Raw genomic sequence first — 56,785 nt, 5'->3', positions numbered from 1 at the left:
AATCCTGGTGATTTCCACCCCGCAGGATCTGCCGCAGTACCGCAATCTGCTGGGTGACGGCAGTCAGTTCGGTGTCCATTTCAGCTACGCCGAACAGCCTACGCCGGATGGCCTGGCCCAGGCGTTTCTGATTGGTGAAGAATTCATCGGCGACGACCCGGTGTGCCTGATCCTCGGTGACAACATCTTCCATGGTCAGCATTTCGGTGCCCAGTTGCAAAGAGCCGCGCAGCAAACCAGCGGCGCGACGGTATTCGGCTACTGGGTCAAGGACCCGGAGCGCTTTGGCGTGATCGACTTCGATACAGAAGGCCGCGCCATCTCGATCGAAGAAAAACCGCTCAAGCCAAAGTCCAGCTATGCGGTCACCGGGCTGTATTTCTACGATAACGACGTTATCCGCATTGCCAAGGCCGTCAAACCGTCACCGCGCGGCGAGCTGGAAATCACCGATGTGAACAACGCCTATCTGCAACGCGGCGATCTTCAGGTCGAGCGTTTTACCCGCGGTTTCGCCTGGCTCGATACCGGCACTCACGACAGCCTGCTCGAAGCGTCGCAATATGTGCAAACCATCGAGCACCGCCAGGGACTGAAAGTGGCCTGTCTCGAAGAAATTGCCTACATGAATGGCTGGATCGATCGCGAGCACTTGCTTGAGCGAGCGAAGTATTTCGGCAAGACCGGTTATGGCCAGTATCTCTACACGATTGCCGGAGAAGCGTAATGAAAGTCACCCCCACCCAGTTACCAGGTGTGCTGATTATCGAGCCGAAGGTGTTTGGTGACGAACGTGGGTTTTTCTATGAAAGCTTCAATGTCCGTGAGTTTGAAAACGCCACCGGCCTCAAGAAAGCGTTCGTTCAAGACAACCACTCGCGTTCGCGAAAAGGCGTGCTGCGTGGCATGCACTATCAGGTGCAACACACCCAGGGCAAGCTGGTTCGGGTGACTGCTGGGGAAGTGCTCGATGTGGCCCTTGATGTCCGCCGCAGTTCGCCAAACTTCGGACGCTGGGCCAGTGTGCGTTTGTCCGCACAGAACAATCGTCAGTTGTGGATACCGGAAGGCTTCGCCCATGGCTTCCTGGTACTCAGCGAGTACGCCGAGTTTCTCTACAAAACCACCGACTATTACGACCCGGCGTCAGATCGCTGCATTCGCTGGGACGATCCGACACTGGCCATTGACTGGGAACTGGAAGAAGCGCCTCAACTGTCAGAAAAGGACCAACACGGTAAAAGCTGGCAGGAATCTGAACTGCTTCCATGAAAATCCCTTTGCGAATTCTCATCATTGGCCAGCACGGCCAGGTCGCCCGCGAACTGCAGCGCCGCTTGAGCGCGGCTGATGAACTCATGGTGCTGGGGCGCGATCAACTCGATCTGGCTCAACCGGAGCAGATTCGTCAGCAGGTCCGGCGCGTTCGTCCCGACCTGATCATCAACGCCGCCGCCCACACGGCGGTCGATCGGGCAGAAAGCGAACCTGAGCTGGCGTTCGCCATCAACGCGACGGGCCCGGGAATTCTGGCCGAAGAAGCACTGGCGCTGGGCATCCCGCTGATTCACTACTCCACCGATTACGTGTTCGACGGCAGCAAGGGCGAGCCTTACAACGAAGCCGACGCGCCCAAGCCGCTGGGGGTCTACGGCCAGAGCAAACTGGCCGGCGAACAAGCCATCACGGCAGTGGGAGGCAAGCATCTGATTCTGCGGACCAGCTGGGTCTACTCGGCCCACGGCCACAATTTCCTGCTGACGATGCAGCGTCTGCTGCAAGAAAAACCCGAGTTGCGCATCGTTGCCGATCAGATCGGCGCGCCCACCTGGGCCGGCACGATCGCCAACAGCACCCTCGCGCTGATCGAGCGCTGGCAGGCCGGTGAGCGGGGCGCCTGGGGCACTTATCACCTGACCGCTCAAGGTGAAACCTCATGGTTCGGTTTCGCCCAGGCCATCGGAGAAGCGCTGCGCAAACAGGGCAAGCCTTGCGCACACCTGTTGCCCATCCCTTCCAGCGAATACCCGACGCCTGCCGTCCGCCCGTTGAATTCGCGCCTCGATTGCAGTCGGCTGCTCCGCGAATGGGGCGTCAGTCAGCCAGACTGGCAAACCGCGCTGCGCGAGTGTCTTGCCGGGCAAGCCTAGGCATAATGCGCCTGTACCCTCAGGCGCCTGATGCTCATGACTCCGACCCTCCCCCGCAGACCCCGTTGGCGTAGCCTCGCCCTGCTGGCGCTGTGCCTGGCGCCGTTGCTGTGGCCGCTGGAGCATCTGGCCGAGCGTTATTACCGCAGCGAACTGGCCGGGCAAAACCGGCAGACCCTCGACCTGTACGTCGCCAACCTGCTGGGCACCCTGCACCGTTATGAAGTGCTGCCGCAGATCCTCGGCGACCTGCCGGCCCTGCGCGCCACGCTCGGGGCCCCCGACGACGGTGTGACCCAAGGCAATGCCAACCGCCTGCTGAAGAACATCAGCGCGCAGACCGGTGCCGAAGTCATGTACCTGATGGACACCACCGGCAAGACCCTCGCGGCGTCCAACTGGGACAAACACGACAGCTTCGTCGGCCGGAATTTTTCGTTTCGCCCGTACTTCAGCGAAGCCATGGCCGGGCGTCTCGGGCGGTTTTTCGGGCTGGGCACCACCTCGGCCAAACGCGGTTACTTCTTTGCGGCGGCCGTGCGCGACGGTGAAAAAATCCTCGGCGTGCTGGTGGTCAAGGTCGACCTGGACCACACCGAAAGCCTTTGGGGTAAAACCCCGGAACAACTGCTGGTCACCGACCACAACGGCGTAGTCATCCTCACCTCGCGGGCAGAATGGCGATTCCGCGCGACCCGGCCACTGGGCGAGGGCGAGCGCGAGGCAATCACTGCGATTCAACCCTATCCGACCCGCGACCCGAAACCGTTGAATCTCAATCCTGACGCCTGGCTGACCCAGACCCGGCAAATCGACGAAACCGGCTGGAGCGTCAGCATTCTTGCGCCGCGCACTTTGATCGATCGCCCGGTGCGCACGGTGGTCGCCATCGGCGGCGCGACGCTGTTGGTGTTAATGCTGCTGCTCGGCCTGATGATGCAACGGCGCCGTCACTACCTTGAACGGATCGCCTTCGAAGCCAAGGCCCGGCGCGAACTGGAAGGCCGGGTCGCTGAACGAACCAGCGACCTCGAAGGCCTGAACCGCCGACTGAAACAGGAAGTGCTGGAGCGCGAACACGCCCAGCAGGAACTGGTACGCGCCCAGGATGACCTGGTGCAAGCCGGCAAGCTGTCGGCGCTCGGGACCATGTCGGCAAGCATCAGCCATGAACTGAATCAACCGCTGGCCGCCATCCGCAGCTACGCGGAAAACGCTGAAGTGCTGCTCGATCATCAGCGCACCGACGATGCGCGCGGCAACCTCAAACTGATCAGCGAACTGACCGGGCGCATGGCTTCGATCATCGCGCACCTGCGCGCCTTTGCCCGGCGTGATCGTCACGCGCCGGAAAGCGTCGCGTTGCAACCGGCGCTCGACGACGCGCTGGCGCTGCTGGCCAAGCGTCGGCGGAGCATGGAAGTCGAGCTGATCCGCGATTTGCCCGCCGCCACGCTGTGGGTCGAGGCTGGGGAAACCCGTCTGCGCCAGGTGCTCGGCAATCTGTTGGCCAACGCACTGGACGCGCTGACGGAAAAAGGCCCGCCGCGTAAACTCTGGTTGAGTGCCCAATCCACCGCCGACGGCGTCAATCTGTACATTCGCGACAACGGCCCCGGCTTTTGCATGGAAGCTCTTGGCCGCGCCAGCGAGCCCTTCTACACCACCAAGACCCGCACCCAGGGGCTCGGTCTGGGGCTGGCGATTTGCGAAACCCTGATGCGCGCCTTCGGCGGTGAACTGTCGTTCGCCAACCACAAGGAAGGCGGCGCCCTGATTACCCTGAAACTGCGCGCAGGCGCACCGGGCGTGAGCCTGCAACCGTCCGAGGACCGAAGTGCATGACCATCGACAACCGCATCCAGGTCGTGCTGATCGACGATGATCCCCATCTGCGCCAGGCCCTGAGCCAGACGCTGGATCTGGCCGGCCTGAAAATCCTGCCGCTCGCCGAAGCCAAGGGCCTGGCCGGGCAACTGGAACGCGACTGGCCGGGCGTGGTGGTCAGCGATATCCGCATGCCCGGCATGGACGGTCTCGAACTGCTGACCGAACTGCACGCCCAGGACCCGGAACTGCCGGTGCTGCTGATCACCGGTCACGGCGACGTGCCGCTGGCGGTGCAAGCCATGCGCGCTGGCGCTTACGACTTTCTGGAAAAACCCTTCGCCAGCGACGCCTTGCTCGACAGCGTGCGTCGCGCGTTGGCCCTGCGCCGACTGGTGCTGGACAACCGCAGCTTGCGTCTGGCCCTCAGCGACCGCAATGAACTGAGCACAAGACTGGTCGGGCAATCGGCGCCAATGCTGCGTCTGCGCGAGCAGATCGGCGCACTGGCGGCGACCAAGGCCGATGTGCTGATCCTCGGCGAAACCGGCGCCGGCAAAGAAGTCGTGGCGCGGGCGCTGCACGATTTGTCGAACCGGCGTAACGGCCCGTTCGTGGCGATCAACGCTGGGGCTCTGGCCGAATCCGTGGTGGAAAGCGAGTTGTTCGGTCACGAGCCGGGCGCGTTTACCGGTGCGCAGAAGCGCCGTATCGGCAAGTTCGAATTCGCCAGCGGCGGCACGGTTTTCCTCGATGAAATCGAAAGCATGAGCCTGGACGTGCAGGTGAAATTGCTGCGCTTGCTGCAAGAACGTGTAGTCGAGCGTCTGGGCGGTAATCAGTTGATCCCGCTGGACATCCGCATCATCGCCGCGACCAAGGAAGACCTGCGCCAGGCCGCCGATCAGGGCCGCTTCCGCGCCGACTTGTATTACCGCCTGAACGTCGCCCCGCTGCGCATTCCGCCGCTGCGCGAGCGCGGTGAAGATGCGTTGATGCTGTTCCAGCACTTTGCCGATGAAGCCAGTGCTCGTCATGGCTTGCCGCCCCACGAACTGCAACCGGGGCAACGGGCGCTGCTGCTGCGTCACACCTGGCCGGGCAACGTGCGGGAGTTGCAAAACGCCGCCGAGCGTTTTGCCCTGGGCCTCGAACTGGCGCTGGACAACAACGCGCCGGATGGCACGGCGGGCACAACGGTTGAAGCGGTCAGCGGCGGCTTGAGCGAGCAGGTGGAAAACTTCGAGAAAACGCTGATTGCCGCCGAACTGGCGCGCTCTCACAGCTCGGTGCGCAGTCTCGCCGAAGCCCTCGGCATTCCGCGCAAAACCTTGCACGACAAACTGCGCAAGCACGGCCTCAACTTCGCCGACAGCGGCGCCAGTAGCCACACCGACGAACTCGATTGAATCCGTCATCACTTCAAACAAGGGGCCCTGCATGAGCCGCGACAGTCGTCACCTGGAATCAGTCCTCCACCGCGACATTCCCCTGACGCAAGCCATGGGCATCAAAGTGCTCGACTGGCACGACCAGCAACTGCGCCTGCACTTGCCGCTGGAAGCCAACGTCAATCACAAGAGCACCATGTTCGGCGGCAGTCTGTACTGCGGCGCAGTACTGGCGGGTTGGGGCTGGCTGCATTTGCGTTTGCGCGAAGAAGGCATTGAAGACGGGCACATCGTGATTCACGAAGGGCAAATCAGCTATCCGCTGCCGGTGACCATGGACGCGACCGCGATTTGCCAGGCGCCGAGTGCGGCGGTGTGGAAGAAGTTTCTGGCGATGTATCAGCGCTATGGAAGAGCGCGGTTGACGCTGCATTCGCGGATTGTGAATGCAGGAAGTGAAGAGGATGCGGTGACCTTTACCGGGCAGTACGTCCTGCACCGGTAAGCCTCTGTAGGAGCCAGCTTGCTGTCGATCCAGACAACGCGGTGTATCAGAGACACCGCATCGCTGGCCAGCCAACGCTAAAGTTTTTCGTATGTAACAACCACATCCGAGATGCCATCTAAAGCACGTTGGTTATTCACTTTATACTCCCCGCTCCTACAGAAAACCGAATCAGAGCCACCCAGTTCAATCGTCACTCTGTAGCCGTAAGCTTCTTGTCGCATCGAACAATGAGTTTGATTGCTAAATGCCTGTCCGGTGGCCCGCGGCTGATGAGTGACTGACGTAACACCTAATAATTCTTGTTGGCCTGCTACTTCGATTAAAGGCCAAACGTTGATATCAAAATTTTCCGTCGAGGTGATCACCAAATCCTCATCACCATGATTGATTTGCCCGTTGACCTTCAACAATATCATACCTTCTGGAGGGGACTTGATCGTTACTGTCCCGGCAGAAACACTCCCCATACAAAATGAAAGTCCGACGAACAAAGCAACATATTTAATATTCATTCTAAAAGTTTCCCACTGCATCAATTACAAGACTGCCACATATAACTCAACAGAAAGAAATACATGCTGACAACCAAACGAAAAGTATCGTTTTTTCTTGCGCCAACCAATGCAAGTTGACAATTGAATACTAGCACCCCGCCAAAAATCTAAAACTTTTAAAACATTGCAACATATGAAAAAGCAGTAGCACTACAGCCCTGTTTACAGCCAACTGATTACTTTGAGCTCAACAATAATAACTGTTCCCGCCAAGACGCGTTGGCTGGCAACGCAATGAAATAGTTATTCCGTAAAGATTCCCGCGCGGGGTAGGTAAACGGTACGCCACTCAACTCCAGCACCTCACCACCCGCACCTTCCAAAACACCTTGGGCCGCCGCCGTATCCCACTGCGAAGTCGGCGCCAGACGCGGATAACAATCCGCCGCCCCTTCCGCCAACAAACAAAACTTCAGCGAACTGCCGATGTTGGCCAGTTGCAGCTCACCCAGGCTGTCGCTCAACCCGGCGAGCAAGCGCTCTTGCTCAGGGCTCGAATGCCGACGGCTGGCGACGACCGTGAAGGCCTCGCCCGGGGCGGGCACGGTGCGAACCTGAATCGGCAGCGGCTCGGCGTCCTTATCACCACGCCATGCGCCCAGACCGGCACCACCGACGTAGAAACGCCCATTGGTCGGCATCGACACCACGCCAAACACCACGCGCCCCTGCTCGATCAACGCAATGTTGACGGTAAATTCTTCGCTGCCCGAGATGAACTCCTTGGTGCCGTCCAACGGATCGACCAGCCACCAGCGCTGCCAGCCGGCACGCACGCTCTGCGGAATGTTGGCGTCTTCTTCAGACAACACCGGGATGCTCGGGTCCAGCGCGGTCAGCCCGGCCAGAATCAGATGATGAGCGGCCAGGTCGGCAGCGGTGACCGGTGAATCGTCGGCCTTGGCGGTCACGGTCGTACCGGTGCGCCAGAACGGCAGGATCGCGTCGCCAGCCTTCAATGCCAGTTCAATCACCGGCGCCATCAATGGATGAGGGAAAATCATGGCAGGAACACTCCGCGCTGGGTCAGCAAATCTCGGGTCAGGTACAGCGCCGCCAAGGCACGGCCCTCGGTGAATTTCGGGTTCTGGGCCAGGGCCGACAGCTCTCGCAGGTTGATCTTGTCCACGCGCATCGGTTCAGGCTCGTCGCCTTCAAGCCGCTCTTCGTACAGATCGGTGGCCAGCACCACCTGAATTTTCTGGCTCATGTAACCCGGCGACAAGGACAGCTCGGTGAGGTGTTCCAGTTGTCGCGCGCCATACCCGGCTTCTTCCTTGAGCTCACGCTCGGCCGCCGCCAGCACGTCTTCACCCGGCTCGATCAAGCCTTTGGGCAGCGACATCTCGTATTCATCGGTGCCGCCGCAATATTCCTCGACCAGCACCGCGTGATCTGCGTCGAGCATCGCCACAATCATCACCGCGCCATACCCGGCGCCTTTGCCGACCAGCCGCTCATAGGTGCGCTCCACGCCATTGGAAAAGCGCAATTTCAGCTCTTCGACGCAGAACAAGCGGCTGGTGGCGACGATCTCGCGGGCGAGGATGGTGGGTTTCTGGCGCATGAAAAGCTCCTTGGCGTGAACGCGTTACTATACCCGGCCTATCCTGATTGTTGACCTCGGATATCTCTTTTACCGCTGGAGAAGTTTTTTATGTCCCTGCTGCCCTGGCGAGACATCGACACCGTTCTGCTCGATATGGACGGCACGCTGCTGGACCTGCACTTCGACAACCATTTCTGGCTGGAACACTTGCCCCAGCGTTACGCCGAATTGCACGGGGTGAGCCGGGCCATGGCCGAGATGGAATTGCAGCCGCTGTTTGAACGCCATGCCGGTCAGTTGCAGTGGTATTGCCTGGATTTCTGGAGCGCCGAACTGAAGCTGCCGGTGCGCGAGCTGAAACTGGAAACCGCACACCTGATCGCGTTGCGCCCGGACGCGGATACGTTCCTTGCGGCGATCAAACAGGCCGGCAAGCGGGTGGTGATGATCACCAATGCACACCGGGATTCGCTTTCACTGAAACTGGAACGAATTGAACTGGCGCCGTATTTCGAGCGGTTGATCAGCTCGCATGATTACGGTTTTCCCAAAGAGAATCCGCAGTTCTGGCAGGCATTGCAGGCGGATATCGGGTTTGATCCGGCGCGCAGCCTGTTTATCGACGATACGTTGTCGATCCTGCGCAGTGCGCGGGATTTTGGGGTCGCGCATTTGTTGGCGGTGAAGGAGCCGGACAGCCGCAAGGGGCCGAAGGACACGGCGGAGTTTGCGGCAGTGGTTGATTATCGGGAGTTGATTGCGGGGCTTTAGACCGAGTCGCGCCTTTCGCGGGCAAGCCTCGCTCCTACAGGTTAGGCGTCGTTCGTGAACGAGGCGATAACCTGTAGGAGCGAGGCTTGCCCGCGAAGGCCATAACGCGGTCTTAAACCTTACTCAGGAATCCGCAACGACTGCCCCGGATAAATCTTGTTCACATCCTTGAGCATCGGCTTGTTGGCCTCAAAGATTTTTTGATACTTGTTGGCATCGCCATACGCGCGCAATGAAATCGCGCTGAGGGTGTCGCCCTTCACGACCGTGACAAATTTCGCGGCGACGACCACAGGCCCGGTCACCGCAATCTGATCATCCACACTGCCGACACCGGCGATATTGCCCACCGCCAGCAGGATTTTTTCTTTCTCTTCCTGGGTCGCCACCTCACCGGTCACCGTGACTTTGTCGCCCTCTACCGTCGCCTGCACATTCGGATTGCCCAGGCCGACCTTGCTGATGTGTTCCTTCAACTGCTCGCTGGCATTGGCGTTACCCGGCGTCAGCAAATCGATAAGCTTTTCGCCTGCTTCCTTCACAAAGCTAAAAATACTCATGGTGCACTCTCCTTGGTTTTTGGTTCCAGACGCAAAAGCCTAGACCAAGGTTGCAACACCCGGTTCCTACCCGACCAATGACGCCGCTTGCCCCCAGGCGCTAGAATCCCGACCTTCCCGCGCCCTGGAGCGAAGATGGACATCAAGCAGCTGAAATTCCTCATCGCCCTCGACGAAACCCGGCATTTCGGTCAGGCCGCTGCACGTTGTCACGTCACTCAGCCGACCCTGTCCATGCGCTTGCGCAGCCTTGAAGAAGAACTCGAGTTACCGTTGGTCAACCGTGGCCAGCGCTTCGAAGGCTTCACCGCGCCGGGCGAACGGGTGCTGGCGTGGGCGCGCACGGTGCTCGCGGCCTACGACGGCTTGCAGGCCGAAGCCGCCGCCTGTCGCGGCAACCTGGTCGGTACGTTGCGTCTGGGCGTGGTGCCGTTGTCGAGTTTCGACCCGCTGCCGCTGCTGCAACGCTTGCACGGCGAACACCCGAACCTGCGCTTCGAACTCTCGGCGCTGAGCTCCGAGCAGATCCTCGAACAACTGGCGAACAATCGCCTGGATCTTGGCGTGTCGTACCTGGAGCGTCTGGACGCCGAACGTTTCGATTCCCTGGCGTTCAGCGAAACTCGCATGGGCCTGCTCTACGACCAGCGCTTCTTCACGTTCGGCGAGGCGCCGCTGAGCTGGGAGTCGCTGATCGAACTGCCGCTGGGCATGCTCACCAGCGGCATGCATTTCCGCCAGTCCATCGACCACAATTTCCACAGCCGCGGCCTTACTCCGCAGCCGTTGTTGCAAACCGATGCCGTGCATCAACTGTTACAAGCTGTTCATGGCGGGTTGTGTTGCGCCGTGATGCCGCTCGAAGGCGGCCTGGAAAACCTGACAGACCATCTGCGCCTGCAACCGATCGAAAACGCCCAGACCCTCGGCCGGCTGGGGCTGATCATGCGGCGCAGCGCACCGCGCTCGGCGTTGGCGGAGGCCTGTTTCGCGATCTATCAACAATCAATGACAAGCTCTTGATCGACGCCATCTATCGGCAGATCAGTAATAGCGATTAGACGCGACAACTTGTCGCGCATAGGCTTAAAGCTGACTAAACCGTCGGTGATGCCCCCATGAACGCCAAGCGTCCTGTTTGCGCGGCGCCAGCCCTCGAAGCGCCCGCGCCCGCCGCCAGCCAAACGTACAGTTACAGCGATTTTCAATACACCGAATCGGCCAGCACCGCGCTCGCCGAGGAAGTTGCGTTGGCGATTGCCTATAACGGTATCAGTCAGGCAGTGATGCTGGTGACGCCGACGGACCTGGAAGACTTCATCGTCGGTTTCAGCCTCGGCAGCGGCATCATCGAAGACGCCTCCGACATTTATGACCTGCAACTGAGCGGTTCGGGGTCGGCGCAGTACGCGCAAGTGACCATCGCCAACCGCGCCTTCTGGAACCTCAAGCAGCAACGTCGGCAACTGGCCGGCACCAGCGGCTGCGGGCTCTGCGGCGTGGAAGCGGTCGAGCAGGCCTTGCCGGACCTCAAAGTGTTGCCCGGTGCGCCATTGCCGCCCGCCGAATGGCTCGACGGTTTGCGCCAGCGTATCGGCGCGTTCCAGCCGCTCGGCCAGCATTGCGGCGCGGTGCATGCGGCGGTGTTCATGAACGCTCATGGCGAATTGCTGCTGGGCCGCGAGGACATTGGCCGGCACAACGCGCTTGACAAGCTGATTGGCGGGCTGATCCGACAAAAGATCCCGACCACTGGCGGCCTGGCGATTGTCACCAGTCGTTGCAGCCTCGAATTGATCCAGAAAGTACTGCGCGCAGGCATCCAGACCCTGGTCAGCCTGTCGTCGCCCACGGGCCTTGCCGTGCAATGGGCCCGTCGTCACAACCTGAACCTTATCCATCTGCCACAGAAGAATGCGCCGCGGGTCTACAGCCCGGCTTTGGAGAATCAAGCGTGAGTCAACACCGTCAAGCCGACCAGAAACCCGTCCCCCGCTATAAGCCCTACAAGGGCCCAGCCGGTGGCTGGGGCGCACTGATCAGCGTCGCCCAGGCCTGGTTGACCAGCGACAACGCGCTGAAAAACCTGCGCATCATGCTCAAGACCAACCAAAATGGCGGCTTCGACTGCCCGGGTTGTGCCTGGGGCGATTCGCCGGAAAAGGGCATGGTGATGTTCTGCGAGAACGGCGCCAAAGCGGTGAACTGGGAAGCGACCAAACGGGCCGTCAACCCGGCATTCTTCGCCAAACACAGCGTCACCTCGCTGCTGGAACAAAGCGATTACTGGCTCGAATATCAGGGGCGCCTGACCGAGCCGATGCGCTACAACGCCGAAACCGATCGCTACCAACCGATCAGCTGGGATGACGCCTTCACCCTGATCGCCAAACATCTGCGCGGTTTGTCGAGCCCGGACCAAGCCGAGTTCTACACCTCGGGACGTGCCAGCAATGAAGCGGCTTTCCTCTATCAATTGTTCGTGCGCGCCTATGGCACCAATAATTTCCCCGACTGTTCGAACATGTGCCACGAGGCCAGCGGTGTCGCGTTGGCGCAGAGCGTTGGCGTCGGTAAAGGCACCGTGACCTTCGACGACTTCGAACACGCCGACGCGATTTTCGTCTGGGGCCAGAACCCCGGCACCAACCACCCACGGATGCTCGAGCCGCTGCGTGAGGCCGTGAAACGCGGCGCGCAAGTGGTGTGCATCAACCCGCTCAAAGAACGCGGCCTGGAACGTTTCCAGCACCCGCAACACCCGATCGAAATGCTCACCAACGGCGACAAACCGACCAACACCGCCTATTTCCGTCCGGCCTTGGGCGGCGACATGGCGGTACTGCGCGGCATGGCGAAATTCCTGCTGCAATGGGAGCGCGACGCGCAGAAAGCCGGTGAGCCTGCCGTGTTCGACCACGACTTCCTCAATGAACACAGTGTCAACGTGCTGGAGTACCTGGGTACCGTCGACGATACGCCGTGGGAGCAGATCGTCGAGCAGTCCGGCCTGACGCTGGTGGAAATCGAGCAAGCGGCGCGCATGTATGCCAAAGGCAAGAACGTGATCATGTGCTGGGCGATGGGTATCACCCAACATCGCCATTCGGTCGCGACCATCCAGGAAATCGCCAACCTGATGCTGCTGCGCGGCAATATTGGCCGCCCCGGCGCCGGCCTGTGCCCGGTGCGTGGCCACAGTAACGTGCAGGGCGACCGCACGATGGGCATCAACGAGCGTCCGCCGGTGGCGTTCCTCGATTCCCTGGAACGTCGCTTCCAGTTCAAAGTGCCGCGCGAAAACGGTCATAACGTGGTCGAGGCGATTCATGCCATGGCCGAAGGTCGTGCAAAAGTCTTCATCGCTCTGGGCGGTAACTTCGCCCAGGCCACTCCGGACAGCACGCGTACCTTCCAGGCTCTGAGCAACTGCGACCTGACCGTACAGATCAGCACCAAGCTCAACCGCAGCCATTTGGCTCACGGCAAGGAAGCACTGATCCTGCCGTGCCTGGGCCGCACCGACATCGATATCCAGACCGAAGGCCCGCAAGCGGTGACCGTGGAAGATTCGTTCAGCATGGTCCACGCCTCCAACGGCCAGTTGCAGGCGCTGTCGAACCAGATGCGCTCCGAGCCTGCGATCATCGCCGGTATCGCCGCCGCGACTCTGGGCAGCAAGCCGGTGGACTGGAACTGGCTGGTGGCCGATTACTCGCGCATCCGTGACCTGATTGCCGATACGATTCCGGGCTTCAAGGACTTCAACGAGAAGATCAAGAATCCGGGCGGCTTCTACCTCGGCAACAGTGCCGGTTCCCGTCGCTGGAACACCGCGTCGGGCCGGGCGAATTTCCGTGCGAACGTCCTGCCCAAGGACCTGGTGCACGAGCGCACGCGCTCCACAGGCGTGTTGCCGGACCTGATCATGCAGTCGATGCGTTCCCACGATCAGTACAACACCACCATTTATGGCCTCGACGACCGTTATCGCGGCGTGAAAGGTCAACGTGATGTGTTGTTTGTGAACGAGGCGGATATTATTCGCCTGGGGTTCAAACCGGGACAGAAGGCCGACATCGTTTCGATCTGGGACGATGGTCGTGAGCGTCGGGTGAAAGGCTTCACACTGCTGGCGTTTGATATTCCTGCGGGGCAGGCTGCAGCGTATTACCCGGAAGTGAATCCGCTGGTGCCGCTGGAGAGCACTGGGGATGGCAGCCATACGCCGACGTCGAAGTTTGTGGCGATCCGGTTGGAAGCGGCGAGTGAGATCGGGTTGATTTTGGCGAAGTCTGCTTAACTCGGCAGCAGGTCTGGCCTCTTCGCGGGCAAGTCGGATCGCCGCACCGCTCGCTCCTACAGATCAGTAGTGATCTCACGGTCACGGCAAAACCTGTAGGAGCGAGGCTTGCCCGCGAAGGCATCCGACACGACTACACCTGTATCCGCACCACCCGATTACTTTCCAATCGCCCACAAAAAAGGCCGTTTTTTCACAAAAACGGCCATTCCGAAGTAACTAAAGACCGGCGAAAAACACTTAAGTTCCAGCTAAAAAACAGTAACTTATAGAAATGTGCTGAAGTCGTGTTACTCGTCGGATTTCGATTGTCAGCCTTACGACACAGCCTCAGGATCGCGCCGTCATCCCCTTGAGGTTCCTCAAATGAAGTTCTCCTCGATTCTCTTGTTGTCCCTTGGCCTGGTCAGTGGCTTCGCTTCTGCCGGAGGCACCACCGAAGCAGGTGTGGGCGGCGCATTGGGCGGGGTTTTGGGCTCGGTCGTCGGTCAATCGCTAGGCGGCAACACAGGTTCAACCATTGGCGCAGCCCTGGGCGGCGCGGGTGGTAGCGCAGTTGGCGCAGACAAACGCAGCCGTGGCGAAGCGGCCATTGGCGGTGCGTTGGGCGCAGCAGGCGGTAACGTGGTCGGCCGCAGCATGGGCGGCACCACCGGCAGCCTGATCGGCTCCGCAGCAGGCGGCGGCGCCGGTGGCGCGCTGGGCAACTACATGGGCAACAAAAGCGATGATGATGACGATGATCGTCGTTCCTATCGCGGTCATGGTGATCGTCGCTATTATCGGGATGACCATCCGGGTCGCGGCCATGCTTATGGCCACCGCAAGCACAAACATCGCTATCACGACTGAGGCTTGAATCGCCTCGTTTACCGGTAGATCAAAAAAATCGCAGCCCAAGGGCTGCGATTTTTTTTGCCCCTCAAACCACCAATCGCTCCAGCGCACCGCGCAACCCGGCAGGAATCGCCACGGGCTGATTCGACACCCGATCCACAAACACATGCACGAAACGCCCCGCGGCGCAGGCTTCGTCTTCACCGGCCTTGAACACCGCCAATTCGTATTGCACCGAACTGTTGCCCAACTTGCCCACGCGCAAACCGATCTCGATCCGGTCGGGGAAAGCGATTGAAGCAAAATAATCGCAAGCCGAACTCACCACAAAACCCACGACTTCGCCGTCATGAATATCCAGGCCGCCGACTTCGATCAGGTAGGTGTTCACCGCCGTGTCGAAGAAGCTGTAGTAGGTGACGTTGTTGACGTGACCGTAGGCATCGTTGTCGTGCCAGCGCGTGGTGATGGGCTGGAAGTGCGGGTAGTCGGTGCGTTGGGGCATCAGCGTCGGTTCCTGAAGTTGGATGGCCAGTAGACCGTGTCGCTATCATCGCTGGCAAGCCAGCGCCTACAGGATAGCGAGGACCTTTTAGGAGCTGGCTTGCCAGCGATGGCGCCACCACGGTCAATACATCACTCACCGATCAGCAAACCCCTTGCCCACCGCCGCCAACTCCCCAATCAACCGCGCCGGCTGCCAGTGATCACCCTGTTTGGTTTCCAGCTGCAGTAGCCGCTGATGAATATCCGCCAACCCCTGCTGATCCGCCCAGGCCATCGGCCCGCCCTTGTCCACCGGAAAACCATAACCGTTGAGGTACACCAGATCGATGTCATGCGCCGACGCCGCAATCCCTTCCTGAAGAATCTTCGCGCCCTCGTTGACCAGTGCCAGCAAGCAGCGCTCCAGAATCTCCTCAGGCCCGATCTCGCGACGCTGGAAACCCAATCCTTCGCTGACCTCCAGCACCAGCGCATCCACCTGCACATCGTGCTCAGCCTGGCGACTGCCCGCTTCGTAGTGGTAATAGCCGTTGCCACTCTTCTGCCCGAAACGGCCCAGTTCGCACAGACGGTTATCCACTTGAACCTGCGGCGCATCCTGCCCCTTGCCCGCCAGCTCCCGAGCCCGCCATTCGAGGTCGATACCAACCACGTCGTACATGCGGAACGGCCCCATGGCGAAACCGAACCCCTGCAACGCCGCATCCACCTGATAGGGGTAAGCGCCTTCAAGCAGCATCTTGCGTGCTTCCAGCACGTAGGTTTTGAGCATGCGGTTGCCAATGAAGCCCTCGCAGTTGCCCGACACCACGCTGACCTTGCCCATGCGCTTGCCCAGGTCCAGCGCGGCCTCCAGCACCGCCGGTGAAGTCTGTGCGCCACGAACGATTTCCAGCAGTTTCATGATGTGCGCCGGGCTGAAGAAGTGCAGGCCCAGGACTTGTTTCGGGCGGCGGGTGGCGGCGGCAATGGCATCGATATCCAGCGCCGACGTGTTGCTGGCCAATATGGCTTCGGGCTTGAGCAGGCCATCCAGCTCGCGGAATATTCTCTGCTTGAGTTCGAGGTTTTCGTAAACCGCTTCGATCACCAGATCGACCTCGCGGATCGCTGCGTAATCGGCAGCCGTCGTGACCCGTGCAATGCGCGCATCCGCTTCAGCCTGATCAATCCGTCCCTGCCGCACGTTGTGCGCGTAGGTCTCAGCCACGGTGGCCAGTGCCTGCTCAAGCATCTGCGGATTGTTATCGACCCACTGCACCGGCACCCCGGCATTGGCCAGGCACATGACAATGCCACGGCCCATGGTGCCCGCACCGATGACGGCAGCGCGCTGAATGTTGAACGGTGTCTGGCTCATAGTTGTTCTCTTATTGGCGATCCAAAGACAGACCCCACCATAGTCAGCCACCCGGCTTTTTTGAAATTTATTCCTGTGATGGGGGACATTCAGCGGATGGATGCGCATCCGCCAGACACTGACATCCCTGTAGGAGCGAGCGGTGCGACGATTCGACTTGCCCGCGAAGGCGACCTCAAGGTCACCGCAATGGCTGATGGCCTAATCGCCAGCAAGCCGGCTCCTACGGGGGCACGGGTCAGCCTGAGAGATGTTGCTCAACCCAAGTCCGTACTTCGCCATACGGATACTCTTCCAGCGCCGCAAACCCCGGAATCGACCGAGCCTTGAGCTTGGTGAACAGCGGCACACTGATCCCGCACAGGAACCGTGTCACTCGCTCAGCGGGAGGAACGCTGCCGGTGTGCTGCTCGTGCCTGTGGATAAAACCACCACACAGCGCTTCGAAGTTTTTATCCACAAGCGCCGGCAACTCCGGCGGTGCGGGCAGCCGCGCCACGTGCCCGTGACACACCGAACAATGCCCGCACTGCTGCGGCGAGTTTTCGTCACCGAAGTATTCGGCCAGGCGATTACCCAGGCAGTGGTCAGTGGCGAACAGATCGAGCATGGCGTGAATCCGCGCAATCTCGGTGCGTTCATGCCGGGTGAAACAATCATGCAGTTCGGCACTCAGCGCCTGAATGTCGAATGCCGTTTGCAGCAGGCTGTAGACCTCGGTCATCTGCTTGCTTTCCAGCTCGACCCAACCCTTTTCCTGGAAGTAATCCAGCGCCTTGACCACCCGATTGCGCTCGGCCTGATGCTGCTCGTACAACGCATCGAAGTTCACCGTCGCCCAGGTCCGCGCACGGCTGGAGGTCTGGATGATGGCCGCAACGAAATCCTTGCGCTCGCCCTCGAAGCGGGCCAGCAAGTCTTCCGGCTCCAGCAAATACTTGAAGCGATACTCGGCGTAATAGGCGTAACGCGGGGCGATGATCCCGCGCAGCTCCAATTGCACCAGCAAGGTCTTGAGCGGCAACTGGCGAATGTTGCTCTGATCGGCCAACGGCCCTAGCAGAAACTCCCAATGCCCCTCGGGCACGGCGGCTTGCAATTCGTCGAGCACATGACGGATGCCTTCCAGCTCCGGCGTGTCGCCGTAGACGAAATTTTCCAGCACGTTGAGGCTGTCGCGGTTGGCCAGTACCAGGCAGTCCGATGGCTGCCCGTCACGCCCGGCGCGACCGATTTCCTGGCTGTAGTTTTCGATGGATTTGGGCAGGTCGAAATGCACCACGTTGCGGATGTCGCTCTTGTCGATGCCCATGCCGAAGGCGATGGTGGCGACGATGCAATTGGACTGGCCGCCCATGAATCGCTTCTGAATGGCTTCGCGTTGTTCGTGGGGCAAGCCGGCGTGATAGGCCTCGGCCTGAATACCGTTGCGATTCAAGTGTTCGGCGATGTGCTCAGCGGTTTTCTGCAGCGTGACGTAGACGATGCTTGGCTGGTCTGGACGCTCGCTCATCCATTCGACCAAGCGTCGGCGTTTGTCCTGACCACGCACCGGTTCCACCAACAAGTTGAGGTTCGGCCGGTAGAAACCGGTGGTCACCACGTCTTCCGGCGCAATGGCGAATTTCGCCTCCATGTCGGCGATCACTTTCGGGGTCGCGGTGGCGGTCAGCAACAGCGCTTGAGGAATGTTGAACTGACGCTGATAGTCCGGAAGTTTGAGGTAGTCGGGGCGGAAGTTATGGCCCCACTCCGAGATGCAATGCGCCTCGTCCACCACCAGCAGCGAGATGGGCACTTGCTGCAAGAAATTGCGGAAGCGCTCGTTCTTCAGGCGCTCCACGGAAATCATCAGAATCTTCAATTCGCCGGACTTGGCGCGGGCCATCACGTCACCGGCGTCATCGCGGCTTTGAGCCGAATCGATACTGCCTGCCGAAATGCCATGGCGCTGCAGAAACGCCAATTGATCCTGCATCAACGCGAGCAGCGGCGAGACCACCAGCGTCAGGTGCGGCAGCAACACCGCCGACATCTGGTAACACAGGGACTTGCCTGAACCCGTGGGGAAAATCGCCGCCGCCGAGCGCCCGGCCATCACCGCGCTGACCACCTCCTCCTGGCCGGGTCGAAACTGTGGATAACCGAAAACCTGTTCCAGGGTGTTGTGCATAAGCTGTCACTCCGTTGACCGCTGCGAAGCCCAAAGCCTAGCCGGTGATCGCAGCGAGTCGAGAAAAGGTCGGGGGCAAAAACGATACGGGATGATACAGCGGATGGCGCGGAGGGGATTGCGGGGGTTGAGGAATATGGCGACCGGTAGATCGCCATCGCTGGCAAGCCAGCTCCTACAGTTGATCGTCAGTGAAAACGGATTTTGCGTATGACCCAAAACCCTTGTGGGAGCGAGACCGGCTTGCCGGCGATGACGCCAGCCCAATCACCACAATAATCATGAAATGTCTCAGGGAACCAACACCGCCACCCGCAGCTGTTCATTCAACATCTGCTCATGAAACACCTGGCTCTTGCTCGCCCACACCGCATGGGCCGGGCTGATTTCGCCGGTGAACGCCGCCGCCAACTGACGCAAATCAGCGACGCTTCGTACACGCGGGCAGAACGGTTCGCCGTCGCAGTTCTGACTGGCGTTGCGGTAGGTGGACAGCAACCTATCCCACAACCCGTCACGCACTTGTCGCACAGACTTGAGCTTCACTGCCTGCACGCCCAGACGCTGTTTCAGCCCCTGCTCGTCCAGCGATTCGCTGGCCAGCAACGCCTTGCCGAACATCAACACCTCCGCACGGGACGCGGTGTCCATGTTCGCCTGCGTGGTGAGGGCGTCCGGCCAACCGGTGCGGGCCATGTTGGCCAACATCATCGAACTGCCAGCGTCGGCCGCGCCCGTCAAACGACAAACACCCGCCCACAACAACAAAACCGAGGCCATACGTAGCCACTGCATACCTAATTCCCTTTAAGTGCCTAACCAGGCATTTTCGAAATGCCCTACAGATTCTGGCGCGCACCATACAGAGGTTTACTGCGTCGCGCCTGATAAACACGTAGGAAATTTCACCAGTAGGGGTTTCGATCAAAAAAACCTCGGGAAACGCGTAGGGCTAATGCCCGAAGACCAGTAAATCCCCTACACATTCTGTCGATTGCGGCTGTATTGCCGCAGCCCGCCGTCCCCTTCATAGTTTTCGGCGCGGCTGAAACAGTGTGTCGGCCTGCCCGACTTCCCAAAGGACTGCCCCCGATGCAAGACCGCTACCGCCCCCTCAAAAGCAGCTACAGCGACACCCCGGTCCTGGTCATCGACACCGAGGCCGACCCACACGAAATCCTCGACGCCGCCCGCCAACGCATCCACGCCGCCAGCGACCTGCTCGAAACCCTGTATTGCCTGTGCTTCAAACAGGCAGACGCAAGCGACATTCCCAACATCGTCAACGCCCTCTACCTGCTGACCCAGGACGGCAACGAACTCCTCGACATCGCCCGCCAACGCCTCCCAAAACTCACTGCTACCTGACAATAACCACACCTCCTGTAGGAGCTGGCTTGCCAGCGATGAACGATAACGCGGTGTACCTGACTAAAAACTTCAGCTGGAGATAAGTCCGTAGGCAACGCCCTATCAAAGCTTCATCCCGGTCCTACAACACAAGACACCTTGTCGCCTATCGTCAACCGGCAGCTCATATCTATAGTCGGACCGTCGCTGCCAATTCAGCGACTCAGGTTTGGTCACCTGAATTTGAGAGAAAACTTATGCATGCCCTTGTATGCTGCCGACTTCTTTTGTGTCGGCACGCTTTATGGCGGCTGTGTTTGGGACGCTTCTGCGTACCCGGGTTTTCTCTCCCTGGTTGACCAACCTGAACACAGTCCGCCACCCATCGTTTGGTCACGATAGTGGCGGGTCTTCAGCTACATAAAAGAGAAAATTCAAATGAATACCTGGAACCCGCTCACCGATCGCTACCGCCCACTCCAAACCAACCTCACCGATTCCCCACCCCTGATCATCGACACAGAAGCCAACCCGCAAGACATCCTCGAAGCCGCCCTCCAGCGCATCCGAGCCTCCAGCGAACTGCTCCGAACCCTGCACTGCCAAAGCTTCGAGCAAGGCGATCTAGAAGATATCCCCCACATCACCCACGCGCTCTACCTCCTGACCCAGGATGGCTGCGACCTACTCAAAGTCGCCCAACAACGCATGATGGGCTGGAGAGCGCCTGCCTGACGCTAAGCGCTAATAGGTAAGCCGCCCCCTTGTGGGAGCCGGCTTGCCTGCGCCTCGCAGGATTCGATACGTCACCAGAGGACCTCGTCACTCCACTTCCTGCGCGAGAGAAAGTGCTCGCCAAATACCGGGAAGACAATCCGTCACAATCTGCTCCTGCCCTTCCCACCAAACCTGACGACCAATAAGATCCGCCCAAGCCCAACCGGACGCCCCCCCCGAATGAACCTCGCCTCCAACTTCCCCGACGACCAAACCATGCACCTGCTCATGCAGCTGCTGCACGAGGAACTCGGCCTGCCCGAACGCAAAACCATCAGCCTCACCACCTCGATCAACTTCGACCTGGGCTGCGACGGTGCCGATGCTCAAAACCTGATGGAAGCACTGGAAGAACAGTTCGCCATCGACCTCATCGATTACGACGCCTATCGCTACTTCCAACCCGAAGGCTACGATGTCTTCCTCAAACGCAGGGCCAAGGGGCGTGGCGACAAAGTCCCGCTTACCATCGGCATGCTCTACCAGGCCATTAAGGCCCGACGCTGGGACACTCAGACGCTGGAAGGCTTCTAACGTCCGCAGCACACACCTATAAGGACATAGCGTGGACGTACTGATGGGTTTACTCGCCGCCTTACTGTGGGGCGGCACGGATTTTCTGGTGGGTTTGAATGCCCGCGCAGTGGGCGTCAAACGCGCGGTGTATTTCGGTCAGGCGCTGGGGTTCAGCATCATGAGCCTGCTGTTGATTGCCTTCCCCGCGTTCATCCTCAAATCGATATCGGCGTCACTCACTGTCTGGCTGTTTGGCGTTGTCGCCGCCGTGCTGACGGTGTCTGGTGCCCTCGCGTTGTCCAAAGCCTTTGCCCTCGGCAAAGCGTCCATCGTTGCGCCTCTGGTAACTTCTTATGGCGTTGTGACGACGTTGCTGTCTTGGGCCGGAGGTGAGCAGATCAGCCTGATTCAGCTGCTTTGCATTGCTCTGTGCGTGATCGGGGTGATTCTCTCCAGCATCCATTCCGACTCGAAAATCCCACACACCACTCAAGCCAGCAGCTCGATCGCCTACGCACTGTTGGCCGCCCTTTTCTACGGCACCAGTTTCTGGCTGCAAGGCCACTTTGTGCTTCCGGTCCTTGGTCCGGTAACGATGCTTTGGCTCGCTTATCTGGTTGGTCTGATCGTGCTGGTGGTTATCGTCCTGAGGATTGAGGACGGACTGAAAATCCCACCGTTGAAAAACTGCATGACGCTGACCGGCGCCAGCTTGATGAACCTGGGTGGGTTTTCTTCGTTCGCCTGGGGCGCGGTGGCAGGATCGGTTTCGGTGGTGACCGTGATCAGTACGTTGTCTGGAGGGATTGCGGCGATTCTGGGATACGTATTCTTCAAGGAAAGGCTGGCAAAGTTACAGATGCTTGGCGTGGTTCTGGTGTTGGTGGGCGCGTTCGTTTTGCACCTGAAAACCTGAGCCGCCCTCACAAAAAAGGCACCTTACGGAATCCAATACCTGTAGGAGCCAGCTTGCTGGCGATGGTGGTTAACGATAACGCGTGCTGTCTGGATAAACGCGGCGTACTTGGGTTTATCGCCAGCAAGCTGGCTCCTACAGGTAATGCGTTACCCACAAAAAAGCCGCCCCAAAGGGCGGCTTTTTCATTACATCAAACCAACTCTTACAACTTCGGCCCAGCAGCCTTGATCGCGTCGCTCACTTCGAACTTCTTGAAGTTCTCAACAAACAACCCAGCCAACGCCTTAGCAGCCTCATCGTAAGCAGCCTTGTCAGCCCAGGTGTTACGTGGGTTCAACAGGCCAGTTTCAACGCCCGGTACGGCCAGTGGCACGTCGAGGTTGATGGTGTCGAGGTGTTCGGTTTCAGCACCGATCAACGCACCGCTCTGGATCGCTGCGATGACGCCGCGAGTGGTCGGGATGTTGAAGCGTTTGCCGACGCCGTAGCCGCCGCCGGTCCAGCCGGTGTTGACCAGGTAGACCTTGGAGCCGAAACCGCGGATGCGCTTGATCAGCAGTTCTGCGTATTCGCCGGCCGGACGCGGGAAGAACGGTGCGCCGAAGCAGGTGGAGAAGGTCGACTTGATGCCGCTGCCGGAACCCATTTCGGTCGAGCCCACCAGTGCGGTGTAGCCGGACAGGAAGTGGTAGGCCGCTTGTTCTTCGCTGAGGATCGAGACTGGCGGCAGTACGCCGGTCAGGTCGCAGGTCAGGAAGATCACAGCGTTTGGCTCGCCACCGAGGTTCTTCTCGGAACGCTTGGCAACGTGCTCCAGCGGGTAGGCGGCGCGGCTGTTCTGGGTCAGGCTGACATCGGCGTAGTCGGCGTGCTTGGCGTCGTCGATCACGACGTTTTCCAGGACTGCGCCGTGCTTGATGGCTTTCCAGATGACCGGCTCGTTCTTCTCGGACAGGTCGATGCACTTGGCATAGCAACCGCCTTCGATGTTGAAGACAACGCCTTCGCCCCAGCCGTGTTCGTCGTCACCGATCAGGTAACGGCTTTCGTCGGCCGACAGGGTGGTTTTACCGGTGCCGGACAGGCCGAAGAACAGTGTCACGTCGCCCGCTTCGCCGATGTTGGCGGCGCAATGCATCGGCAGTACGTCAGCGGCAGGCAGCAGGAAGTTCTGCACCGAGAACATGGCTTTCTTCATTTCACCGGCGTAACGCATGCCGGCGATCAGCACTTTCTTCTGTGCGAAGTTGATGATCACGCAACCGTCAGAGTTGGTGCCGTCACGCTCTGGCACGCATTCGAAGTTGGCAACGTTGAGCACTTGCCACTCAGCACGACCCGCCGGGTTGTACTGGGCCGGGTTGATGAACAGGCAACGACCGAACAGGTTCTGCCAGGCAGTCTGGGTGGTCATCTTCACGGCCAGGTAGTGATCTTCGGCCGCGCCTACATGCACGTGGGAAACGAAATGATCTTGCGCGTTGTTGAACGCCTCGACGCGAGCCCACAGGGCATCGAACTTGTCGGCCGGGAACTTGCGGTTGATCGGGCCCCAGGCGATAGCGGCCTGGGTGGTCGGCTCTTCAACGATGAAACGATCGACTGGCGAGCGACCGGTACGGTGACCGGTGCGAACAACCAGCGCGCCGGTATCGGCAAGCTCGCCTTCACCGCGATTCAGGGCTTCTTTAACCAGATCATCAACACTCAGATCGGTGTACACGGCGTTATTGGCTTGCGTCATGAGGTTCCCCGTCGGCCAGTGGCCGAGTGCTCCAAACGTTTTGTAGTAGAAAGTCGTGCACTACTACCGCGAAAAAAGTGGGCCGGATTATGCCAGAAACGCCCAAAAAAAGTAGGGCCCTCCCGTCGTAACGGCGTTATTCCGGCACTTTCCAGTGAATTTACCTGCGCTGAACCGTTTTAGTGACGGGTATCTGACGGCGTGTCGACGCCCGCACCGGCGAATAATTGAACAATATCGGCGGCGTCGAACAGGTAACGTTCATTGCAGAACTGACAGTCGACCTCGATGTTGCCACCGTGTTCGACGACCAGGCTCTGCGCATCTTCCAGACCCAAACTGACCAGAGCATTGGCAGAACGTTCGCGCGAGCAGCTGCAACGGAAGCGCAATTTCTGCACATCGAACAGCCGGACCTGCTCTTCGTGGTAGAGACGATGGAGCACGGTTTCGTTGTCCAGACCGAGCAATTCATCGGCGGTCAGGGTACTGCCCAGCGCGGTGATGTGCTGCCAGCTGGCGGCGCGTTCTTCTTCGTCTTTCAGGCGGTCGGCGGGCAGTTGCTGAAGCAACAGGCCACGGGCGCGACGGCCATCGGCGTACAGCCAGAAACGTGTGCCCACCTGTTGCGACATCACGAAGTAGTTAGTGAAGCATTCCGAGAGGGTTTCGCCATCCAGGTCGACGATGCCCTGATAACGCTGGCCCACGGTCGGGTCGACGGTCAGCGCCAAAACGCCGTTGGGCATCAGGTCGGCGAGGGTGGCGTCGGGGGCGATCTGGTCGGCCTCGTAACGGGCCAGACCACGGATATCACGTTCGCTGGAGCATTCGATCATCAGCAACGGGATCGGGCCGTCGGACCGCGCCTGAAGAATCAGCAGACCATCAAACTTCAAGGTGCCGACCAGCAACGACGCGGCGGCCATCAGTTCACCAAGCAGTTGCGCGACCGGCTCCGGATACGGGTGTTTGGCAAGGACCTCGGCGTAGCTGCGCTCCAACGAAACCAGCTCGCCGCGGGTGTCGCTGTCATCGAAGATGAAGCGTTGGGTGTAGTCGGTATCCGGTAGATCGGTCATAGGTCTGGGTATCTGAAGTAAATGATAAAAAGGTTACAAACGAGAAAATCGCGCCTCTGTAGCACCGTTTTGGTGCGCACTGTTCAGCCATGGGAGGCATTTTATGAACAATCCGGTTTTGTTCCAAGCAAGGTGGGACGTCTGCCGGTGGCGTTGTGCAATTTTGTGCCGCTGGTGCTGCTGGCCTTCTGGTTATGGCCTACAGGTCAGAGGCTGTGTGTGATTTTCGACGAGTGGCTTTCCATCCACTCGATTCGCCGCTGGCGATTCACCCGATATGGCTGCGCATTCGGGTAATTGCAAGTCTTCGACCGTTCGATGCGGTGGTCTGGGGGATACTGCTGGTCGGATAAGTGTGGTGCGTAGTGCCTGAATCCGGGGATGGCTGGCGAGTGCTGCGCACTCGATCGCGAGCAGGCTCGCTCCCACATTGAAATGCGTATCCCTTGTGGGGGCGGGCTTGCCCGCGAAGGCGTCAGCCCAGACAACGCAGAAGCAACAGCCTCACTCGTCGTTGCTGCTCCCACGAAATTTAAACAGATCCCGCCGCTGCTTCTTGCTTGGTTTGCCGTCGGTGCTCACGCCCAGCGAGCCCGCCTTGCGCATCGCCGCAGCCGCTTCGCGCTTGGCGATGCTGGCCTCGGTTTCGGCGTACAAGGTCTGAGCTTCCGGCGCACCACGGCGCACGATCGATAACGCCTGGACCACCACCGTGCGCTCCTCGAACCCTGCGCGAATCTGAAACTCGTCGCCGATCCGCGGCTCTTTGCCCGGCTTGCAGCGCTCGCCACGGCAATGCACCTTGCCACTTTCAATCGCCGCTTTCGCCAAGGCACGTGTTTTATAAAAACGCGCGGCCCACAACCACTTATCGAGACGGACCTTGTCGTCCTCTTCGCTTTTTTGTGCCATGGAATTTCCTCATTCTGAAATATTGGTGAACTGTACTACCGTTTCTGTCGTGCCAGGATTTCCACCGACCCGTACTACAATGCGCACGCCACACCTCGCTTGCAGGGGTGGAATTCCGGGCTGTAGATATCTGTCGCCTTTTAACCATTATTCTGCGTGAATACCGCGAATCCGGCCGCGTGCGGCCCCAGCGGTATCCACCGGTTGAGTACCTTTGAAGACATTTGACCATTTGACCGTTGTCGGTCTGCGCGAGTGGGTGGCGCTCCCGGGTTTGGGAGTTGCGGGCCTGCGGGCAAAAATCGACACCGGCGCCAGCACCTCCAGCCTGCATGCCACTGACATCGAGCCGTTCGAGCGCGACGGCGAACAGTGGGTGCGCTTCACCGCGCACCTGGGCACGGTAGTGCAGTTGCGACACCGACGCTGTGAAGCACCGCTGGTGACGATGAAATCCATCAAGAGCTCCAACGGCCAGGCGCAGAAGCGTTACGTGGTCAGCACCACCCTGGCCCTCGGTGATCGGGTCTGGCCCGTCGAGTTCACCCTCGCCTGCCGCAAGTCCATGCGTTATCGCCTGCTTCTCGGTTCCAAAGCCCTGATCGACGGCCAACTGGTGGTCAATCCGGGCATTAAGTATGTACAAGACAAGCCGGTGTTCCCGGTATCTACCTCCTCCACAGGTGTTGCATGAAGATCGCTGTGCTGTCGCGGAACCCGCGTCTGTATTCCACTCGTCGTCTGGTCGAAGCCGGTACCGAGCGTGGCCATGAAATGGTGGTGATCGACACCCTGCGCGCCTACATGAACATTGCCAGCCACAAACCGCAGATCCACTACCGCGGCAAGCCGCTGGAAGGTTTCGACGCGGTGATCCCCCGGATCGGTGCGTCGGTAACGTTCTATGGCTGCGCGGTACTGCGTCAATTTGAAATGATGGGGGTGTTCCCGCTTAACGAATCGGTGGCCATTGCCCGCTCGCGAGACAAACTGCGTTCGCTGCAATTGCTCTCGCGCCGTGGGATCGGTTTGCCGGTCACCGGGTTTGCCCACTCTCCGGATGACATTCCCGACCTGATCGACATGGTCAACGGCGCGCCGCTGGTGATCAAGGTGCTGGAAGGCACCCAGGGCATCGGCGTGGTGCTGTGCGAAACCGCAACGGCGGCGGAATCAGTGATCGAGGCGTTCATGGGCCTCAAGCAGAACATCATGGTTCAGGAATACATCAAGGAAGCCGGCGGTGCGGACATCCGCTGCTTCGTGGTCGGTGACAAGGTGATTGCGGCGATGAAGCGTCAGGCCAAGCCTGGGGAGTTTCGTTCCAACCTGCATCGCGGTGGCAGCGCCAGCCTGATCAAGATCACGCCGGAAGAACGCATGACTGCATTACGCGCTGCGAAGGTGATGGGACTGGCGGTGGCGGGTGTGGATATTCTGCGTTCGAATCACGGGCCGTTGGTGATGGAAGTGAATTCGTCGCCGGGACTGGAAGGGATTGAAACCACCACTGGGAAGAATGTGGCGGGGATCATCATTGAGCATCTTGAGAAGAATGGTGGGCCGAATATGACTCGGACCAAGGGTAAGGGCTGATCCTGAATAAGTGGCGGCAGTGATGCCGTCTTCGCGGGCAAGCCTCGCTCCTACAGTGATCATAAATCCATGTAGGAGCGAGGCTTGCCCGCGAAAGGGCCATCAGCCCCACTGAAGATCTCAGTTGTTAAACCGCATCCCGAGGCAACATCAATCCAAGCGGCAACCGCACCCGCGCTTCCAGCCCACCACCGGACCGGTTGCGCAGCTCAACATTTCCACCATGCATCGAAGCAATCCGCTTCACGATCGCCAGACCCAACCCGGTCCCTTTGCCACCGCGAGCACGATCCCCACGGGTAAACGGATTGAAGATCGCCTCCAGCTCCGACGGATCAATCCCCGCCCCACGGTCCATGACGCTCAGCACCACATACGGGGCGCTGACATCCCCGGACACATAAGCCGCCACCTCAACACCGCTGCCAGCGTGATGCAGCGCATTGCCGATCAGGTTGTTCAGCAACCGTTTCATGGACACGCGACGCAGCGGAAACGGCTGAATCGGCTCCAGACGCAAGCGCACTTTCTCTTCATTCTGGTTAAACGGCGCGGCGACTTCGCGGACCAGATCGCTCAAGTCCACCTCTTCCACCGATTCATCGCGGCCATCGCGGATAAACGCGAGGAACTGGTCGAGAATCGCGTCCATGTCCTCGATGTCGCGGACCATGTCGTCCGTCAGGTCGCTGTGGTCGCCCATCAGTTCCAATGACAAGCGCAAACGAGTCAGCGGTGTTCGCAGGTCATGGGACACCCCGGCCAGCATCAGCTCGCGCTCGCGGCCAGCCTGTTCGACGTCTTCGGCCATCTGGTTGAACGCGCGGTACACCTCGGTCATCTCGCTCGGCGTGTCGCTGATCGGCAGGCGCACGCTGCGGCCCTGGCCAAGTTGGCGGGCGGCATAGACCAGACGCTTCAAGGGTTGATTGAGCTGGCTGACGAAGATCCACGCCGAGGCGGTGGACAGCAAGCCAATGGCAAGGAACCAGCCGAGCACGTTCCAGATTTTCTGGCCACGCAAAGGATGCGGATACAGCGGTACTTTCAGCCAGCCATCGCCCAGGCTCGGCGCCCGGACCCACAGCGCTGGCGGCGAGTGCATGCGTAATCGCACCTCGGTGTCGGCACCGAGTTCGGCCTGCATCTGCCGCTGATAGATCTCGCTGTAGGGCCAGTGTTGCTCGCCTTCTGGCACACCGGTGCCCACCACCCGGATCAGGGTCGCGGCTTCGGCAATCTTGTCGCGATTGTTTTCATCGGCCGCCCAATAGGCGCGCAGCGTCAGGGCGACGCCGTGGCTGTATTGACGATCCACCAGCACGTCTTCGTTCATCAACAGATAAACCAGGGTCAGCGCCTTGGAAAACAGGACGACAATCAGCACCAGCCACAGGGTGCGGGAGAAGAAACTCTGGGGGAACCAAACCGGGGTTTTCATGAATAACCGCTACACACTTGCAGGAGCGAGCGATGCTCGCATATTGCGGATCGCGAGTCTGCGGACAACATCATCCGCACGACCCGCTCCTACAAATCGCCGATCACTTGGTGGCGGCGCCATCCGGAACGAACACGTAGCCCACGCCCCAGACAGTCTGGATGTAACGCGGCTTGGACGGATCAGGCTCGATCATCCGGCGCAGACGGGAAATCTGCACGTCGATGGAACGCTCCAGGGCATCCCACTCGCGGCCACGGGCCAGGTTCATCAGCTTGTCGCGGGTCAGTGGCTGACGCGCGTTCATGACCAGGGCCTTGAGTACCGCAAACTCACCGGTGGTGAGCATGTGCACTTCGTCACCGCGTTTCAGTTCGCGAGTCGCCAGGGACAGCTCGTAGTCACCGAAGGTCACGCTTTCGTCTTCGCTGCCCGGCGCACCCGGCACCGGCGCCGACTGACGACGCAGGACCGCTTTGACGCGAGCCATCAGCTCGTCCGGGTTGAATGGCTTGGCCAGGTAATCGTCGGCGCCCAGTTCAAGGCCCTTGATGCGGCTCAGCTCGTCGCCCTTGGCGGTGAGCATGATGATCGGAATCTGATTGTTCGCGCCGCGCAGACGGCGGCAGGCGGTCAGACCGTCTTCGCCGGGCAGCATCAGGTCGAGGACGACCAGGTTGAACACTTCACGCGCCAGCAGGCGGTCCATTTGTTCGGTGTTCGGTACGGCGCGGGCGCGGTAGCCCTTGCTGACGAAAAAGCGTTCCAGCAGGCTGCTGAGCCCCGGATCGTCGTCAACGATAAGAATTTTTTCGCCTTCAGCAATGTTTGCAGTGCTGCTCATTGGATGCTCCTTTGATCTCGGCGCGCATTATGGCGTAGCTGCCGTTATACGCACCGTGTGCATTGTTAGCAGATTTTTCCTTCACCGCCAGAAATCCGGGCATTGTGCCTACAGCCTGTGATGCCCCCGAATGACAGAACGCTGGTTATAATGCGCGGCCTTTTGTGTCAGGCAACGTCTGATCGTTACCGTCGCGGCGGCTTTTTATTTTCATCGCCACGGCAGTAATTGTTCGATTTCACGGGTCAACGGGATGCCTGTTGATCCAGGTAGCGGCGCAGGCCAGGCCGCTCAACCAGACTCGCCGAGCCTTTATCCCCGCGCCCGCGAGCCTGCTTTCACAATTTGTCAGGTGGTTTTATGGACAGCATCAACAGCCGCATCGCCGAGGAACTCGGCGTACGCCCACAACAGGTCGAAGCGGCCGTCGCGCTACTCGATGAAGGCTCTACCGTTCCCTTCATCGCCCGTTACCGGAAAGAAGTGACCGGCAGCCTCGATGACATCCAGTTGCGTCATCTGGAAGAGCGTCTGCGCTACCTGCGAGAACTCGACGAACGGCGCATCAGCATCCTCGCCAGCATCGAAGAGCAAGGCAAGCTGACCCCGCAACTCGAACGCGACATCAAACTCGCCGACACCAAGACCCGCCTCGAAGACTTGTACCTGCCGTACAAGCAAAAGCGCCGCACCAAGGGCCAGATCGCCCTGGAAGCCGGCCTCGGCGAGCTGGCCGACGGCCTGTTCAACGATCCCTCGCTGGCCCCGGACACCGAAGCCGCACGCTTCATCAACGCCGAAAAAGGCGTGGCCGATGTGAAGGCGGCCCTCGAAGGCGCCAAGTACATCCTCATGGAGCGCTTCGCCGAAGACGCCGGCCTGCTGGACAAACTGCGCAACTACTTGAAGCAAGAAGCCACTCTCAGTGCCCGCGTGATCGCCGGCAAGGAAGAGGAAGGCGCCAAGTTCCGCGACTATTTCGAACACGACGAACCGCTGAAAAGCATGCCGTCGCACCGCGCGCTGGCGATTTTCCGTGGCCGCAACGAAGGCATTCTCAGCTCCGCGCTGAAAGTCGGCGACGAACTGCCGGGCACCATGCACCCGTGCGAAGGCATGATCGGTCAGCAGTTCGGCATCCAGAACCAGAACCGCGCCGCCGACAAATGGCTGGGCGAAGTGGTGCGCTGGACCTGGAAGGTCAAGCTCTACACCCACCTCGAAACCGACTTGCTGGGCGAGCTGCGCGATGGCGCGGAAACCGAAGCGATCAACGTGTTCGCGCACAACCTGCACGACCTGCTGCTGTCGGCTCCGGCTGGCCCGCGTGCCACCCTGGGCCTCGACCCGGGCCTGCGCACCGGTTGCAAGGTCGCCGTGGTCGACGCCACCGGCAAGCTGCTGGATCACGCCACGGTTTACCCGCACGTGCCGCACAACAAGTGGGACCAGACCCTGGCGATTCTCGCCGCCCTGTGCGCCAAGCACTCGGTGGACCTGATCGCCATCGGCAACGGCACCGCCAGCCGCGAAACCGACAAGCTGGCTGCTGAGCTGATCAAAAAATACCCAGCCATGAAGATGACCAAAGTCATGGTCTCCGAGGCCGGTGCATCGGTTTACTCGGCGTCGGAACTGGCTTCGAAGGAATTCCCGGACCTCGACGTATCGATCCGTGGCGCGGTGTCCATCGCCCGTCGCTTGCAGGATCCGCTGGCCGAACTGGTTAAAATCGATCCGAAATCCATCGGTGTCGGCCAGTACCAGCACGACGTGTCGCAGCTGAAACTGGCGCGCGGCCTGGACGCTGTGGTCGAGGACTGCGTGAACGCCGTCGGCGTGGACGTGAACACTGCGTCCGTGGCGCTGCTGGCCCGTATCTCCGGCCTCAACGCGACCCTGGCGCAGAACATCGTCAGCCACCGTGACGAGCACGGCGCGTTCAAGACCCGCGCAGCGTTGAAGAAAGTGGCGCGTCTGGGCGAAAAAACCTTCGAACAGGCGGCCGGTTTCCTACGCGTGATGAACGGCGACAACCCGCTGGATTCGTCTGCGGTTCACCCGGAAGCCTATCCGCTGGTGCAACGCATCGCTGCTGAAACCGACCGCGACATTCGCTCGCTGATCGGCGACGCGAGCTTCCTCAAGCGTCTTGATCCGAAGAAGTACACCGACGAAACCTTCGGTCTGCCAACGGTCACCGACATCCTGCAAGAGCTGGAAAAACCTGGCCGCGACCCGCGTCCGGAGTTCAAGACCGCCGAGTTCCAGGAAGGCGTCGAAGACCTCAAGGACCTGCAACTGGGCATGATCCTCGAAGGCGTCGTGACCAACGTGACCAACTTCGGTGCGTTCGTCGATATCGGCGTGCATCAGGACGGTTTGGTGCACATCTCTGCGCTTTCGGAGAAGTTCATCAAGGACCCGCGTGAAGCGGTGAAGGCCGGTGACGTGGTGAAAGTGAAGGTCATGGAAGTCGATATCCCGCGCAAACGCGTCGGCCTGTCGATGCGCATGAGCGACACCCCGGGCGAGAAAATCGACGGTGCCCGTGGTGCGCGTCCGGGGTCGGCACCGCGCCAGTCCCAGAACACTGCACCGCGCAAGGAAACCACGGCGGCGGCCCCGTCCAACAACGCCATGGCTTCGTTGTTCGCTAACGCCAAGCAGTTGAAGAAACGCTGATGGAGATCCCGGCCGGGCTGACCGAAAGCGCGTTTTTCAAGCTACTGGGCTGTCGCTTGCACAGCCTGGAAACCGGGGTGGCGCAAGTCGCCCTGGCGCTTGAACCCGAACTGCGCAATCGCGGCGGCAAGCTGCACGGCGGGGCCTTGTTCAGCCTGGTGGACATTGCCATGGGGCTGGCCTGTTCCAGCACCCACGGCTTTGACCAGCAGAGCGCGACCATCGAGTGCAAGATCAACTACATCCGCGCCGTTTCCGACGGTGAGGTGATGTGCACGGCGCGGGTGATCCACCCGGGCCGCCGCACGCTGGTGGTCGAAGCCGACGTGATGCAGGGCGACAAACTCGTCGCAAAAGCACAAGGCACGTTCGCTGTCCTGTAGATGAATGCCATCATTTTGAGTTAATTTCAGCGCAACGAATCCCTGTAGGAGCAAGCTTGCTCGCGATGGAGGTCAACGAAGACTAGGGTCGCCTGGATGAACGCGGCGCCCTCAAGTCCTTCGCGAGCAAGCTCGCTCCTACAAAACCAGGCGAAAACGCCAGTTTCAACTTCACCCTTGTAGACCGTCCTGCCCACCCCCATATTGGGGCGACTGACGCGTGAAGGAATCCAACTTGAGCGAACTTCTCAACCGCCGCCTGGCTCTGCTCGGCGAGCGCGCTAACCTCTCTCTGCTCGAACAGTGCCTTCACGGCATCGAACGTGAATGCCTGCGCGTGACCGGCGAAGGTCGCCTGGCGCAAACGCCGCACCCGGAAGAATTGGGTTCCGCGCTGACCAACGAACAAATCACCACCGACTATTCCGAGTCGCTGCTGGAGTTCATCACGCCCGCCCTGCCCGACCCGGCCGACACCCTGGCGAGCCTGGACAGGATTCACCGTTTTGCCTACAGCAAGCTCGGCAACGAGTACCTGTGGAGTCCATCGATGCCGTGCCCGTTGCCGGCCGAGGAAGATATTCCGATCGCCTATTACGGCACCTCCAACATCGGCAAGCTCAAGTATGTCTACCGTAAGGGCCTGGCCCTGCGCTACGGCAAGACCATGCAGTGCATCGCCGGGATTCACTACAACTTCTCCCTGCCGGAGAAGCTCTGGCCGCTGCTCAAGCAGGCGGAAGGCTTTGTCGGCACTGACCGCGACTATCAGTCGTCGGCCTACATCGCGCTGATCCGTAATTTCCGCCGCTACAGCTGGCTGCTGATGTACCTGTTCGGTGCTTCGCCAGCGCTGGACGCCGGTTTCCTGCGCGGTCGCACGCATCAGTTGGAACAGCTGGACCCGGACACCTTGTACCTGCCGTACGCCACCAGCCTGCGCATGAGCGATCTGGGTTACCAGAGCAACGCCCAGGCCGGCCTGACGCCGTGCTACAACGACCTGGCGAGCTACACCGACAGCCTGCGCAAAGCGGTGGCCACACCGTATGCGCCGTATGTCGAAATCGGCACGCATCAGGACGGTGAGTGGGTTCAGCTCAACACCAACATCCTGCAGATCGAAAACGAGTACTACTCCAACATCCGCCCGAAACGCGTGACCTACACCGGCGAGCGGCCGATCCAGGCCCTGGTGGCCCGTGGCATTCAGTACGTCGAAGTGCGTTGCCTGGACATCAACCCGTTCCTGCCGATGGGTATCGACCTGACCGAGTCGCGGTTCCTCGATGCGTTCCTGCTGTATTGCGCGCTGAACGACAGCCCGCTGTTGACCAGTAATTCGTGCGGCAACGCGACATCGAACTTCCTCAGCGTGGTCAAGGAAGGTCGCCGTCCGGGCCTGCAATTGCAACGCGACGGTCAACCGGTTGACCTGAAGGAATGGGCCGGAGAGTTGCTGGAGAAGATTGCGCCACTGGCGGCATTGCTGGATCAGAGCCATGGCGGCGATGCGCACAGCAAGGCATTGGACGCGCAACTGGCCAAGGTCAAGGACTCGTCCCTGACGCCATCGGCCCAGGTGCTGGCGGCAATGGCCGAACACAAGGAAAGCTTCAGCCAGTTCTCCCTGCGCCAGAGCCAGGCCCATGCGGAATATTTCCGCAGCGAGCCGTTGAGCAGCGAAGACCAGGCAACGTTTGAAGAGCGCGCGCGTTCGTCGCTGGCGGAGCAAGTGGAGCTGGAGCAGAACGAAGTCGGCGATTTCGATGTGTTTGTCGGCTCGTATCAGGCGAGCATTCTGGCGATCAGCAACTAACCTCTGAAGGTCCTTCGAATCTTTTCGCGGGCAAGCCTCGCTCCTACAGTTTTGTGTCGGTCACCCAGTTGTGACTCGACCCCCAACCTGTAGGAGCGAGGCTTGCCCGCGAAGGCTGCGCCGCGGTCTTGCTTAGAATTTTCCGCTCATAAGCTCATTCGAAAAAGTTATTTATTTTCGGATTCTTATATCATTTAGTCTCTTTTTCACGCCGACTCTCGGTCCGCCTGAAAAGGAGCTTCCCAATGAAACTGCATTTCCCTCTTCGCCTCCTGGCGGCCGCGTCTTTGGCTGCGGCGAGTTTCTTTGCCCAGGCGGCTGACGTGACTGTCGCCTACCAGACCACCGTGGACCCGGCGAAAGTCGCCCAGGCCGACGGCGCCTACGAAAAAGCCACCAACGCCAAGATCGACTGGCGCAAATTCGACAACGGTGCCGACATCATCGCCGCCATCGCTTCCGGCGACGTGCAGATCGGCTACCTCGGTTCCAGCCCTCTGACGGCTGCAATCACCCGCAAAGTCCCGGTTGAAACCTTCCTCATCGCCACCCAGATCGGTGCCGCTGAAGCCTTGGTTGCCCGCGACGGCTCCGGGATCAAGACGCCGCAAGACCTGATCGGCAAGAAAATCGCCGTGCCGTTCGTTTCCACCGGCCACTACAGCCTGCTCGCCGCGTTGAAGCACTGGAACATCGACCCTTCGAAAGTCACCGTGCTCAACCTCGCCCCGCCAGCCATCATCGCCGCATGGAAACGCGGTGACATCGACGCCACCTACGTGTGGGACCCAGCGCTCGGTGTGGCCAAGGAAAACGGCAAAGTGCTGATCACCTCTGGTGAACTGGCCAAGTTCGGCGCACCAACGTTCGATGCCTGGATCGTGCGTAAAGACTTCGCCGAGAAGCACCCGGAAATCGTCACCGCGTTCGCCAAAGTCACCCTCGACGCCTACGCCGATTACCGCAAAGACCCTAAAGCCTGGCTCGCCAATCAATCCAACGTCGACAAGCTGGTGAAGCTGTCCGGTGCCAAGGCCAGCGACATTCCGCTGCTGCTGCAAGGCAACGTCTACCCGCTGGCGGCTGATCAGGTGATCACCCTCGGCGCGCCGACCACCAAAGCCATCACCGACACCGCCGTGTTCCTGAAAGAACAAGGCAAGGTCGAGGCCGTGCTGCCGGACTACGCGCCGTACGTCAGCGCCAAGTTCATCACCAACTGATCGGGAGTTAATTGCGATGGCCTTGCTACAGCTGGAGCGCATCAGCGCACAGTACCCCGGTAGTCCGGAACCGGTATTGGCGGATATTTCCTTGAGCCTTGGGCCCCAGCAATTGCTGGTGGCCCTCGGCCCGTCCGGCAGTGGCAAGACTTCGCTGTTGAACCTGATTGCCGGTTTCGTCGAACCCAGCGCCGGGCGCATCACCCTCGATGGCGTGCCGGTCAAAGGCCCGAGCGCCGAACGCGGCGTGGTGTTCCAGGACGACGCACTGCTGCCTTGGCAAGACGTGCTGGCCAACGTCGGTTTCGGTCTGGAACTGGCCGGTGTCTCCCGGGACAAACGTGAAATCCGTGCTCGGGAAATGCTCGCACTGGTGGACCTTTCCGGTTTCGAAAACCGGCGGATCTGGCAACTTTCCGGTGGCCAGAAGCAGCGTGTTGGCCTGGCCCGTGCACTCGCCGCCGATCCTCGCGTGTTGTTGATGGACGAACCTTTCGGCGCCCTCGACGCCTTCACCCGCGAACAGATGCAGGAGCTGCTGCTGCAAGTCTGGCAGCGCACCGCCAAACCCGTATTCCTGATTACCCACGATATTGAAGAAGCGGTATTTCTCGCCACGGACCTGATTCTGCTGGCGCCAAACCCCGGGCAAATCGTCGAGCGCCTGAGCCTGGATTTTGGTCAGCGTTACGCCGCCGGCGAGTCCGCACGGGCGATCAAATCCGACCCGCGCTTTATCGAAACCCGCGAACACGTACTCGCCAAAGTGTTCTCCCAACGCAGCGCCGCCACGCGGCAGGAGCGCGCATGAGCAGCTATGAAATTCCGGCCGTGACGGTGAAACCGGGTTCGACGGTGATTCCTGTTCGGCGAAGCCTCAGTACTCGCTGGATCAGCGTGCTGACCCTGGTCGCGTTGGTTGCCCTGTGGTGGGCCGTTACCGCCACAGGAATGATCGAACCGCTGTTCCTGCCGCCACCGTCCGCCGTGCTGCAAAAAGGCTGGCTGCTGGTGACCACCGGCTACATGGATTCGACGTTGTGGCAGCACTTGGGCGCGAGCCTCAGCCGCATCGGTCTGGGTCTTGGTTTTGCCGTGCTGACCGCCGTGCCGGTCGGCATCGCCATCGGTCACAACCGTATTGCGCGCGGCATTCTCGATCCGCTGATCGAGTTCTACCGCCCGATTCCACCGCTGGCCTATCTGCCGTTGATTGTCATCTGGTGTGGCATTGGTGAACTGTCGAAAGTCCTGCTGATTTACCTGGCGATTTTCGCCCCGATCGCCATCGCCACCGCGACTGGCGTGCGCACCGTCGACCCGGCCAAATTGCGTGCAGCACAATCTTTAGGCGCGACCCGGGCGCAGTTGATTCGCCATGTGATTTTGCCGAGTGCGTTGCCGGACATTTTGACCGGCGTGCGCATCGGTCTGGGCGTGGGCTGGTCAACGCTGGTCGCCGCCGAACTGATCGCCGCCACCAGCGGCCTGGGCTTCATGGTGCAGTCGGCCGCACAGTTCCTGGTCACCGATGTGGTGGTGCTGGGGATTCTGGTGATTGCGCTGATCGCCTTCGCCATGGAGATGGGCTTGCGTGCGCTGCAACGCAAACTGGTGCCGTGGCACGGCCAGGCTCACTAACGACTTGTCATTGACCATGCCGACAGATCGGCACCCCGGATTGAAGAGAACCACCATGAGCAACCTGACAATCGTCCCCCTCAGCTCCGCCCTCGGCGCGCACATCAGCGGCATCGACATCAGTCAGCCACTGAACCTGGAACAGCGCGATGCCATCGAACAGGCACTGCTCAAACATCAGGTTTTGTTCTTCCGCGACCAGCCGATCACGCCGCAGCAACAGGCGCGTTTCGCCGCCAACTTCGGCGACCTGCACATTCACCCGATCTACCCCAATGTGCCGGAACAGCCAGAAGTACTGATCCTCGACACCGCCGTCACCGACGTGCGCGACAACGCGATCTGGCACACCGACGTGACCTTCCTGCCGACCCCGGCGATGGGCGCGGTGCTCAGCGCAAAACTGTTGCCGGAGTTTGGTGGCGACACGTTGTGGGCCAGCGGTATTGCGGCCTATGAGGCGCTGTCCGCGCCGATGAAAAGTCTGCTGGAAGGGCTGACGGCGACGCACGATTTCACCCGTTCGTTTCCGTTGGAACGCTATGGCAACACGCCTGAAGCATTGGCTCAGTGGGAAGAGGCTCGCCGCAAGAATCCACCGCTGTCGCACCCGGTCATTCGCACGCACCCGGTGAGCGGGCGCCGTTCGTTGTTCGTCAGTGAAGGGTTTACGTCGAAGATCAATGAACTGTCGGAGACGGAGAGCGAGACGATTCTGAAGTTTCTGTTCGCCCATTCCACGCGGCCGGAATTCACCATTCGCTGGCGCTGGCAGCAGGACGACATCGCGTTCTGGGACAACCGCGTGACGCAGCATTACGCGGTGGATGACTACCGGCCGGCACGGCGGGTGATGCAGCGGGCTACGGTGTTGGGGGATGTGCCGTTTTTTCGGTGAGCCCCGGAGTTCTTTATTGACATTGATGACCTCTTCGCGAGCAAGCCCGCTCCCACATTAGACCGCGTTCAATGTGGGAGCGGGCTTGCTCGCGAAGGTGATATAGCAGGCGCCAGATAAACCGGCGCGAACGCTTACTCCGCAGTCGAAGGCTTCTCCCAAAGATTGATCCCGCCCTCTTGGGCAAACCGGTCAATCTCCGCCAACTCTTCCGCACTGAAGCTCAGATTCTTCAACGCCCCGACGTTCTCGATAATCTGCTCCGGCCGGCTCGCACCGATCAGCGCCGAAGTCACCCGAGGGTCGCGCAGCGTCCACGCCAACGCCAGTTGCGCCAGGCTCTGGCCGCGACGCTTGGCAATCTCATTGAGCCCACGCACATGGGCAATGTTGGCCTCCGACAGATGCGAGGACTGCAACGAACCGCCGCCCGGACGATTGACCCGCGCATCCTTCGGAATGCCGTTGAGGTATTTGTCGGTCAACAGGCCCTGCGCCAACGGCGTGAACGCAATCACGCCGGTGCCCAGCTCGTCGGTGACATCCAGCAGATCCTTTTCCACCCAGCGATTGAGCAGGTTGTAGGCCGGCTGGTGAATCAGCAACGGCACTTTCCACTCTTGCAACAGCGCCGCCATCTCACGGGTTTTCACCCCGGAATACGACGAGATACCGATGTACAACGCCTTGCCCTGCTGCACCGCCGTGGCCAGTGCGCTGGCGGTTTCTTCCAGCGGCGTGTCCGGGTCGAAACGGTGGGAGTAGAAAATATCCACGTATTCCAGGCCCAGACGCTGCAGGCTCTGATCAAGGCTGGCCAGCACGTATTTACGCGAACCACCGCCCTGCCCATAAGGACCGGGCCACATGTCCCAACCCGCCTTGCTCGAGATGATCAGCTCGTCGCGATACTGCTTGAAATCTTCACGCAGCAAACGCCCGAAGTTGGTCTCGGCGCTACCATACGGCGGACCATAGTTATTGGCGAGGTCGAAGTGGTTGATCCCCAGATCGAACGCCGTGCGCAGCAACGAACGCTGGGTGTCGATCGGCGTGCTGTCGCCGAAGTTGTGCCACAGCCCCAGGGACAACGCCGGCAACACCAGACCGCTGCGACCGACGCGGCGGTAAGGGATGGAGTCGTAGCGGTTTTCGGCAGCGGTGTAGGTCATCGAATCCTCTCTTGTCTGTCTTGAAGTTGGTATCGACTGCTTCGCAAGTTGCCCAGCATACGCCCAGACAAACGTCGATAGACCTCGGACTTGAGGAAATGCTGAAACGTTTCACATATTTTCGATTCGAGGGGCTAACGCGCCCCTGCAAACACCTCCCCCAACCAATCCACAAACACCCGAACCCGTGGCGACATGTGTCGGTTGTGCGGATACAACACTGAAACCGGCATCGGTGGTGGCGGCGTGTCGATCAGGACTTCCTGCACCAGGCCTTGGGCGATCTGCGTTTCCATTCGGTAATGCGGGCACTGGATCAGGCCCAGTCCGGCAATGGCCGAGGCGGCGTAGATTTCTGCGCCGAACACCGAGATCGCGCCCTCGATGGCGACTTCCTGCAATTCGCCATCGACCATGAATTCGAACGGGAACAACTTCGCCGTGGTGCGCGAGACGTAGTTCACAGCGCGATGGTGTTTCAGGTCTTCGAGGGTTTTCGGTTCGCCGTATTTGCGCAGGTAGGCGGGGCTGGCGCAGGTGATCTGGCGCAGGTTGGCAACGCGTTTGCCGATCAATGCCGAATCACCCAGCGTGCCGGCCCGCAGCACACAGTCGACGCCTTCAGCGATCAGGTCGACAAAGCGGTCGGCCTCGCTGATGGACAGTTCGATATCCGGATAGCGCTCCATGAATTGCGGCAAGGCGGGGATGACAAAACTCTTGGCCAGCGTGCCATGCAAATCCACCCGCAATCGCCCCTTCGGCGCGACGCTGCGAAAAGCCAGTTCAGCTTCTTCCAGTTCCGCCAGCAATTGCACACAGCGCAAGTAGTACGCCTCGCCGTCCAGCGTAGGACGCACCTTACGCGTGCTGCGCTCCAGTAAACGCGTACCGAGCCAGGCTTCGAACTGGTTCAGCGTGTGGGTCAGGGTTGCCCGTGGCAGGTTCAGGTCTTCGGCGGCCAGGGTGAAGCTGCTGCGCTCGTAGATCCGCACGAACACCTTCATCGCTTTGACTTGATCCATGGCGTTCGAGACCTTTGATTGTTGGCGTTTATTGAACAGTCAAGGCAACTCTCGTGCATTTATCAGCCTGAGTAAACATGTGAGTCTGGCTTCACCCCAAACAGACACCCTCAAAGGATTCACCGCCATGACTACTCAAACTTCGAAAGTTGCCATCGTGACCGGCGCCTCCCGCGGCATCGGCGCCGTGATCGCCAAACAACTGGCCAGCGAAGGTTTCGCCGTCGCCATCAACTACGCCAGCAGCGCCACTGAAGCCTCAAAGCTGGTCGTTGAACTGCGTCAGGCCGGCCATCAAGCCATAGCGATCAAGGCTGACGTGGCCAATGCCGACGATGTACGCCGGATGTTCGACGAAACCGAAACACAACTGGGCAAAGTCGATGTGCTGATCAACAACGCCGGCATCCTCAAAGTGATGCCGCTGGCGCAGCACACGGACGAACTGTTCGACCAGAACTTCAACATTCACGCCCGCGGCACTTTCAATACGTTGCGTGAAGCGGCGACCCGTTTGAACAGCGGTGGCCGGATCGTCAATTTCTCCAGCAGCACCGTCGGCATGAACCTGCCGGGTTACGCCGTGTACATCGCCAGCAAAGCCGCGGTGGAGTCCCTGACTCAGGTGTTCGCCAAGGAAATGCGCGGTCGCAACATCACCGTCAACGCCGTTGCGCCTGGCCCGGTGGCGACCGATTTGTTCCTTCACGGCAAGAGCGAAGAGCAAATCCAGAACTTTGCCAAGATACCGCCGCTGGAACGCCTGGGGCAGCCGGAAGACATCTCGCGCGTTGTGTCCTTTCTCGTCGGCCCTGATTCGGCGTGGGTCAATGGACAGATTCTGCGGGTGAATGGCGGGTTGGTTTAAGCTGCTATGTAGGCAGGATTGACGCCTTCGCGGGCAAGTCGAATCGTCGCACCGCTCGCTCCTACAGGAGCGACACAAAACTGTAGGAGCGAGGCTTGCCCGCGAAGGCGGTCTTAAAGACGCACTACACCTGAAGGGAGGAACGCATCATGCACACCACGATCATCATCACCTTCGGCCTGGTCCTACTGGCGCTGATGCTGTTCATCGGCGAGAACATCGGCTTCAGCCGCCAGACGCTGACCTACAGCTTCATCGTGTTGTGGCTGGCCCTGACGATGATCAACGGCGCCATCGGCGTGGTCACCGCCGGCCAGTCCGTGACCACGGAGCTGGTGGTCGGCAGCATCGTGTTCAGCATCCCGGTGGCGGCGCTGGTGTTGTTCATGGTGATGAGCAGCGAGGCCTGAGTTCAACGCACCAGATGCAAAAACTGCAGGTGCCGCTCGTACTGATCGAGGATGTCGTTGATGACCTGATCCTTGGTGTAGCCCACCAGATCGTAGTCCTGACTGCCCTCGCTCAGGTGCACTTCGGCCCGATAATAACGGCGATTGTTGAGTTGCTTGGGCCCCATGCCGCCACGGGCGAATGACGGCGTGAAGTAGCCACGCATCTGCACCTGATAGATGAACGGATGCTGCTCGCCGTGACCGATTTCCAGGCTGACGCTGTCGTTTGCCGGATCGGGTTGAGTGATCACGTTCAAACCCTTCTCGACGAACACCGCCGACACCTCTTCAATCGCCGGGCGCACCGTCGTGTCGAGGAAGCGATAGACCTCATCCCGCGACGGGAAATGCACCGCCTGACTCAAACGCTGACGCCAACCGCCGCGCCGCGATCCGGACACCGGCGCCAGGGAATGCAGCTGCGCGATCTGCTTCTGCGACTCCAGGTAAAACGCCTTGTGCAGCCCCCACATCATCAGCAGCAAGATCATCGAAAACGGCAACGAAGTCAGCACCACCGCTGACTTCAGCGCATCGATGCTGCCCGAAAACAGCAGCGCACTGGTGACCAGCGCGGTCATCGCGCCCCAGAACACCCGCAGCCATTTCGGCCCGTCTTCATCCGGGTTGCCGCCCTTGGCCGAGAGTGTCGACAGCACCACGGTGCCGGAATCGGCCGAGGTGACGAAGAACACGAAGCTGATGAACACCGTGACCGCAATCACGGTTTTGCTCCACGGGTAGGTTTCCAGCAGCAGGTACAGCGTCATCGACGGGTTGTCGATGGCCGACATGCCGAGCGCGCTCATGCCGTGATTGAGCACCTGGTCGATGGCGCTATTGCCGAAAATCGACATCCACGCCAGGGTGAAACCGAGCGGGATCAACAGCACGCCGAAGACGAATTCGCGAATGGTGCGGCCACGGGAAATCCGTGCGATGAACAGACCCACGAACGGCGACCACGCGATCCACCACGCCCAGTAGAACACCGTCCAGCCGCCCAGCCAGTCGCTGGGTTTGTCGTAGGCGTAGAGGTCGAAACTTTTCATCGGCAAGGCGCCGAGGTAGTCGCCGAGGTTCTGGATCAGGGTATTGAGCAGGTGCTGCGTAGGGCCGGCGAACAACACGAACAGCAGCAGCGCACAGGCCAGCAGCATGTTGATGTCGGACATCACCCGCACGCCTTTATCGACGCCAGCCACCGCGACGATGATCGCCGCGCCCATCATCAGCGTGATCAGGCCGACCTGAATCCACTGGGTGTGAGCGATGCCGAACAGGTAATCCAGGCCCGAGTTGAGGTGCAACACGCCGAAGCCCATGTCGGCACCGAGGCCGAACACCGTGGCGATGATGCCGAAGCCATCCACCGCATAACCGATCGGGCCGTTGATGCGTTTGCCGATCAGTGGGTACAGCGCCGAACGCAAGGCCAACGGCAGGTTATGGCGGTATGCGAAGTAGGCCAGCGCCATGCCGACGAAGGCAAACACGCCCCAGCCGTGCAGCCCCCAATGCAGAAACAGAATCTGCATCGCCTGGCGCGCCGCGTCCGCTGTGCCGGCCTCGCCTTGCGGCGGTTGCAACAGATGGGTCAATGGTTCGGACACGCAAAAGAAGAACAGCGTGATGCTGATCCCGGCGGCGAACAGCATGCCGGCCCAGGACAGGTAACTGAATTCGGGCTCGTCGTGGTCGGCACCGAGCTTGATCTTGCCGTAGCCGGACAAGGCGGTGACCACCACGAAGACCAGATACAGCGTCATCGCGAGCATGTAATACCAGCCGACCGTATTGGCCGCCCAGTTTTGCGCTTGCAGCAACCAGGCGCCGGCTTGTTCAGGCATGGCGATAACGACGATGCCGAACAGAAAAATAAAGGTCGCCGCGAAGTAAAACACCGGCGGATTCATGCGGATCTGGCCGCTGGCGGGGGTGGACGATGCACTCATGAAAGGTGCACCTCGAGGGGGTGAAACCGGGCAATCAATAACGGACTCGGCAAGGGCAAGCCTCCTGTTGTGAGCGGGCAGCAAACCGACGGTTTAACTTGAATGAACGTTCAAGTTAAACATGGATAGGGGGCTAAGGACTAATCGCAGGGCTCGGCGGTAGTGTTCGTACGCTAGCTCAAGGATGGGTATGACGCGGGGTTTGGGGGGGTGTTCAGTGGGGAAATGGGTGGATGCCGTTATCGCGGTTTGTCTTGAAACCGATCGCCAGCAAGCCGGCTCCTACAGGTTTTGTGTCGCTCACAAAATTATCGTTCGACACAAACTTTGTAGGAGCCGGCTTGCTGGCGATGGCGTCTGAAAGGCCGCTAAAGCCTTCGGGCCCTACTTCTGCGTCCCATCATCATGCTGCAAATTCGCCTGTGTCAGGTTGGCCCCTGCCGGAACGCTGCGCGTCAGCCAAACGTTGCCGCCAATAGTCGAGCCCTTGCCGATGGTGATCCGCCCCAGAATGGTCGCGCCGGCATAAATCACCACATCGTCTTCAACAATCGGATGCCGCGGATGGCCCTTCTGCAACTGGCCGTCTTCATCCGCCGGGAAGCGTTTGGCGCCCAGGGTCACGGCCTGATAAATCCGCACACGCTCGCCGATGATCGCGGTCTCGCCGATCACCACGCCCGTCCCGTGATCAATGAAAAAGCTGCGGCCGATCTGCGCGCCCGGGTGAATGTCGATACCGGTCGCCGAGTGCGCGATTTCTGCACTGATCCGCGCCAGCAGCGGCAGCCCGGCACGGTACAAATGGTGCGCGAGGCGATGGTGAATCACCGCCAGAATCCCCGGATAGCACAGCAGCACTTCATCGACGCTGCGGGCCGCCGGGTCACCGTGATAGGCCGCCAGCACATCGGTGTCCAGCAGGCTGCGCAGGCCCGGCAGGGCGAGTGCGAAGTCCTGGATGATCTGGATCGTTTTGGCTTCGACTTCAGTGTCGGCCGAGGCACTGTGGCGGGCGGCGTAACGCAATTCGAGCCGTGCCTGCCCCAGCAACGCATTCAACGCGACATCAAGCGTGTGACCGACGTAGAAATCTTCACTCTCTTCACGCAGGTCGACCGGCCCCAGGCGCATCGGGAACAACGCCCCGCACAACGCTTCAAGAATCTCCGCCATGGCCGCTCGGGAAGGCAACTCGCGGCCACCCTGCTCGCCGCTGGCGCGGCCGTTTTGTGCACGCCACTCGTCACGCGCCGTGCGCAGTTGGCTGACGATGGTCTGCAATTGCCAATGGCTGGAACGCTCGCTCACGGTAAAAACTCCACACGGGCGGCCGGACTGTCTGGCCGCACTGACGGCGATTACTTTACGGCAAGGTCTGGAAACCGAATTAAGAACTGATTGTGCTGTGCTCAGCACTTTTGGCTATAAGTAATCTTGCCGGTTGCCCATGCATTTGGGCGTGCCTATAGTCCTGACATCTCTCACCGCCAGTACGGACCCATGATCAAACAACAGCTCGCCCGTTTTGACCGCCTCGATCTGCTCGGCCACCCGACCCCTCTGGAAAAACTCGAACGCCTGTCAGCCTGGCTGGGCCGCGACGTGTACGTCAAACGCGATGACCTGACGCCGCTGGCGATGGGCGGTAACAAGCTGCGCAAACTCGAATACCTGGGCGCCGATGCGCTGGCCCAGGGCGCGGACACGCTGATCACTGCCGGCGCGCTGCAATCCAACCACGTGCGCCAGACCGCCGCCCTCGCCGCCAAACTGGGCCTGGGATGCGTAGCGTTGCTGGAAAATCCTTTGGGTACCGAAGACGCCAACTATGTCGGCAACGGCAATCGGCTGCTGCTTGACCTGTTCGATGCCAAGGTCGAGCTGGTGGACAACCTCGACAACGCTGACGAGCAACTGGAAGCATTGGCCGCACGCCTGCGCAGCAACGGCAAAAAGCCGTATCTGGTGCCGATTGGAGGCTCCAATGCGTTGGGCGCCCTGGGTTATGTGCGCGCGGGGCTGGAATTGGCCGAACAGATCAAGGACACCGGCCTGACCTTCGCCGCCGTGGTGCTGGCATCGGGCAGCGCCGGGACCCACAGCGGCCTGGCGCTCGCGTTGAGCGAAGCACTGCCGGATTTGCCAGTGATTGGCGTGACGGTTTCGCGCAGCGAAGAAGATCAGCGGCCGAAGGTTCAAGGCCTCGCCGAGCGCACCGCAGCGCTGTTGGGCGTCAGCCTGCCAGCGAGCTTCAAAGTCGAGTTGTGGGACGAATATTTCGGCCCGCGCTATGGTGAGCCGAATGCCGGGACGTTGTCGGCGGTAAAACTGGTTGCGAGCCAGGAAGGTTTATTGCTGGACCCGGTGTATACCGGCAAGGCGATGGCGGGGTTGCTGGACGGGATTGGGCGTCAGCGTTTTGATGAAGGACCGATCATTTTCCTGCACACCGGTGGGGCGCCGGCGTTGTTTGCCTACGATTCGGCTTTCTGAGAGCGCTGCGCGCTCTATCGCCAGCAAGCTGGCTCCTACAGGGTTCGCGTCGAATGAAAAATCGCGCACGCCCCTGTAGGAGCCGGCTTGCCGGCGATAGCGGTCTAACCGACACATATTCCTTTAAGGAATAACAAACGCAGTATTTATTATTTTCCTATCTATAAGCACCGTCATATAGTCACGCCGCAGGCGAATTTGCAGCGAGACGCATACGCTGCTTTAGGGCAGGATATCGCAGTCGTCCAAATCCCGATTTTGCCAACATTCCTAAAAGCGTCTTCATAAGAAATCACAGGGGCTTGTCATGAATTTTTCCGCACTACGTCGAAATCTGCTGGTGGGTTCGCTGGGCCTGGCGCTGAGCGCCGGTCTGCTGGGGCAAGCGGTTGCCGGTGAGCAACTGCAAAAAATCAAGGACGCTGGCGTGATCAACGTCGGCCTGGAAGGCACTTACCCACCGTTCAGTTTCGTTGACGCCGACGGCAAACTGACCGGCTTCGAAGTCGAGTTCTCCGAAGCCCTGGCCAAAGAGCTGGGCGTGAAGGTCAAACTGCAACCGACCAAATGGGACGGCATCCTCGCGGCGCTGGAATCCAAGCGTCTGGACGCAGTGGTCAACCAGGTGACTATCTCCGAAGAGCGCAAGAAGAAGTATGACTTCTCCGAGCCGTACACCGTTTCCGGGATTCAGGCGCTGGTGCTGACCAAAAAAGCTGCCGAGTTGAACATCAAGTCTGCCGCCGACCTGGCTGGCAAGAAAGTCGGCGTAGGCCTGGGCACCAACTACGAGCAGTGGGTTAAAGCCAACGTGCCGACCGCTGACGTGCGCACCTACGAAGATGATCCGAGCAAGTTCGCAGACCTGCGTAACGGTCGCACTGACGCCATCCTGATCGACCGCCTCGCCGCACTGGAATACGCCAAGAAGGCCAAGGACACTTCCGCCGCCGGCGAAGCGTTCTCCCGTCAGGAAGCCGGCATTGCCCTGCGCAAAGGCGAGCCTGAGTTGCTGGCAGCGGTGAACAAGGCCATCGACAAGCTGCGTGCCGACGGTACGCTGAAAAAGCTTTCGGAAAAATACTTCAGCGCTGACGTCACCAAATAATGGGAGAAGCTTTCCAACTTGCGCTGGACTCCGCGCCCTTCCTGCTGAAGGGCGCGTACTACACGGTAATCCTCAGCCTGGGCGGGATGTTTTTCGGCCTGGTGATGGGGTTCGGCCTGGCGTTGATGCGCCTGTCGCGCTTCAAACTGGTGAGCTGGCTGGCCCGCATCTACGTGTCGTTCTTTCGCGGCACGCCGTTGCTGGTGCAACTGTTCGTGATCTATTACGGCTTGCCGCAATTGGGCATCGAACTTGATCCGCTGCCGGCGGCCCTGATCGGCTTCTCGCTGAACATGGCCGCCTACGCCTGCGAAATCCTGCGTGCCGCGATCAGCTCCATCGAGCGTGGCCAGTGGGAAGCCGCCGCGAGTATCGGCATGACCCGCGCGCAGACATTGCGCCGGGCCATCCTGCCGCAAGCGATGCGCACGGCATTGCCGCCGCTGGGCAACAGCTTCATCTCGCTGGTCAAGGACACGGCGCTGGCCGCCACCATTCAGGTGCCGGAACTGTTCCGTCAGGCGCAGCTGATTACCGCCCGGACTTTCGAAATTTTCACCATGTATCTTGCCGCCGCGCTGATCTACTGGGTTCTGGCCACGGTGCTCTCGCACCTGCAGAACAAGTTGGAAGAGCGGGTCAATCGGCACGACCAGGAGTCCTGACCCCATGATTGTCGTGGAAAAACTGACAAAGCAGTTCAAGGGTCAAGTAGTGCTTAACGGCATTGATCTGGAAGTGAAGGAAGGCGAGGTGGTGGCAATCATCGGGCCGAGCGGCTCGGGGAAAACCACGTTCCTGCGTTGCCTGAATTTTCTCGAAGAACCCTCCAGCGGCCGGATCAAGGTCGGTGACATCGAGATCGATGGCAGCCGCCCGTTGAACCAGCAGCAGAGCCTGGTGCGGCGCTTGCGTCAGCACGTCGGCTTCGTGTTCCAGAACTTCAACCTGTTCCCGCATCGCACCGCCCTGGAAAACGTCATCGAAGGCCCGATCATCGTCAAGAAGATCGCGCACGCCGAAGCCGTTGCCCTGGGTAAAAAGCTGCTGGCCAGGGTTGGCCTGGCAGGCAAGGAAGACGCGTACCCGCGACGCCTTTCCGGTGGACAACAACAGCGTGTGGCGATTGCCCGTGCGCTGGCGATGGAACCGGAAGTGATTCTGTTCGACGAACCCACCTCGGCACTCGATCCGGAGCTGGTGGGGGAAGTGCTGGCGACCATCCGCAGCCTCGCCGAGGAGAAGCGCACCATGGTCATCGTGACCCACGAAATGGGCTTTGCCCGCGACGTGGCCAACCGAGTGGTGTTTTTCGACAAGGGTGTGATTGTCGAGCAAGGCGAAGCCAAAGAATTGTTTGCCCATCCGAAAGAAGAACGGACAAAACAGTTTCTCAGCAAGTTCCTGAACAACGCTCAACACTGAGCAGCCATAACAGCGACATAAACTTCCACGGATGGAAGTTACATCGAAACTTCATACCCCCCTGCAACTGCCACTAAAACCACTCTTACAATTTAACCCTCTTTCAATAATCGTGTGCGGTACATATATATGTCCTGCGACAGATTATCCTCGCCTAAAATCCACAAAACACTTGCGCATTGCCACACGAACAACCGGCGCCCCCCACCTCCAAAAACCGCTGATTCGGTGGGTTTGTTCGACAAGTCGATGGGGCTTCCGGACCTGAAAGCGTAGGAGCTTTCTGAATAACGAAAGATTCGTTACTTAACTAACCAACTCTATTGACACTTATTCCAGCGCACTCTTATCTAGTCTCCGGCAAACGAACTCATCACGTTCAATCATTGTTCATACGCAAGTAATGAGCCGTTTGTGGCTCGGCCAATCAGTTCTTTCAGAAACGGACTTCGCTGCAAGACTTCAAGGAGAAACCCATGAAACATATTTCGAAAAAACCCGAACTTGCGGCACCGACCGTGGAGCAATCCCACCGGAGCGGCATCAACATCACCTCGGCTTCTCACCTGCTGATCGCCGTCGCGCCTTATCCCGGCATGGACGAAGGCGACTTGATCGAACTGTTCTGGGACAACTGCTACGTGGCCTCCAGGGTGCTGAACACCCTGGACGTCGGCAAATCCGTCAGCCTGCGCGTGCCGCAAAGCTTCATCGCCAACGGCTCCTCTCGCATTCACTACCGGCTGATGCAGGTCGGCCATGGGCCAGCGCTGTCACCGACAACCCGCGTACAGGTCAAGCTCGACTGCCCGGGAGGCCAGCCCTCTGCCCTGTACGGCGATGAAATCCAGAGCCTGGCGCCGGTGAGCATTCCCGAAACCATCCGCCGTCAGGGCGTCAACCCGAACCAGATCAAGCGCGGCGTTCCCTTGACCATCGAGCCGTACCTGAACATGGCCATCGACGATGAAATCACCCTGCGCTGGGGCGATGTGCGCATGGACCTGCCACGGCTCAAAGCCGGCGATGTGGGCCAGCCGATTCAGGTCTGGGTGCCGCCGGCGATCATTCTCGAAGCCGGCGAAGACCTGCGGCTGGAAGTGACCTACTGCATCCTCGACCGCGTGGGTAATAACTCTCGCTGGGCGCCGGCGCGTACGTTGAAGATTGGGTGTGCCAATCCCTATCTGAAAATCCCGCAGAGGGAAGTGCTCATGGCCGCCGAACCCCGAAAAAATTGAGATCCATACCGTCCCCTGTAGGAGCGAAGCTTGCTCGCGAAAAACGATAACGCGTCGTGTCAGAACTGACGCCTTCGCGAGCAAGTCGGATCGCCGCACCGTTCGCTCCTACAAAAGCCGATCGCTGACTGTTTCTGTTGCTACAAGAACAAAGTGTTGCCCTGCGTACAGTTGCTCACGACACACTTCTATCCATATTCCTAAAAGTTAGTTTATTTAATTTTTATACACGCTTAGGGTATATAAACCGGACCACCGGACATTCTTGTTTTTACTTCGCCGCATCCATCGCGGCGTTCCATGAGATGTGAGGTAGGTATGGTCCGGAACACAATCACCCCAGTGCAGATCGCCAGGGCATTGCGTGCAGCAGCCAAGGAGCGGCACTGATGTCCAGTCTGGCAGATGCAATCGTCCAGAGTGATCTGGACATCGCCCCGTTGTTGTTGCCCGCGCAGGTGTTGCGCAACGACGCACAAGCGATCAAGGCCGCCCATGAGCTGGCGCAGGTCGCCCGCCAACAAGCGGCTAAACGCGACCGTCAGCGCAAGCTGCCGTGGTCGGAAATCGAACAGTTCACCCGCAGCGGCCTGGGCAGCATTGCCATCCCGCGCGAATACGGCGGCCCGCAGGTTTCGTTCGTCACCCTGGCCGATGTTTTTGCGATCATTTCCGCAGCCGACCCGGCACTGGGACAGATCCCGCAGAACCAGTTCGGCATTCTCAACCTGGTGCTCGGCAGCGCTACCGAAGCGCAGAAAAAACAGCTGTTCAAAAGCGTGCTCGAAGGTTGGCGCATCGGCAATGCCGGGCCAGAACGCGGCACCAAAAACACCCTGGAACTCAAGGCACGGATCACCGCCGACGGCGACGGATTTGTCATCAGCGGGCAGAAGTTCTACTCCACCGGCGCCCTCTTCGCCCACTGGGTGGCGGTCAAGGCGCTGAATGACGACGGCAAGCAAGTGTTGGCCTTTGTCCGTCGCGGCACACCGGGCTTGCGGATCGTTGATGACTGGTCCGGTTTCGGCCAGCGCACTACCGCCAGCGGCACCATTTTGCTCAACAACGTGCGGGTCGACGCCGAGCTGGTGGTGGACAACTGGAAGATCAACGACAAGCCGAACATTCAGGGCGCCGTCTCGCAGCTGATTCAAGCGGCCATCGACGCCGGCATCGCTCGCGGCGCCATCGACGACGCCATCGAATTCGTGAAAACCCGCGCCCGCCCATGGATCGACGCCAAGGTCGAACGCGCCAGCGATGATCTTTATGTGATCGCCGACATCGGCAAACTGAAAATCGAACTGCACGCCGCTGAAGCGCTGCTGCGCAAAGCCGGGCAGGTGCTCGATCAGGTCAACGCCGCGCCGCTCACCGCCGAATCCGCCGCCCGTGCCTCGATTGCCGTGGCCGAAGCCAAGGTGCTGACCACCGAGATCTCGCTGCAGGCCAGCGAAAAGCTCTTCGAACTGGCCGGCAGCCGCGCCACCCTCGCCGAATTCAACCTCGACCGCCATTGGCGCAACGCCCGCGTGCACACGCTGCACGATCCGGTGCGCTGGAAGTATCACGCCGTCGGCGCCTATCACCTCAACGGCACGCTCCCCGCTCGCCACTCCTGGATTTAACGACCAGACACCTGGAGAAACACATGACAATTTCTCACCACGTCGCGGTCATAACCAGCGATGAGCAAGCCCTGATCGTCGCCAGTGATCTGGCCGAAGATTTCAAACGCGACAGCGCCCTGCGCGACCGTGAACGCCGTTTGCCGCACCCGGAGCTGGAAGTGTTTTCCCGCTCGGGTCTGTGGGGCATCAGCGTGCCGAAGGAGTACGGCGGCGCCGGGGTTTCCAACGTCACGCTGGCCAAGGTGATCGCCTTGATCGCCCAGGCGGACGGATCCCTCGGACAAATTCCGCAGAACCATTTTTACGCCCTCGAAGTGTTGCGCGTGAACGGCAGCGCCGAGCAGAAAAAACGTCTCTATGCAGAAGTGCTGGCCGGCCAGCGTTTCGGCAATGCACTCGCCGAACTCGGCACCAAAACCGCCCACGACCGCGTCACCAGTCTGACCCGCGACGGTGACGGCTATCGCATCAACGGCCGCAAGTTCTACGCAACGGGCGCGATCTACGCGCAACGCATCCCGACCTCGGTGGTGGATGAAAACGACGTGCAGCAACTCGCATTCGTACCACGCGACAGCAAAGGCCTGACAGTCATCGACGACTGGAGCGGTTTCGGCCAGCGCACCACCGGCAGCGGTTCGGTGGTGTTCGAAGACGTCTTTGTGGCCGCCGAAGACGTGATCCCGTTTCAAAGCGCCTTCGAACGCCCGACCCCGGTCGGCCCGTTGGCGCAGATTCTTCACGCTGCCATCGACACCGGCATCGCACGCGCCGCCTATGAAGACGCGCTGCATTTTGTGCGAACCAAAACCCGGCCATGGATCGACGCCACACACGAAAAAGCCATCGACGACCCGCTGACCATCAAGAGCTTCGGCCACCTGAGCATTCGTCTGCACGCCGCCGAAGCCCTGCTGGAACGCTCCGGCGAATTCCTCGACAAGGCTCAGGCTGACACGAACGCACAGACCGTTGCCGCCGCGTCGATTGCCGTCGCCGAAGCCCGCGCCATCAGCACCGAAATCTCCCTTGCCGCCGGCAGCACGCTGTTTGAACTGGCCGGCAGCCAGGCGACCCTGATCGAACACGGACTGGATCGTCACTGGCGCAACGCTCGGGTACACACGCTGCACGACCCGGTGCGCTGGAAGTATCACGCCGTGGGCAACTACTACCTCAACGATGAAAACCCTCCGTTGCGAGGGACCATCTGATGGCCGGTGAGAAAAAGAAGATCCTGCTCAACGCGTTCAACATGAACTGCATCGGGCACATCAATCATGGCTTGTGGACGCACCCACGGGACACCTCGACTCAATACAAGACCATCGAGTATTGGACCGAACTGGCGCAGTTGCTGGAGCGCGGTTTGTTCGACGGCTTGTTCATCGCTGACATCGTCGGCGTGTACGACGTCTACCAGAACTCGGTGGACGTACCGCTGAAAGAATCGATCCAGTTGCCGGTCAACGACCCGCTGCTGCTGGTCTCAGCGATGGCGGCGGTAACGAAAAACCTCGGTTTCGGCCTGACCGCCAACCTGACGTATGAACCGCCGTACCTGTTCGCCCGACGCATGTCGACCCTCGATCATCTGAGTCGCGGCCGGGTCGGCTGGAACATCGTCACCGGCTACCTCGACAGCGCCGCCAAAGCCATGGGCCTGAGCGAACAAGTGGAGCACGACCGTCGTTACGACCAGGCCGACGAATACCTCGAAGTACTCTACAAACTGTGGGAAGGCAGTTGGGAAAACGGCGCGGTGCTCAACGATCCGCAGCAGCGGATCTACGCCCAACCCGAGAAAGTGCACAAGGTCGAACACAAGGGCGAGTTCTATCAGGTCGAGGGTTATCACCTCTGCGAACCTTCACCGCAGCGCACGCCGGTGCTGTTCCAGGCCGGCAGTTCGGATCGCGGTTTGCTGTTCGCCGGGCGCCACGCCGAGTGTGTGTTCATCAGCGGCCAGAACAAACCGTCGACCAGGGTTCAGGTGGACAAGGTGCGCGCCAGCGCCGTTGAAGCCGGGCGCAATCCTGAGGACATCAAGGTGTTCATGGGGCTGAACGTGATCGTCGGCGCCACCGAAGAGCTGGCCTGGGCCAAGCACGCCGAGTACCTGAGCTACGCCAGCGCCGAGGCCGGCGTGGCGCATTTCTCGGCATCGACCGGGATCGATTTTTCCGAGTACGCCATCGACGAACCGATCCAGTACGTGAAGAGCAACGCGATTCAATCGGCAACCAAAAACCTGCAAAACAACGACTGGACCCGGCGCAAATTGCTTGAGCAACACGCGCTCGGTGGCCGCTACATCACGGTGGTCGGTTCACCTGAGCAAGTGGCCGATGAGCTGGAATCCTGGATCGCCGAAACCGGGCTGGATGGCTTCAACCTGACACGAATTGTCACGCCGGAAAGCTATGTGGATTTCATCGAACTGGTGATTCCCGAGTTGCAGCGGCGTGGGTCGTACAAGACCGCTTATGACGACGGCAGCCTGCGGGAGAAGCTGTTTCACGCAGAGGCGCATTTACCTGAGCAACACACCGGTTCCGCGTTCCGCCGTTAAAAGCTTCGCGAGCAAGCTTCGCTCCTACAGGGGATCGCAGTGCCTTTGTAGGAGCGAGGCTTGCCCGCGAAGAGGCCCGTCCAAACACCCCAAATTTATGCACTGACTGGAAAAAACATCATGACCAAGAACTACTTCTCTCACCCAGTCAAAGCACTGGCCCTGGCCCTCGGCCTCTTCAGCTCCATCACCTTCGCCGCCGACGCACCGCTGAAAGTCGGCACCACCGCCGCCTTCGCCATCCCGCTGGAAGCCGCCGTCGCAGAAGCCAACAAACAAGGCCTGAAAGTCGAACTCGTCGAGTTCACTGACTGGATCGCGCCCAACGTCAGCCTCGCCGCCGGCGACATCGACGTGAACTACTTCCAGCACGTGCCGTTCCTGGAAAACGCCAAGGCCGCCGCCGGTTTTGACCTGGTGCCGTTCGCACCAGGCATCATCAACAACGTCGGCCTCTACTCGAAGAAATACAAAAGCTTCGACGAACTGCCGGAAGGCGCCAGCGTCGCCATCGCCAACGACCCGATCAACAGCGGTCGCGGCCTGCAACTGCTGGCCAAGGCCGGCCTGATCACGCTCAAGCCGGGTGTCGGCTACAAGGCCACCGAAGAAGACATCATCGCCAACCCGAAGAAAATCAAAATCCTGCAAGTCGAAGCGGTGCAACTGGTGCGCGCCTATGACGACGCCGATCTGGTGCAGGGCTACCCGGCCTACATCCGCCTGGCGAAGACCTTCGATGCCGGTTCCGCGTTGCTGTTCGACGGCCTCGATCACAAGGAATACGTGATCCAGTTCGTGATCCAGCCAAAAAACAAAGCCGACCCGCGCCTGATCAAATTCGTCGACATCTACCAGCATTCGCCAGCCGTTCGCGCAGCGTTGGATAAGGCCCACGGCAAACTCTATCAAGCCGGTTGGGAAAGCTGAGAATGACGGCCGCGATCCAACGGCGACTGGATATTCCAGAGCCTCAAAAAGCCGAACAGACCGAACTGCACCCCGACCTGAACCGTGCTCACGTGCGCTTCATCGGCCTGGGCAAAACCTACAACGGCCAGCAAGGTCCGGTGGCGGCGCTGCACGGCATCGACCTGGCAATCCAGCGCGGTGAAGTGTTCGGCATCATCGGCCGCAGCGGCGCCGGCAAGTCGTCGCTGATCCGCACCATCAACCGCCTCGAACAACCGAGCACGGGACGTGTGCTGATCGATCAAGTGGACATCGGCGAGTTCGATGAAGACCGCCTGGTGGCGCTGCGTCGGCGCATCGGCATGATCTTCCAGCACTTCAACCTGATGTCGGCCAAGACCGTTTGGCAGAACGTCGAGTTGCCGCTGAAAGTCGCCGGCGTGCCCAAGGAAAAACGCGAGCAGAAAGTTCGTGAGCTGTTGGAACTGGTCGGCCTGCAAGAGAAGCACAAAGCCTACCCGGCGCAGCTTTCCGGCGGGCAGAAACAGCGCGTCGGCATCGCCCGCGCGCTGGTGCACGACCCGGAGATTCTGTTGTGCGACGAGGCGACCTCGGCGCTGGACCCGGAGACCACGCAATCGATCCTCGGCCTGCTTCGCGAGATCAATCAGCGCCTGGGCCTGACCATCGTGCTGATCACTCACGAGATGGCTGTGATCCGCGACATCTGCGACCGCGTCGTGGTGTTGGAGCATGGCCGCATCGTCGAGCAAGGCCCCGTGTGGGAAGTCTTCGGCAACCCGCAGCATGAGGTCAGCAAGACCTTACTGGCGCCGTTGCAACACGCATTGCCGCAGGAGCTGCAAAGTCGTCTCCAGGCGCAACCACAGTCGTCCGACGCCGCCGTGGTCCTGCGTTTGCAATTCACCGGCAGCGCCACCGACGAACCGGATCTGGCCGCGCTGTTCGCCGCCCTCGGCGGTCGCGTGCGCTTGCTGCAAGGCGGCGTGGAACGGATTCAGGGCCATGCGCTGGGGCAATTGCTGCTGGCGGTGACCGGCTCGCCGCTCGGCGCAGAGGAACTGCGTCAACGCGCCGGCAACTGGGCGCAACAGGTGGAGGTGCTGGGTTATGTGGTTTGATCGGTTGCTGCAAGGCTTCATCGACACGTTTTTGATGGTTGGCGTGTCGTCGTTGATCGCGCTACTGGCGGGGATTCCGCTGGCGGTGATTCTGGTCACCAGCTCCAAGGGCGGGATCTACGAAGCACCGGCACTGAACCGTGCCTTGGGTGGGTTCGTGAACCTGTTTCGCTCGATTCCGTTTTTGATTTTGATGGTGGCGTTGATTCCGTTCACGCGGTTGATCGTCGGCACCACTTACGGAGTCTGGGCCGCTGTAGTGCCTCTGACGATTGCGGCCACGCCGTTCTTTGCGCGTATCGCCGAAGTCAGTTTGCGTGAGGTGGATTACGGTTTGATCGAAGCTGCGCAGGCGATGGGGTGCCGGCGTTGGCACATCGTTTGGCATGTGTTGTTGCCGGAAGCGTTGCCGGGGATTGTCGGTGGTTTCACGATCACCTTGGTGACCATGATCAACTCGTCT

Annotated in this window: 54 protein-coding genes and 1 pseudogene (2 of these 55 only partly in view); 38 read left to right on the top strand and 17 right to left on the bottom strand. The window is 60.0% G+C overall.

Annotation, left to right across the window (positions count from 1 at the left end):
• The 6 genes in view from rfbA to KGA82_RS24990 are tightly spaced (at most 36 nt apart) and all read left to right on the top strand, a layout consistent with a single transcriptional unit that may run on beyond the window.
• Positions 1-727 carry the 3' portion of a glucose-1-phosphate thymidylyltransferase RfbA gene (gene rfbA / locus KGA82_RS25015; protein ID WP_223452863.1) on the top strand. It extends 146 nt beyond the left edge of the window, so the window shows 727 of its 873 coding nt (coding positions 147-873); its start codon lies off the left edge, out of view; it ends in the stop codon at positions 725-727.
• On the top strand, positions 727-1,272 hold the full coding sequence (rfbC, locus tag KGA82_RS25010; protein ID WP_008040112.1) for a dTDP-4-dehydrorhamnose 3,5-epimerase: 546 nt from the start codon (positions 727-729) through the stop codon (positions 1,270-1,272). Before rfbA ends, rfbC begins: the two co-directional genes overlap by 1 nt.
• An 8-nt stretch (positions 1,273-1,280) precedes the next feature.
• Complete coding sequence (gene rfbD / locus KGA82_RS25005) at positions 1,281-2,150, top strand: dTDP-4-dehydrorhamnose reductase (protein ID WP_223453010.1); 870 nt, start codon at positions 1,281-1,283, stop codon at positions 2,148-2,150.
• 36 nt (positions 2,151-2,186) lie between these two features.
• Complete coding sequence (locus KGA82_RS25000) at positions 2,187-3,995, top strand: ATP-binding protein (RefSeq protein ID WP_192226765.1); 1,809 nt, start codon at positions 2,187-2,189, stop codon at positions 3,993-3,995.
• Positions 3,992-5,386, top strand: a complete 1,395-nt coding sequence (locus tag KGA82_RS24995) for a sigma-54-dependent transcriptional regulator (protein ID WP_008025032.1) — start codon at positions 3,992-3,994, stop codon at positions 5,384-5,386. The genes KGA82_RS25000 and KGA82_RS24995 overlap by 4 nt, the downstream gene beginning before the upstream one ends.
• Before the next feature lie 31 nt (positions 5,387-5,417).
• Positions 5,418-5,873 carry a thioesterase domain-containing protein gene (locus KGA82_RS24990; RefSeq protein ID WP_223452850.1) on the top strand — a complete coding sequence of 152 codons (456 nt, stop codon included), beginning with the start codon at positions 5,418-5,420 and terminating at the stop codon, positions 5,871-5,873.
• Positions 5,874-5,950: 77 nt separating this feature from the next.
• Here KGA82_RS24990 and KGA82_RS24985 read toward each other — a convergent pair whose 3' ends face one another.
• The 3 genes from KGA82_RS24985 to nudE form a co-directional block, all read right to left on the bottom strand.
• Positions 5,951-6,388: a hypothetical protein gene (locus KGA82_RS24985; protein ID WP_223452847.1), complete on the bottom strand. Its 438-nt coding sequence runs from the start codon at positions 6,386-6,388 to the stop codon at positions 5,951-5,953.
• A gap of 218 nt (positions 6,389-6,606) precedes the next feature.
• A complete protein-coding gene (gene cysQ, locus KGA82_RS24980; RefSeq protein ID WP_223452846.1) occupies positions 6,607-7,434 on the bottom strand; it encodes a 3'(2'),5'-bisphosphate nucleotidase CysQ in 828 nt (275 codons plus the stop codon).
• Complete coding sequence (gene nudE / locus KGA82_RS24975) at positions 7,431-7,997, bottom strand: ADP compounds hydrolase NudE (protein WP_008040117.1); 567 nt, start codon at positions 7,995-7,997, stop codon at positions 7,431-7,433. The genes cysQ and nudE overlap by 4 nt, the downstream gene beginning before the upstream one ends.
• 90 nt (positions 7,998-8,087) lie before the next feature.
• On the opposite strand from nudE, the gene yrfG reads away from it, so the two are divergent.
• On the top strand, positions 8,088-8,750 hold the full coding sequence (yrfG, locus tag KGA82_RS24970) for a GMP/IMP nucleotidase (RefSeq protein WP_223434911.1): 663 nt from the start codon (positions 8,088-8,090) through the stop codon (positions 8,748-8,750).
• A 119-nt stretch (positions 8,751-8,869) separates the two neighbouring features.
• On the opposite strand, the gene lysM is transcribed toward yrfG, so the two are convergent.
• Positions 8,870-9,310 (bottom strand): peptidoglycan-binding protein LysM, encoded by a 441-nt coding sequence (gene lysM / locus KGA82_RS24965; protein ID WP_223452843.1) that lies wholly within the window; start codon positions 9,308-9,310, stop codon positions 8,870-8,872.
• Positions 9,311-9,445: 135 nt separating this feature from the next.
• Between lysM and KGA82_RS24955 the strand changes: the two genes are divergently transcribed.
• The 4 genes from KGA82_RS24955 (at position 9,446) to KGA82_RS24940 (ending at position 14,465) form a co-directional block, all read left to right on the top strand.
• Positions 9,446-10,333 (top strand): LysR family transcriptional regulator, encoded by an 888-nt coding sequence (locus KGA82_RS24955; RefSeq protein WP_008025038.1) that lies wholly within the window; start codon positions 9,446-9,448, stop codon positions 10,331-10,333.
• A 95-nt stretch (positions 10,334-10,428) separates the two neighbouring features.
• Positions 10,429-11,268, top strand: coding sequence for a formate dehydrogenase accessory sulfurtransferase FdhD (fdhD, locus tag KGA82_RS24950; RefSeq protein WP_192226757.1), 840 nt, complete (start codon positions 10,429-10,431; stop codon positions 11,266-11,268).
• Positions 11,265-13,613 (top strand): FdhF/YdeP family oxidoreductase, encoded by a 2,349-nt coding sequence (locus KGA82_RS24945; RefSeq protein ID WP_223416026.1) that lies wholly within the window; start codon positions 11,265-11,267, stop codon positions 13,611-13,613. The genes fdhD and KGA82_RS24945 overlap by 4 nt, the downstream gene beginning before the upstream one ends.
• A 366-nt stretch (positions 13,614-13,979) precedes the next feature.
• The gene (locus KGA82_RS24940) at positions 13,980-14,465 is read left to right on the top strand and encodes a glycine zipper domain-containing protein (protein ID WP_008025043.1); all 486 of its coding nucleotides are present in this window, start codon (positions 13,980-13,982) and stop codon (positions 14,463-14,465) included.
• A 70-nt stretch (positions 14,466-14,535) separates the two neighbouring features.
• On the opposite strand, the gene KGA82_RS24935 is transcribed toward KGA82_RS24940, so the two are convergent.
• From KGA82_RS24935 to KGA82_RS24920, 4 genes are all read right to left on the bottom strand, one after another.
• Positions 14,536-14,955 (bottom strand): acyl-CoA thioesterase, encoded by a 420-nt coding sequence (locus tag KGA82_RS24935; protein ID WP_008040124.1) that lies wholly within the window; start codon positions 14,953-14,955, stop codon positions 14,536-14,538.
• Between the two features lie 135 nt (positions 14,956-15,090).
• On the bottom strand, positions 15,091-16,317 hold the full coding sequence (locus tag KGA82_RS24930) for a 3-hydroxyacyl-CoA dehydrogenase (RefSeq protein ID WP_223452832.1): 1,227 nt from the start codon (positions 16,315-16,317) through the stop codon (positions 15,091-15,093).
• A 238-nt stretch (positions 16,318-16,555) separates the two neighbouring features.
• Positions 16,556-18,490: an ATP-dependent DNA helicase RecQ gene (locus KGA82_RS24925; protein WP_223452822.1), complete on the bottom strand. Its 1,935-nt coding sequence runs from the start codon at positions 18,488-18,490 to the stop codon at positions 16,556-16,558.
• A 291-nt stretch (positions 18,491-18,781) separates the two neighbouring features.
• Complete coding sequence (locus KGA82_RS24920) at positions 18,782-19,285, bottom strand: polysaccharide deacetylase (RefSeq protein ID WP_223452811.1); 504 nt, start codon at positions 19,283-19,285, stop codon at positions 18,782-18,784.
• 297 nt (positions 19,286-19,582) lie between these two features.
• On the opposite strand from KGA82_RS24920, the gene KGA82_RS24915 reads away from it, so the two are divergent.
• The 4 genes from KGA82_RS24915 to KGA82_RS24895 all read left to right on the top strand — a co-directional run bounded on the left by KGA82_RS24915 (position 19,583) and on the right by KGA82_RS24895 (position 22,049).
• A complete protein-coding gene (locus KGA82_RS24915) occupies positions 19,583-19,858 on the top strand; it encodes a hypothetical protein (protein WP_223452808.1) in 276 nt (91 codons plus the stop codon).
• 420 nt (positions 19,859-20,278) lie between these two features.
• A complete protein-coding gene (locus KGA82_RS24910; RefSeq protein ID WP_223452806.1) occupies positions 20,279-20,575 on the top strand; it encodes a hypothetical protein in 297 nt (98 codons plus the stop codon).
• 222 nt (positions 20,576-20,797) lie between these two features.
• Positions 20,798-21,151, top strand: coding sequence for a DUF1493 family protein (locus KGA82_RS24900; RefSeq protein ID WP_008025055.1), 354 nt, complete (start codon positions 20,798-20,800; stop codon positions 21,149-21,151).
• Positions 21,152-21,194: 43 nt separating this feature from the next.
• Positions 21,195-22,049, top strand: a complete 855-nt coding sequence (locus tag KGA82_RS24895) for a DMT family transporter (protein WP_223453007.1) — start codon at positions 21,195-21,197, stop codon at positions 22,047-22,049.
• A 205-nt stretch (positions 22,050-22,254) separates the two neighbouring features.
• On the opposite strand, the gene KGA82_RS24890 is transcribed toward KGA82_RS24895, so the two are convergent.
• Positions 22,255-23,796 (bottom strand): phosphoenolpyruvate carboxykinase, encoded by a 1,542-nt coding sequence (locus tag KGA82_RS24890; RefSeq protein ID WP_008025058.1) that lies wholly within the window; start codon positions 23,794-23,796, stop codon positions 22,255-22,257.
• A 179-nt stretch (positions 23,797-23,975) separates the two neighbouring features.
• Entirely contained in the window at positions 23,976-24,878 is a 903-nt protein-coding gene (gene hslO / locus KGA82_RS24885; RefSeq protein ID WP_008025061.1) for an Hsp33 family molecular chaperone HslO, read from the bottom strand.
• A gap of 103 nt (positions 24,879-24,981) precedes the next feature.
• Between hslO and KGA82_RS24880 the strand changes: the two are divergent.
• A pseudogene (locus KGA82_RS24880) lies at positions 24,982-25,222 on the top strand (phosphoesterase); the annotation flags it as partial.
• A 160-nt stretch (positions 25,223-25,382) separates the two neighbouring features.
• Here KGA82_RS24880 and KGA82_RS24875 read toward each other — a convergent pair.
• Positions 25,383-25,790 (bottom strand): RNA-binding S4 domain-containing protein, encoded by a 408-nt coding sequence (locus KGA82_RS24875; protein ID WP_008025063.1) that lies wholly within the window; start codon positions 25,788-25,790, stop codon positions 25,383-25,385.
• A gap of 247 nt (positions 25,791-26,037) precedes the next feature.
• Here KGA82_RS24875 and KGA82_RS24870 point away from each other — a divergent pair, with 247 nt between their 5' ends.
• Positions 26,038-26,484, top strand: a complete 447-nt coding sequence (locus KGA82_RS24870) for an ATP-dependent zinc protease (RefSeq protein ID WP_177318178.1) — start codon at positions 26,038-26,040, stop codon at positions 26,482-26,484.
• Positions 26,481-27,386: a 30S ribosomal protein S6--L-glutamate ligase gene (rimK, locus tag KGA82_RS24865; protein ID WP_007949201.1), complete on the top strand. Its 906-nt coding sequence runs from the start codon at positions 26,481-26,483 to the stop codon at positions 27,384-27,386. Before KGA82_RS24870 ends, rimK begins: the two co-directional genes overlap by 4 nt.
• 127 nt (positions 27,387-27,513) lie before the next feature.
• Here the strand turns inward: rimK and KGA82_RS24860 are convergent, their stop codons facing one another.
• On the bottom strand, positions 27,514-28,827 hold the full coding sequence (locus KGA82_RS24860) for an ATP-binding protein (RefSeq protein WP_008032259.1): 1,314 nt from the start codon (positions 28,825-28,827) through the stop codon (positions 27,514-27,516).
• Between the two features lie 103 nt (positions 28,828-28,930).
• Positions 28,931-29,671: a two-component system response regulator OmpR gene (gene ompR / locus KGA82_RS24855; protein ID WP_008032260.1), complete on the bottom strand. Its 741-nt coding sequence runs from the start codon at positions 29,669-29,671 to the stop codon at positions 28,931-28,933.
• 360 nt (positions 29,672-30,031) lie between these two features.
• On the opposite strand from ompR, the gene KGA82_RS24850 reads away from it, so the two are divergent.
• The 7 genes from KGA82_RS24850 (at position 30,032) to tauD (ending at position 38,320) form a co-directional block, all read left to right on the top strand.
• A complete protein-coding gene (locus KGA82_RS24850) occupies positions 30,032-32,356 on the top strand; it encodes a Tex family protein (RefSeq protein ID WP_223413709.1) in 2,325 nt (774 codons plus the stop codon).
• Entirely contained in the window at positions 32,356-32,739 is a 384-nt protein-coding gene (locus KGA82_RS24845; protein WP_008019061.1) for a PaaI family thioesterase, read from the top strand. The genes KGA82_RS24850 and KGA82_RS24845 overlap by 1 nt, the downstream gene beginning before the upstream one ends.
• Before the next feature lie 235 nt (positions 32,740-32,974).
• Positions 32,975-34,558 carry a glutamate--cysteine ligase gene (gene gshA, locus KGA82_RS24840; protein WP_192226737.1) on the top strand — a complete coding sequence of 528 codons (1,584 nt, stop codon included), beginning with the start codon at positions 32,975-32,977 and terminating at the stop codon, positions 34,556-34,558.
• 245 nt (positions 34,559-34,803) lie between these two features.
• Positions 34,804-35,781, top strand: a complete 978-nt coding sequence (gene tauA / locus KGA82_RS24835; protein ID WP_008032265.1) for a taurine ABC transporter substrate-binding protein — start codon at positions 34,804-34,806, stop codon at positions 35,779-35,781.
• Positions 35,782-35,797: 16 nt separating this feature from the next.
• Positions 35,798-36,592: a taurine ABC transporter ATP-binding subunit gene (gene tauB / locus KGA82_RS24830; RefSeq protein WP_008040159.1), complete on the top strand. Its 795-nt coding sequence runs from the start codon at positions 35,798-35,800 to the stop codon at positions 36,590-36,592.
• On the top strand, positions 36,589-37,422 hold the full coding sequence (gene tauC, locus KGA82_RS24825) for a taurine ABC transporter permease TauC (RefSeq protein ID WP_008032267.1): 834 nt from the start codon (positions 36,589-36,591) through the stop codon (positions 37,420-37,422). The genes tauB and tauC overlap by 4 nt, the downstream gene beginning before the upstream one ends.
• A gap of 55 nt (positions 37,423-37,477) precedes the next feature.
• On the top strand, positions 37,478-38,320 hold the full coding sequence (gene tauD / locus KGA82_RS24820) for a taurine dioxygenase (protein ID WP_223452803.1): 843 nt from the start codon (positions 37,478-37,480) through the stop codon (positions 38,318-38,320).
• Between the two features lie 134 nt (positions 38,321-38,454).
• Here the strand turns inward: tauD and mgrA are convergent, their stop codons facing one another.
• Both mgrA and KGA82_RS24810 read right to left on the bottom strand, forming a co-directional pair.
• A complete protein-coding gene (mgrA, locus tag KGA82_RS24815) occupies positions 38,455-39,492 on the bottom strand; it encodes an L-glyceraldehyde 3-phosphate reductase (RefSeq protein WP_008040162.1) in 1,038 nt (345 codons plus the stop codon).
• 134 nt (positions 39,493-39,626) lie between these two features.
• On the bottom strand, positions 39,627-40,517 hold the full coding sequence (locus tag KGA82_RS24810; protein WP_008032272.1) for a LysR family transcriptional regulator: 891 nt from the start codon (positions 40,515-40,517) through the stop codon (positions 39,627-39,629).
• Between the two features lie 127 nt (positions 40,518-40,644).
• Here KGA82_RS24810 and KGA82_RS24805 point away from each other — a divergent pair, with 127 nt between their 5' ends.
• Together KGA82_RS24805 and KGA82_RS24800 are read left to right on the top strand one after the other, a co-directional pair.
• Positions 40,645-41,385, top strand: a complete 741-nt coding sequence (locus tag KGA82_RS24805) for an SDR family oxidoreductase (RefSeq protein WP_223452799.1) — start codon at positions 40,645-40,647, stop codon at positions 41,383-41,385.
• Positions 41,386-41,534: 149 nt separating this feature from the next.
• Positions 41,535-41,795 (top strand): hypothetical protein, encoded by a 261-nt coding sequence (locus tag KGA82_RS24800; RefSeq protein ID WP_008032471.1) that lies wholly within the window; start codon positions 41,535-41,537, stop codon positions 41,793-41,795.
• 2 nt (positions 41,796-41,797) lie between these two features.
• On the opposite strand, the gene betT is transcribed toward KGA82_RS24800, so the two are convergent.
• Positions 41,798-43,753, bottom strand: a complete 1,956-nt coding sequence (betT, locus tag KGA82_RS24795; protein WP_177318889.1) for a choline transporter BetT — start codon at positions 43,751-43,753, stop codon at positions 41,798-41,800.
• A 423-nt stretch (positions 43,754-44,176) separates the two neighbouring features.
• On the bottom strand, positions 44,177-45,103 hold the full coding sequence (epsC, locus tag KGA82_RS24790) for a serine O-acetyltransferase EpsC (protein ID WP_008032476.1): 927 nt from the start codon (positions 45,101-45,103) through the stop codon (positions 44,177-44,179).
• A 192-nt stretch (positions 45,104-45,295) separates the two neighbouring features.
• Here epsC and KGA82_RS24785 point away from each other — a divergent pair, with 192 nt between their 5' ends.
• From KGA82_RS24785 to KGA82_RS24735, 11 genes are all read left to right on the top strand, one after another.
• A complete protein-coding gene (locus tag KGA82_RS24785) occupies positions 45,296-46,288 on the top strand; it encodes a D-cysteine desulfhydrase (RefSeq protein ID WP_008032477.1) in 993 nt (330 codons plus the stop codon).
• 307 nt (positions 46,289-46,595) lie between these two features.
• The gene (tcyJ, locus tag KGA82_RS24780; protein ID WP_008040169.1) at positions 46,596-47,396 is read left to right on the top strand and encodes a cystine ABC transporter substrate-binding protein; all 801 of its coding nucleotides are present in this window, start codon (positions 46,596-46,598) and stop codon (positions 47,394-47,396) included.
• Positions 47,396-48,061, top strand: coding sequence for a cystine ABC transporter permease (tcyL, locus tag KGA82_RS24775; protein ID WP_008032482.1), 666 nt, complete (start codon positions 47,396-47,398; stop codon positions 48,059-48,061). Before tcyJ ends, tcyL begins: the two co-directional genes overlap by 1 nt.
• Positions 48,062-48,065: 4 nt before the next feature.
• Entirely contained in the window at positions 48,066-48,821 is a 756-nt protein-coding gene (gene tcyN, locus KGA82_RS24770; protein WP_008032484.1) for an L-cystine ABC transporter ATP-binding protein TcyN, read from the top strand.
• Positions 48,822-49,297: 476 nt separating this feature from the next.
• On the top strand, positions 49,298-50,062 hold the full coding sequence (locus KGA82_RS24765) for a hypothetical protein (RefSeq protein WP_207285579.1): 765 nt from the start codon (positions 49,298-49,300) through the stop codon (positions 50,060-50,062).
• 389 nt (positions 50,063-50,451) lie between these two features.
• The gene (locus KGA82_RS24760) at positions 50,452-51,693 is read left to right on the top strand and encodes an SfnB family sulfur acquisition oxidoreductase (protein WP_207285578.1); all 1,242 of its coding nucleotides are present in this window, start codon (positions 50,452-50,454) and stop codon (positions 51,691-51,693) included.
• 23 nt (positions 51,694-51,716) lie between these two features.
• A complete protein-coding gene (locus KGA82_RS24755; RefSeq protein WP_223452792.1) occupies positions 51,717-52,910 on the top strand; it encodes an SfnB family sulfur acquisition oxidoreductase in 1,194 nt (397 codons plus the stop codon).
• Positions 52,910-54,268: an LLM class flavin-dependent oxidoreductase gene (locus tag KGA82_RS24750; protein ID WP_223452788.1), complete on the top strand. Its 1,359-nt coding sequence runs from the start codon at positions 52,910-52,912 to the stop codon at positions 54,266-54,268. Before KGA82_RS24755 ends, KGA82_RS24750 begins: the two co-directional genes overlap by 1 nt.
• A 120-nt stretch (positions 54,269-54,388) precedes the next feature.
• Positions 54,389-55,198, top strand: coding sequence for a MetQ/NlpA family ABC transporter substrate-binding protein (locus KGA82_RS24745; RefSeq protein ID WP_223452780.1), 810 nt, complete (start codon positions 54,389-54,391; stop codon positions 55,196-55,198).
• A 2-nt stretch (positions 55,199-55,200) separates the two neighbouring features.
• Positions 55,201-56,322, top strand: coding sequence for a methionine ABC transporter ATP-binding protein (locus KGA82_RS24740; protein ID WP_192417255.1), 1,122 nt, complete (start codon positions 55,201-55,203; stop codon positions 56,320-56,322).
• Positions 56,312-56,785 carry the 5' portion of a methionine ABC transporter permease gene (locus KGA82_RS24735; protein WP_223452776.1) on the top strand. Its footprint extends 171 nt past the window's final position, so the window shows 474 of its 645 coding nt (coding positions 1-474); its start codon is at positions 56,312-56,314; its stop codon lies beyond the right edge, outside the window. Before KGA82_RS24740 ends, KGA82_RS24735 begins: the two co-directional genes overlap by 11 nt.

Origin of the sequence: Pseudomonas sp. BF-RE-22, from assembly GCF_019956155.1 — a bacterium.
Classification (GTDB): Bacteria; Pseudomonadota; Gammaproteobacteria; order Pseudomonadales; family Pseudomonadaceae; genus Aquipseudomonas; species Aquipseudomonas migulae.
The sequence above is the reverse complement of the archived record's forward strand: the minus strand, read 5'-3'. Positions and strand labels throughout refer to the sequence as shown.

What these genes read in the sequence shown, in the direction of transcription:
- rfbC (WP_008040112.1), top strand. Translation starts at nt 727, where the DNA reads ATGAAAGTCACCCCCACCCAGTTACCAGGTGTGCTGATTATCGAGCCG.
- KGA82_RS25000 (WP_192226765.1), top strand. Translation starts at nt 2,187, where the DNA reads ATGACTCCGACCCTCCCCCGCAGACCCCGTTGGCGTAGCCTCGCCCTG.
- KGA82_RS24995 (WP_008025032.1), top strand. Translation starts at nt 3,992, where the DNA reads ATGACCATCGACAACCGCATCCAGGTCGTGCTGATCGACGATGATCCC.
- KGA82_RS24990 (WP_223452850.1), top strand. Translation starts at nt 5,418, where the DNA reads ATGAGCCGCGACAGTCGTCACCTGGAATCAGTCCTCCACCGCGACATT.
- KGA82_RS24985 (WP_223452847.1), bottom strand. Translation starts at nt 6,388, where the DNA reads ATGAATATTAAATATGTTGCTTTGTTCGTCGGACTTTCATTTTGTATG.
- cysQ (WP_223452846.1), bottom strand. Translation starts at nt 7,434, where the DNA reads ATGATTTTCCCTCATCCATTGATGGCGCCGGTGATTGAACTGGCATTG.
- nudE (WP_008040117.1), bottom strand. Translation starts at nt 7,997, where the DNA reads ATGCGCCAGAAACCCACCATCCTCGCCCGCGAGATCGTCGCCACCAGC.
- yrfG (WP_223434911.1), top strand. Translation starts at nt 8,088, where the DNA reads ATGTCCCTGCTGCCCTGGCGAGACATCGACACCGTTCTGCTCGATATG.
- lysM (WP_223452843.1), bottom strand. Translation starts at nt 9,310, where the DNA reads ATGAGTATTTTTAGCTTTGTGAAGGAAGCAGGCGAAAAGCTTATCGAT.
- KGA82_RS24955 (WP_008025038.1), top strand. Translation starts at nt 9,446, where the DNA reads ATGGACATCAAGCAGCTGAAATTCCTCATCGCCCTCGACGAAACCCGG.
- fdhD (WP_192226757.1), top strand. Translation starts at nt 10,429, where the DNA reads ATGAACGCCAAGCGTCCTGTTTGCGCGGCGCCAGCCCTCGAAGCGCCC.
- KGA82_RS24940 (WP_008025043.1), top strand. Translation starts at nt 13,980, where the DNA reads ATGAAGTTCTCCTCGATTCTCTTGTTGTCCCTTGGCCTGGTCAGTGGC.
- KGA82_RS24935 (WP_008040124.1), bottom strand. Translation starts at nt 14,955, where the DNA reads ATGCCCCAACGCACCGACTACCCGCACTTCCAGCCCATCACCACGCGC.
- KGA82_RS24930 (WP_223452832.1), bottom strand. Translation starts at nt 16,317, where the DNA reads ATGAGCCAGACACCGTTCAACATTCAGCGCGCTGCCGTCATCGGTGCG.
- KGA82_RS24925 (WP_223452822.1), bottom strand. Translation starts at nt 18,490, where the DNA reads ATGCACAACACCCTGGAACAGGTTTTCGGTTATCCACAGTTTCGACCC.
- KGA82_RS24920 (WP_223452811.1), bottom strand. Translation starts at nt 19,285, where the DNA reads ATGCAGTGGCTACGTATGGCCTCGGTTTTGTTGTTGTGGGCGGGTGTT.
- KGA82_RS24915 (WP_223452808.1), top strand. Translation starts at nt 19,583, where the DNA reads ATGCAAGACCGCTACCGCCCCCTCAAAAGCAGCTACAGCGACACCCCG.
- KGA82_RS24910 (WP_223452806.1), top strand. Translation starts at nt 20,279, where the DNA reads ATGAATACCTGGAACCCGCTCACCGATCGCTACCGCCCACTCCAAACC.
- KGA82_RS24900 (WP_008025055.1), top strand. Translation starts at nt 20,798, where the DNA reads ATGAACCTCGCCTCCAACTTCCCCGACGACCAAACCATGCACCTGCTC.
- KGA82_RS24895 (WP_223453007.1), top strand. Translation starts at nt 21,195, where the DNA reads ATGGGTTTACTCGCCGCCTTACTGTGGGGCGGCACGGATTTTCTGGTG.
- KGA82_RS24890 (WP_008025058.1), bottom strand. Translation starts at nt 23,796, where the DNA reads ATGACGCAAGCCAATAACGCCGTGTACACCGATCTGAGTGTTGATGAT.
- hslO (WP_008025061.1), bottom strand. Translation starts at nt 24,878, where the DNA reads ATGACCGATCTACCGGATACCGACTACACCCAACGCTTCATCTTCGAT.
- KGA82_RS24875 (WP_008025063.1), bottom strand. Translation starts at nt 25,790, where the DNA reads ATGGCACAAAAAAGCGAAGAGGACGACAAGGTCCGTCTCGATAAGTGG.
- rimK (WP_007949201.1), top strand. Translation starts at nt 26,481, where the DNA reads ATGAAGATCGCTGTGCTGTCGCGGAACCCGCGTCTGTATTCCACTCGT.
- KGA82_RS24860 (WP_008032259.1), bottom strand. Translation starts at nt 28,827, where the DNA reads ATGAAAACCCCGGTTTGGTTCCCCCAGAGTTTCTTCTCCCGCACCCTG.
- ompR (WP_008032260.1), bottom strand. Translation starts at nt 29,671, where the DNA reads ATGAGCAGCACTGCAAACATTGCTGAAGGCGAAAAAATTCTTATCGTT.
- KGA82_RS24850 (WP_223413709.1), top strand. Translation starts at nt 30,032, where the DNA reads ATGGACAGCATCAACAGCCGCATCGCCGAGGAACTCGGCGTACGCCCA.
- KGA82_RS24845 (WP_008019061.1), top strand. Translation starts at nt 32,356, where the DNA reads ATGGAGATCCCGGCCGGGCTGACCGAAAGCGCGTTTTTCAAGCTACTG.
- tauA (WP_008032265.1), top strand. Translation starts at nt 34,804, where the DNA reads ATGAAACTGCATTTCCCTCTTCGCCTCCTGGCGGCCGCGTCTTTGGCT.
- tauB (WP_008040159.1), top strand. Translation starts at nt 35,798, where the DNA reads ATGGCCTTGCTACAGCTGGAGCGCATCAGCGCACAGTACCCCGGTAGT.
- tauC (WP_008032267.1), top strand. Translation starts at nt 36,589, where the DNA reads ATGAGCAGCTATGAAATTCCGGCCGTGACGGTGAAACCGGGTTCGACG.
- tauD (WP_223452803.1), top strand. Translation starts at nt 37,478, where the DNA reads ATGAGCAACCTGACAATCGTCCCCCTCAGCTCCGCCCTCGGCGCGCAC.
- mgrA (WP_008040162.1), bottom strand. Translation starts at nt 39,492, where the DNA reads ATGACCTACACCGCTGCCGAAAACCGCTACGACTCCATCCCTTACCGC.
- KGA82_RS24810 (WP_008032272.1), bottom strand. Translation starts at nt 40,517, where the DNA reads ATGGATCAAGTCAAAGCGATGAAGGTGTTCGTGCGGATCTACGAGCGC.
- KGA82_RS24805 (WP_223452799.1), top strand. Translation starts at nt 40,645, where the DNA reads ATGACTACTCAAACTTCGAAAGTTGCCATCGTGACCGGCGCCTCCCGC.
- KGA82_RS24800 (WP_008032471.1), top strand. Translation starts at nt 41,535, where the DNA reads ATGCACACCACGATCATCATCACCTTCGGCCTGGTCCTACTGGCGCTG.
- betT (WP_177318889.1), bottom strand. Translation starts at nt 43,753, where the DNA reads ATGAATCCGCCGGTGTTTTACTTCGCGGCGACCTTTATTTTTCTGTTC.
- KGA82_RS24785 (WP_008032477.1), top strand. Translation starts at nt 45,296, where the DNA reads ATGATCAAACAACAGCTCGCCCGTTTTGACCGCCTCGATCTGCTCGGC.
- tcyJ (WP_008040169.1), top strand. Translation starts at nt 46,596, where the DNA reads ATGAATTTTTCCGCACTACGTCGAAATCTGCTGGTGGGTTCGCTGGGC.
- tcyL (WP_008032482.1), top strand. Translation starts at nt 47,396, where the DNA reads ATGGGAGAAGCTTTCCAACTTGCGCTGGACTCCGCGCCCTTCCTGCTG.
- tcyN (WP_008032484.1), top strand. Translation starts at nt 48,066, where the DNA reads ATGATTGTCGTGGAAAAACTGACAAAGCAGTTCAAGGGTCAAGTAGTG.
- KGA82_RS24765 (WP_207285579.1), top strand. Translation starts at nt 49,298, where the DNA reads ATGAAACATATTTCGAAAAAACCCGAACTTGCGGCACCGACCGTGGAG.
- KGA82_RS24760 (WP_207285578.1), top strand. Translation starts at nt 50,452, where the DNA reads ATGTCCAGTCTGGCAGATGCAATCGTCCAGAGTGATCTGGACATCGCC.
- KGA82_RS24755 (WP_223452792.1), top strand. Translation starts at nt 51,717, where the DNA reads ATGACAATTTCTCACCACGTCGCGGTCATAACCAGCGATGAGCAAGCC.
- KGA82_RS24750 (WP_223452788.1), top strand. Translation starts at nt 52,910, where the DNA reads ATGGCCGGTGAGAAAAAGAAGATCCTGCTCAACGCGTTCAACATGAAC.
- KGA82_RS24745 (WP_223452780.1), top strand. Translation starts at nt 54,389, where the DNA reads ATGACCAAGAACTACTTCTCTCACCCAGTCAAAGCACTGGCCCTGGCC.
- KGA82_RS24740 (WP_192417255.1), top strand. Translation starts at nt 55,201, where the DNA reads ATGACGGCCGCGATCCAACGGCGACTGGATATTCCAGAGCCTCAAAAA.